General features: G+C 62.1%; 59 protein-coding genes and 1 tRNA gene (1 of these 60 only partly in view). 45 read left to right on the forward strand and 15 right to left on the reverse strand.

Annotated features, from left to right (window positions below; all coding sequences use genetic code 11):
* Nucleotides 1-169: 169 nt before the first annotated feature.
* The gene (locus VGN68_RS00485) at nucleotides 170-613 is read right to left on the reverse strand and encodes a cell division protein ZapA (protein ID WP_327472814.1); all 444 of its coding nucleotides are present in this window, start codon (nucleotides 611-613) and stop codon (nucleotides 170-172) included.
* Nucleotides 606-812, reverse strand: coding sequence for a hypothetical protein (locus VGN68_RS00490; protein ID WP_327472816.1), 207 nt, complete (start codon nucleotides 810-812; stop codon nucleotides 606-608). The genes VGN68_RS00485 and VGN68_RS00490 overlap by 8 nt, the downstream gene beginning before the upstream one ends.
* A gap of 168 nt (nucleotides 813-980) precedes the next feature.
* On the opposite strand from VGN68_RS00490, the gene tkt reads away from it, so the two are divergent.
* The 6 genes from tkt to VGN68_RS00520 all read left to right on the forward strand — a co-directional run bounded on the left by tkt (nucleotide 981) and on the right by VGN68_RS00520 (nucleotide 7,496).
* Nucleotides 981-2,948: a transketolase gene (gene tkt, locus VGN68_RS00495; RefSeq protein ID WP_327472818.1), complete on the forward strand. Its 1,968-nt coding sequence runs from the start codon at nucleotides 981-983 to the stop codon at nucleotides 2,946-2,948.
* Nucleotides 2,949-2,984: 36 nt separating this feature from the next.
* Complete coding sequence (gap, locus tag VGN68_RS00500) at nucleotides 2,985-3,992, forward strand: type I glyceraldehyde-3-phosphate dehydrogenase (RefSeq protein ID WP_327472820.1); 1,008 nt, start codon at nucleotides 2,985-2,987, stop codon at nucleotides 3,990-3,992.
* Between the two features lie 18 nt (nucleotides 3,993-4,010).
* On the forward strand, nucleotides 4,011-5,207 hold the full coding sequence (locus tag VGN68_RS00505; protein ID WP_327472822.1) for a phosphoglycerate kinase: 1,197 nt from the start codon (nucleotides 4,011-4,013) through the stop codon (nucleotides 5,205-5,207).
* Nucleotides 5,204-5,845 (forward strand): TIGR02466 family protein, encoded by a 642-nt coding sequence (locus VGN68_RS00510; protein WP_327472825.1) that lies wholly within the window; start codon nucleotides 5,204-5,206, stop codon nucleotides 5,843-5,845. Before VGN68_RS00505 ends, VGN68_RS00510 begins: the two co-directional genes overlap by 4 nt.
* An 86-nt stretch (nucleotides 5,846-5,931) precedes the next feature.
* On the forward strand, nucleotides 5,932-6,822 hold the full coding sequence (locus VGN68_RS00515) for a fructose bisphosphate aldolase (protein WP_414712992.1): 891 nt from the start codon (nucleotides 5,932-5,934) through the stop codon (nucleotides 6,820-6,822).
* Between the two features lie 17 nt (nucleotides 6,823-6,839).
* The gene (locus VGN68_RS00520; protein ID WP_327472827.1) at nucleotides 6,840-7,496 is read left to right on the forward strand and encodes an O-methyltransferase; all 657 of its coding nucleotides are present in this window, start codon (nucleotides 6,840-6,842) and stop codon (nucleotides 7,494-7,496) included.
* Nucleotides 7,497-7,609: 113 nt separating this feature from the next.
* Here VGN68_RS00520 and VGN68_RS00525 read toward each other — a convergent pair whose 3' ends face one another.
* Nucleotides 7,610-8,011, reverse strand: a complete 402-nt coding sequence (locus tag VGN68_RS00525; protein ID WP_327472829.1) for a hypothetical protein — start codon at nucleotides 8,009-8,011, stop codon at nucleotides 7,610-7,612.
* Between the two features lie 35 nt (nucleotides 8,012-8,046).
* On the opposite strand from VGN68_RS00525, the gene thiE reads away from it, so the two are divergent.
* The 3 genes from thiE to VGN68_RS00540 all read left to right on the forward strand — a co-directional run bounded on the left by thiE (nucleotide 8,047) and on the right by VGN68_RS00540 (nucleotide 10,539).
* Nucleotides 8,047-8,685 (forward strand): thiamine phosphate synthase, encoded by a 639-nt coding sequence (thiE, locus tag VGN68_RS00530; protein WP_327472831.1) that lies wholly within the window; start codon nucleotides 8,047-8,049, stop codon nucleotides 8,683-8,685.
* A 351-nt stretch (nucleotides 8,686-9,036) separates the two neighbouring features.
* Nucleotides 9,037-9,600, forward strand: a complete 564-nt coding sequence (gene efp, locus VGN68_RS00535; RefSeq protein ID WP_327472836.1) for an elongation factor P — start codon at nucleotides 9,037-9,039, stop codon at nucleotides 9,598-9,600.
* Nucleotides 9,601-9,720: 120 nt separating this feature from the next.
* Nucleotides 9,721-10,539 (forward strand): inositol monophosphatase family protein, encoded by an 819-nt coding sequence (locus VGN68_RS00540; protein ID WP_293697109.1) that lies wholly within the window; start codon nucleotides 9,721-9,723, stop codon nucleotides 10,537-10,539.
* Here VGN68_RS00540 and VGN68_RS00545 read toward each other — a convergent pair.
* Both VGN68_RS00545 and VGN68_RS00550 read right to left on the reverse strand, forming a co-directional pair.
* Complete coding sequence (locus VGN68_RS00545) at nucleotides 10,525-11,025, reverse strand: YbjN domain-containing protein (protein ID WP_327472841.1); 501 nt, start codon at nucleotides 11,023-11,025, stop codon at nucleotides 10,525-10,527. The two genes, VGN68_RS00540 and VGN68_RS00545, sit on opposite strands and share 15 nt — an antisense overlap.
* 217 nt (nucleotides 11,026-11,242) lie before the next feature.
* A complete protein-coding gene (locus tag VGN68_RS00550) occupies nucleotides 11,243-11,731 on the reverse strand; it encodes a YbjN domain-containing protein (RefSeq protein ID WP_327472843.1) in 489 nt (162 codons plus the stop codon).
* A 219-nt stretch (nucleotides 11,732-11,950) separates the two neighbouring features.
* Here VGN68_RS00550 and VGN68_RS00555 point away from each other — a divergent pair, with 219 nt between their 5' ends.
* The 24 genes from VGN68_RS00555 (at nucleotide 11,951) to VGN68_RS00670 (ending at nucleotide 32,114) form a co-directional block, all read left to right on the forward strand.
* Nucleotides 11,951-12,325 (forward strand): NADH-quinone oxidoreductase subunit A, encoded by a 375-nt coding sequence (locus VGN68_RS00555; protein ID WP_327472845.1) that lies wholly within the window; start codon nucleotides 11,951-11,953, stop codon nucleotides 12,323-12,325.
* Nucleotides 12,326-12,354: 29 nt separating this feature from the next.
* Nucleotides 12,355-12,888 (forward strand): NuoB/complex I 20 kDa subunit family protein, encoded by a 534-nt coding sequence (locus VGN68_RS00560; protein WP_293697505.1) that lies wholly within the window; start codon nucleotides 12,355-12,357, stop codon nucleotides 12,886-12,888.
* Nucleotides 12,888-13,790, forward strand: a complete 903-nt coding sequence (locus VGN68_RS00565) for an NADH-quinone oxidoreductase subunit C (RefSeq protein WP_327472847.1) — start codon at nucleotides 12,888-12,890, stop codon at nucleotides 13,788-13,790. Before VGN68_RS00560 ends, VGN68_RS00565 begins: the two co-directional genes overlap by 1 nt.
* A gap of 35 nt (nucleotides 13,791-13,825) precedes the next feature.
* A complete protein-coding gene (locus VGN68_RS00570; protein ID WP_293697503.1) occupies nucleotides 13,826-15,043 on the forward strand; it encodes an NADH-quinone oxidoreductase subunit D in 1,218 nt (405 codons plus the stop codon).
* A complete protein-coding gene (locus VGN68_RS00575; protein ID WP_120216137.1) occupies nucleotides 15,043-15,222 on the forward strand; it encodes a hypothetical protein in 180 nt (59 codons plus the stop codon). The genes VGN68_RS00570 and VGN68_RS00575 overlap by 1 nt, the downstream gene beginning before the upstream one ends.
* Nucleotides 15,215-15,889, forward strand: coding sequence for an NAD(P)H-dependent oxidoreductase subunit E (locus tag VGN68_RS00580; RefSeq protein ID WP_327472852.1), 675 nt, complete (start codon nucleotides 15,215-15,217; stop codon nucleotides 15,887-15,889). Before VGN68_RS00575 ends, VGN68_RS00580 begins: the two co-directional genes overlap by 8 nt.
* Nucleotides 15,890-15,995: 106 nt before the next feature.
* Nucleotides 15,996-17,288, forward strand: a complete 1,293-nt coding sequence (gene nuoF, locus VGN68_RS00585; RefSeq protein ID WP_327472854.1) for an NADH-quinone oxidoreductase subunit NuoF — start codon at nucleotides 15,996-15,998, stop codon at nucleotides 17,286-17,288.
* Complete coding sequence (locus VGN68_RS00590) at nucleotides 17,285-17,485, forward strand: hypothetical protein (RefSeq protein WP_293697081.1); 201 nt, start codon at nucleotides 17,285-17,287, stop codon at nucleotides 17,483-17,485. The genes nuoF and VGN68_RS00590 overlap by 4 nt, the downstream gene beginning before the upstream one ends.
* Nucleotides 17,485-17,607 (forward strand): hypothetical protein, encoded by a 123-nt coding sequence (locus VGN68_RS00595; RefSeq protein WP_327472857.1) that lies wholly within the window; start codon nucleotides 17,485-17,487, stop codon nucleotides 17,605-17,607. The genes VGN68_RS00590 and VGN68_RS00595 overlap by 1 nt, the downstream gene beginning before the upstream one ends.
* Before the next feature lie 197 nt (nucleotides 17,608-17,804).
* The gene (locus VGN68_RS00600; protein ID WP_327472859.1) at nucleotides 17,805-18,311 is read left to right on the forward strand and encodes a hypothetical protein; all 507 of its coding nucleotides are present in this window, start codon (nucleotides 17,805-17,807) and stop codon (nucleotides 18,309-18,311) included.
* Nucleotides 18,311-20,338 carry an NADH-quinone oxidoreductase subunit NuoG gene (nuoG, locus tag VGN68_RS00605; protein WP_327472861.1) on the forward strand — a complete coding sequence of 676 codons (2,028 nt, stop codon included), beginning with the start codon at nucleotides 18,311-18,313 and terminating at the stop codon, nucleotides 20,336-20,338. Before VGN68_RS00600 ends, nuoG begins: the two co-directional genes overlap by 1 nt.
* Complete coding sequence (locus VGN68_RS00610) at nucleotides 20,335-20,475, forward strand: hypothetical protein (RefSeq protein WP_327472863.1); 141 nt, start codon at nucleotides 20,335-20,337, stop codon at nucleotides 20,473-20,475. Before nuoG ends, VGN68_RS00610 begins: the two co-directional genes overlap by 4 nt.
* Nucleotides 20,472-21,518 (forward strand): NADH-quinone oxidoreductase subunit NuoH, encoded by a 1,047-nt coding sequence (gene nuoH, locus VGN68_RS00615; RefSeq protein WP_327472865.1) that lies wholly within the window; start codon nucleotides 20,472-20,474, stop codon nucleotides 21,516-21,518. The genes VGN68_RS00610 and nuoH overlap by 4 nt, the downstream gene beginning before the upstream one ends.
* On the forward strand, nucleotides 21,515-22,003 hold the full coding sequence (gene nuoI / locus VGN68_RS00620) for an NADH-quinone oxidoreductase subunit NuoI (RefSeq protein WP_088441770.1): 489 nt from the start codon (nucleotides 21,515-21,517) through the stop codon (nucleotides 22,001-22,003). The genes nuoH and nuoI overlap by 4 nt, the downstream gene beginning before the upstream one ends.
* Before the next feature lie 12 nt (nucleotides 22,004-22,015).
* Nucleotides 22,016-22,627: an NADH-quinone oxidoreductase subunit J gene (locus VGN68_RS00625; RefSeq protein ID WP_327472869.1), complete on the forward strand. Its 612-nt coding sequence runs from the start codon at nucleotides 22,016-22,018 to the stop codon at nucleotides 22,625-22,627.
* The gene (gene nuoK / locus VGN68_RS00630; protein WP_053554267.1) at nucleotides 22,624-22,929 is read left to right on the forward strand and encodes an NADH-quinone oxidoreductase subunit NuoK; all 306 of its coding nucleotides are present in this window, start codon (nucleotides 22,624-22,626) and stop codon (nucleotides 22,927-22,929) included. The genes VGN68_RS00625 and nuoK overlap by 4 nt, the downstream gene beginning before the upstream one ends.
* A gap of 4 nt (nucleotides 22,930-22,933) precedes the next feature.
* Entirely contained in the window at nucleotides 22,934-24,979 is a 2,046-nt protein-coding gene (gene nuoL, locus VGN68_RS00635) for an NADH-quinone oxidoreductase subunit L (protein WP_327472871.1), read from the forward strand.
* Entirely contained in the window at nucleotides 24,976-26,529 is a 1,554-nt protein-coding gene (locus VGN68_RS00640; protein WP_327472873.1) for an NADH-quinone oxidoreductase subunit M, read from the forward strand. The genes nuoL and VGN68_RS00640 overlap by 4 nt, the downstream gene beginning before the upstream one ends.
* On the forward strand, nucleotides 26,526-27,959 hold the full coding sequence (nuoN, locus tag VGN68_RS00645; RefSeq protein ID WP_327472875.1) for an NADH-quinone oxidoreductase subunit NuoN: 1,434 nt from the start codon (nucleotides 26,526-26,528) through the stop codon (nucleotides 27,957-27,959). The genes VGN68_RS00640 and nuoN overlap by 4 nt, the downstream gene beginning before the upstream one ends.
* Before the next feature lie 8 nt (nucleotides 27,960-27,967).
* On the forward strand, nucleotides 27,968-28,684 hold the full coding sequence (locus VGN68_RS00650) for a biotin--[acetyl-CoA-carboxylase] ligase (protein WP_327472948.1): 717 nt from the start codon (nucleotides 27,968-27,970) through the stop codon (nucleotides 28,682-28,684).
* A complete protein-coding gene (locus VGN68_RS00655) occupies nucleotides 28,685-29,470 on the forward strand; it encodes a type III pantothenate kinase (RefSeq protein ID WP_327472877.1) in 786 nt (261 codons plus the stop codon).
* Nucleotides 29,467-31,101, forward strand: coding sequence for a ribonuclease J (locus tag VGN68_RS00660; protein ID WP_327472879.1), 1,635 nt, complete (start codon nucleotides 29,467-29,469; stop codon nucleotides 31,099-31,101). The genes VGN68_RS00655 and VGN68_RS00660 overlap by 4 nt, the downstream gene beginning before the upstream one ends.
* A gap of 14 nt (nucleotides 31,102-31,115) precedes the next feature.
* A complete protein-coding gene (locus VGN68_RS00665; RefSeq protein WP_327472880.1) occupies nucleotides 31,116-31,376 on the forward strand; it encodes a DUF1467 family protein in 261 nt (86 codons plus the stop codon).
* Nucleotides 31,377-31,733: 357 nt separating this feature from the next.
* Nucleotides 31,734-32,114 carry a hypothetical protein gene (locus VGN68_RS00670; protein ID WP_327472881.1) on the forward strand — a complete coding sequence of 127 codons (381 nt, stop codon included), beginning with the start codon at nucleotides 31,734-31,736 and terminating at the stop codon, nucleotides 32,112-32,114.
* On the opposite strand, the gene VGN68_RS00675 is transcribed toward VGN68_RS00670, so the two are convergent.
* Nucleotides 32,111-34,480 carry a hypothetical protein gene (locus VGN68_RS00675; RefSeq protein ID WP_327472883.1) on the reverse strand — a complete coding sequence of 790 codons (2,370 nt, stop codon included), beginning with the start codon at nucleotides 34,478-34,480 and terminating at the stop codon, nucleotides 32,111-32,113. The genes VGN68_RS00670 and VGN68_RS00675 overlap by 4 nt on opposite strands.
* A 68-nt stretch (nucleotides 34,481-34,548) precedes the next feature.
* Between VGN68_RS00675 and VGN68_RS00680 the strand changes: the two genes are divergently transcribed.
* Both VGN68_RS00680 and VGN68_RS00685 read left to right on the forward strand, forming a co-directional pair.
* Complete coding sequence (locus tag VGN68_RS00680; protein WP_293697013.1) at nucleotides 34,549-34,845, forward strand: Hpt domain-containing protein; 297 nt, start codon at nucleotides 34,549-34,551, stop codon at nucleotides 34,843-34,845.
* A 187-nt stretch (nucleotides 34,846-35,032) separates the two neighbouring features.
* A complete protein-coding gene (locus tag VGN68_RS00685; protein WP_327472887.1) occupies nucleotides 35,033-36,331 on the forward strand; it encodes a tetratricopeptide repeat protein in 1,299 nt (432 codons plus the stop codon).
* An 84-nt stretch (nucleotides 36,332-36,415) separates the two neighbouring features.
* Here VGN68_RS00685 and VGN68_RS00690 read toward each other — a convergent pair whose 3' ends face one another.
* Entirely contained in the window at nucleotides 36,416-36,889 is a 474-nt protein-coding gene (locus VGN68_RS00690; RefSeq protein WP_037558177.1) for an Lrp/AsnC family transcriptional regulator, read from the reverse strand.
* Nucleotides 36,890-37,058: 169 nt separating this feature from the next.
* Here VGN68_RS00690 and VGN68_RS00695 point away from each other — a divergent pair, with 169 nt between their 5' ends.
* From VGN68_RS00695 to VGN68_RS00705, 3 genes are all read left to right on the forward strand, one after another.
* Nucleotides 37,059-38,723 (forward strand): histidine kinase dimerization/phospho-acceptor domain-containing protein, encoded by a 1,665-nt coding sequence (locus VGN68_RS00695; RefSeq protein ID WP_327472890.1) that lies wholly within the window; start codon nucleotides 37,059-37,061, stop codon nucleotides 38,721-38,723.
* Nucleotides 38,724-38,751: 28 nt separating this feature from the next.
* The gene (locus tag VGN68_RS00700) at nucleotides 38,752-39,777 is read left to right on the forward strand and encodes a polysaccharide deacetylase family protein (RefSeq protein WP_327472892.1); all 1,026 of its coding nucleotides are present in this window, start codon (nucleotides 38,752-38,754) and stop codon (nucleotides 39,775-39,777) included.
* 55 nt (nucleotides 39,778-39,832) lie between these two features.
* Nucleotides 39,833-39,908 (forward strand) — tRNA-Ile (locus tag VGN68_RS00705).
* Nucleotides 39,909-39,925: 17 nt separating this feature from the next.
* On the opposite strand, the gene VGN68_RS00710 is transcribed toward VGN68_RS00705, so the two are convergent.
* Nucleotides 39,926-40,186 (reverse strand): hypothetical protein, encoded by a 261-nt coding sequence (locus tag VGN68_RS00710; protein ID WP_327472894.1) that lies wholly within the window; start codon nucleotides 40,184-40,186, stop codon nucleotides 39,926-39,928.
* Nucleotides 40,187-40,427: 241 nt separating this feature from the next.
* Between VGN68_RS00710 and VGN68_RS00715 the strand changes: the two genes are divergently transcribed.
* The 4 genes from VGN68_RS00715 to VGN68_RS00730 all read left to right on the forward strand — a co-directional run bounded on the left by VGN68_RS00715 (nucleotide 40,428) and on the right by VGN68_RS00730 (nucleotide 45,512).
* Nucleotides 40,428-41,903, forward strand: a complete 1,476-nt coding sequence (locus VGN68_RS00715; protein ID WP_327472896.1) for a M20 family peptidase — start codon at nucleotides 40,428-40,430, stop codon at nucleotides 41,901-41,903.
* Nucleotides 41,904-42,083: 180 nt separating this feature from the next.
* Nucleotides 42,084-43,835, forward strand: coding sequence for a tyrosine-type recombinase/integrase (locus VGN68_RS00720; RefSeq protein WP_327472898.1), 1,752 nt, complete (start codon nucleotides 42,084-42,086; stop codon nucleotides 43,833-43,835).
* 357 nt (nucleotides 43,836-44,192) lie between these two features.
* Complete coding sequence (locus VGN68_RS00725) at nucleotides 44,193-44,834, forward strand: hypothetical protein (protein WP_327472900.1); 642 nt, start codon at nucleotides 44,193-44,195, stop codon at nucleotides 44,832-44,834.
* 96 nt (nucleotides 44,835-44,930) lie between these two features.
* Nucleotides 44,931-45,512, forward strand: coding sequence for a hypothetical protein (locus VGN68_RS00730; protein ID WP_327472902.1), 582 nt, complete (start codon nucleotides 44,931-44,933; stop codon nucleotides 45,510-45,512).
* Between the two features lie 177 nt (nucleotides 45,513-45,689).
* On the opposite strand, the gene VGN68_RS00735 is transcribed toward VGN68_RS00730, so the two are convergent.
* From VGN68_RS00735 to VGN68_RS00750, 4 genes are read right to left on the reverse strand one after another with little or no spacing between them, the layout of a single operon-like run.
* Nucleotides 45,690-46,457, reverse strand: a complete 768-nt coding sequence (locus VGN68_RS00735; RefSeq protein WP_327472904.1) for a SprT family zinc-dependent metalloprotease — start codon at nucleotides 46,455-46,457, stop codon at nucleotides 45,690-45,692.
* A complete protein-coding gene (locus VGN68_RS00740; protein WP_327472906.1) occupies nucleotides 46,457-49,501 on the reverse strand; it encodes a type I restriction endonuclease subunit R in 3,045 nt (1,014 codons plus the stop codon). Before VGN68_RS00740 ends, VGN68_RS00735 begins: the two co-directional genes overlap by 1 nt.
* Entirely contained in the window at nucleotides 49,498-50,061 is a 564-nt protein-coding gene (locus VGN68_RS00745; protein WP_327472908.1) for a restriction endonuclease subunit S, read from the reverse strand. Before VGN68_RS00745 ends, VGN68_RS00740 begins: the two co-directional genes overlap by 4 nt.
* Nucleotides 50,051-51,550, reverse strand: coding sequence for a class I SAM-dependent DNA methyltransferase (locus tag VGN68_RS00750; RefSeq protein WP_327472910.1), 1,500 nt, complete (start codon nucleotides 51,548-51,550; stop codon nucleotides 50,051-50,053). Before VGN68_RS00750 ends, VGN68_RS00745 begins: the two co-directional genes overlap by 11 nt.
* A 14-nt stretch (nucleotides 51,551-51,564) precedes the next feature.
* On the opposite strand from VGN68_RS00750, the gene VGN68_RS00755 reads away from it, so the two are divergent.
* A complete protein-coding gene (locus VGN68_RS00755) occupies nucleotides 51,565-51,903 on the forward strand; it encodes a hypothetical protein (protein WP_327472912.1) in 339 nt (112 codons plus the stop codon).
* Between the two features lie 546 nt (nucleotides 51,904-52,449).
* On the opposite strand, the gene VGN68_RS00760 is transcribed toward VGN68_RS00755, so the two are convergent.
* Together VGN68_RS00760 and VGN68_RS00765 are read right to left on the reverse strand one after the other, a co-directional pair.
* Nucleotides 52,450-52,671 carry a helix-turn-helix transcriptional regulator gene (locus VGN68_RS00760; protein ID WP_327472914.1) on the reverse strand — a complete coding sequence of 74 codons (222 nt, stop codon included), beginning with the start codon at nucleotides 52,669-52,671 and terminating at the stop codon, nucleotides 52,450-52,452.
* 446 nt (nucleotides 52,672-53,117) lie between these two features.
* Nucleotides 53,118-53,762: an SOS response-associated peptidase gene (locus tag VGN68_RS00765; RefSeq protein WP_327472916.1), complete on the reverse strand. Its 645-nt coding sequence runs from the start codon at nucleotides 53,760-53,762 to the stop codon at nucleotides 53,118-53,120.
* 66 nt (nucleotides 53,763-53,828) lie between these two features.
* Between VGN68_RS00765 and VGN68_RS00770 the strand changes: the two genes are divergently transcribed.
* A complete protein-coding gene (locus VGN68_RS00770; RefSeq protein ID WP_327472918.1) occupies nucleotides 53,829-54,098 on the forward strand; it encodes a hypothetical protein in 270 nt (89 codons plus the stop codon).
* 7 nt (nucleotides 54,099-54,105) lie between these two features.
* On the opposite strand, the gene VGN68_RS00775 is transcribed toward VGN68_RS00770, so the two are convergent.
* Nucleotides 54,106-54,501 carry a hypothetical protein gene (locus tag VGN68_RS00775; RefSeq protein ID WP_327472920.1) on the reverse strand — a complete coding sequence of 132 codons (396 nt, stop codon included), beginning with the start codon at nucleotides 54,499-54,501 and terminating at the stop codon, nucleotides 54,106-54,108.
* Nucleotides 54,502-54,667: 166 nt separating this feature from the next.
* On the opposite strand from VGN68_RS00775, the gene VGN68_RS00780 reads away from it, so the two are divergent.
* A protein-coding gene (locus VGN68_RS00780; RefSeq protein ID WP_327472922.1) for a hypothetical protein crosses the window boundary here: on the forward strand, nucleotides 54,668-54,978 show its 5' portion. Its footprint extends 13 nt past the window's final position; 311 of the gene's 324 nt are visible here — the first part of the coding sequence; the start codon lies at nucleotides 54,668-54,670; the stop codon falls past the right edge of the window.

The raw sequence follows: 54,978 nt of genomic DNA on the forward strand, positions 1-54,978 counted from the left end.
TGCTGGAAAGTCCTCTGACGCCAGTAACGTCAGGTGGGAACCATATACGTCGGACCAGGGTCCGGGCAGGGACAGCTCCCTAGGATGATGTATCGCCTCAGGGATTTTCGCAAAAGCTCGTGCCGGGCAGTACCCGCCGCCCCTTATGTAGGAGCGCGGGCGCGCGCGCTCAAGGGATTTGCTCGACTTTCGTCGCCAGTGCCTCGATCCGGTCGGCGATCTGAAGCAGCGCGCGGTCGTTTGCCGGCTTTCGGGCCGGAGAGGGCGATGGCGCAGCGCGCAGGGCCTCAAGCTCTTTCAGTGCCGCCTGTTCGCGAACGACTGCCGCGCGCAGTTCATCACGCGCTGCTGCCTCACGGCTTTCCGCGAGCGCTACAGCGGCACGCAGCGAATCAGATTGCGGTTCCGCCTTGTCGGCCTTGCCCTTTGCCTCCTGAGCATCGTCGGCGAGCATCAGTGCGGCGAACAGCAGCTGACGAACCTCTGTGCCGCCTTGGATCCCACGCGCCTTTTCGTCGACGACGGCAGCAAGCTGGCGCAGTTGCGCCTCTTCACCGTCGGCGCAATGGACGTCATAAGGACGCCCCGCGATCATCAGTTTGACATCAGCCACGGTCGGCCTCCGCAATCAGGCGGTCGAGCTCGCCGATCACTGCGGCAACTTCGGCCTTGAGCGCCGATTGGTCGGCTACAGGCGTCGCAACGGACGATTTTAGCCGGTTCGGCTGATCGGCCAGCGCCTTTTCGATACGACTGAGCGCGCGTTCGATACGGCCGATGGCCAGACTGGATTCGTCGAGATCGAGTTCCATGTGCGATGGGTAGCAGCGGCGGGGAAGGGGTGCAATTGCCCTGTCGGTCCAAAATGCGCCGATTTTCCGTTCGCAGCGGTTGACTCCTGACCCCGGCGCCGCAAAGGGCTGTGCGCATTCAGTCGGGCCGTAGCGTCCGGCGCTTGCCCAGCCATTTCCGGGGGACCCATGACACTGCCCGAACGTCAGCTCGCCAATGCCATCCGCGCGCTTGCGATGGATGCCGTTCAGGCCGCGAACAGCGGCCACCCGGGGATGCCAATGGGCATGGCCGACGTCGCCGCGGTGCTCTATTCGGACTATCTGAAGTTCGATCCAACCGACCCGAAATGGGCTGACCGCGACCGATTCGTGCTATCGGCCGGGCATGGTTCGATGCTCGCTTATGCGACGTTGCATCTGGCGGGCTATGCGCGTCCGACGCTCGATGACATCCGCAATTTCCGCCAGCTGCACAGCCCATGCGCGGGACATCCCGAGAATTTCGAGCTGGAAGGCGTCGAGACGACGACCGGGCCGCTGGGGCAGGGGCTGGCCACCGCGGTCGGTATGGCGATTGCCGAGAGGCATCTGAACGCCATCTACGGCGACGATCTGGTCGACCATCGCACTTGGGTGGTCGCCGGCGACGGGTGCCTGATGGAAGGCATCAACCACGAAGCCATCGGTTTGGCCGGGCATTTGCAGCTCGGGCGGATGACGGTACTGTGGGACGACAACAGGATTACCATTGACGGATCGACCGACCTGTCGACGAGCGAGGACATCGCGGCGCGCTATGCGGCGACCGGCTGGCATGTCGAAAGCTGTGATGGGCATGACCCCGCCGATATCCGCCGTGCGATCGACGCCGCGCTGGCCGATCCGCGCCCGTCGCTGATCGCATGCCGCACGATCATCGGCTTTGGCGCGCCGAACAAGCAGGGCACGTCGGCGACGCACGGCGCCCCCTTGGGTGCCGACGAGATCGCGGCTGCGCGCGCCGAACTTGGCTGGACGGCCGAACCGTTCGTCATTCCGGCGGATGTTGCAGCGGCATGGGCCAAATTCGGCGAGAGAGGCAAGAAACTTCATGCCGAGTGGAATAATCGCCTTGCAAGCAACGCAAAGAAAAAGGAATTTAACGATCGGCTGAGCGGCAAAATTGTCCCCGGCGATGCCTTCAATGCCTATCTCGACGGCCTTGTCGCCGAACCGCCGAAGGTCGCGACGCGTAAGGCATCGGAAAACACGCTCGGCGCGCTAACCGCTGATATTGCGGCGCTCGTTGGCGGCAGCGCCGATTTGACGGGATCGAACAATACAAAAACGTCGTCCACCAAGCCGCTGACAAAGGACGATTATTCGGGCCGCTATATCTATTACGGCATCCGCGAATTCGGTATGGCCGCGGCGATGAACGGCATGGCCCTACATGGCGGCGTTGTTCCTTACGGTGGCACCTTTCTTGTGTTCGCCGATTATTGCCGCGCCGCGATCCGCCTGTCGGCACTTCAGCAGCAGCGCGTCGTCTATGTGATGACGCACGACAGCATCGGGCTGGGCGAGGACGGGCCGACGCACCAGCCGATCGAGCATCTGCAATCGCTGCGCGCTATGCCGAACCTGCTCGTGATGCGCCCAGCCGATGCGGTCGAAACCGCCGAATGCTGGGCGCTGGCGCTGGCACAACAGGATCGGCCGTCGCTGCTCGCGCTGACCCGTCAGAACCTGCCGCCGCTGCGTCATGACGTCACGGAAAATCTTTGTGCGAAAGGCGGTTACCGCCTGCGGGCTGCCTCAGCCGCACGCAAGGTTGTGCTGGTCGCCACGGGTTCGGAAGTGTCGCTCGCGATGGATATTGCCGACAAGCTTGAGGCCGCCGGTCATGGCGCCGACGTTGTGTCGATGGTATCGACCGAGCTGTTCGACGAACAGGATGGCGCCTATCAGGCAAACATCCTGCCGAGCGATGTGCTGACCGTCTCGATCGAGGCCGGCACGACCTTTGGCTGGGAACGCTATACCGGTCGCGACGGCCTGCGGTTCGGCATCGACAGTTTTGGCGCCTCGGCGCCGATTGATGATCTCTACGCGCATTTCGGCCTGACCGTCGACGCAATCACCCCCAAGATTTTGGCAAAGCTCGGCAACTAAGGACCGGCTGGCCCCACGCAGAAAGGAATTTTCGACATGGCTGTGAAGGTTGCAATCAACGGTTTCGGGCGCATCGGCCGCAACGTGGCGCGCGCGATTCTGGAACGTACCGACCATGATCTCGAACTGGTGTCGATCAACGACCTGGGCGATGCCAAGGCGAATGCGCGTCTTTTTCGCAATGACTCGGTTCACGGCGCCTTCAACGGCAGCGTCGAGGTCGATGGCAATGATCTGATCGTCAACGGCAAGCGCATCCAGGTGACCGCCGAGCGTGACCCCGCCGTGTTGCCGCACGCCGCCAACGGCATCGATATCGTGATGGAATGCACCGGCTTTTTCACCAACAAGGCCGGTGGCCAGAAGCATCTTGATGCCGGTGCGAAGCGCGTGCTGATCTCGGCCCCGGCCAAGGAAGTCGACCTGACCGTGGTGTTCGGCGTCAACGACGACAAAATCACCGCCGATCACCTGATCATTTCGAACGCGTCGTGCACCACCAACTGCCTCGCGCCCTTTGCCAAGGTGCTGCACGAGGCGATCGGTATCGAGCGTGGCCTGATGACCACGATCCACGCCTATACCAACGACCAGAAGATCCTCGACCAGATCCATGATGATCCGCGCCGCGCCCGTGCCGCCGCGATGTCGATGATCCCGACCTCGACCGGCGCGGCGGTTGCCGTCGGCTTGGTCTTGCCTGAACTTAAGGGCAAGCTCGACGGGTCTTCGATCCGCGTCCCTACCCCTAATGTGTCGGTCGTCGATCTGACTTTCACGCCGCTTCGTGAAACCAGTAAGGAAGAAGTCAACGCGCTGCTCAAAGCCGCGGCAGAAGGCCCGCTCAAGGGCGTGCTGGGCTACACCGACGAGCCGCTGGTTTCGATCGACTTCAATCATAATGCGGCCAGCTCGACGATCGACGCGCTCGAAACCGCGGTGATCGATGGCAAGTTGGTGCGTGTGCTGAGCTGGTACGACAATGAATGGGGTTTCTCGAACCGCATGATCGACACTGCGGGTGTGATCGCCAAATTCCTCTAAAGCCCAAAGGAAACGTCGATGACCGCGTTCAAGACCCTCGACGACATCGGTGACGTCACCGGCAAGCGCGTGCTCCTGCGCGTCGACCTGAACGTCCCGATGAACGATGGCGCGGTCGGCGACCGGACGCGGATCGAGGCAGCGATGCCGACGATCCGCGAACTGGCCGACAAGGGCGCGATTGTCCTGTTACTGGCGCATTTCGGGCGGCCCAAGGGCGCGAAGAACCCGACCCAGTCGCTCAGCCTGGTGATGGGCGGGCTCGAGGATGTGCTGGGTCATTCGGTGATGTTCATCCCCGAATGTGTCGGCGAAGGTGCGAAGGCGGGGATCGCGGTGCTTGCCGCCGGCGATGTTGCTGTGTTGGAAAATACGCGCTTTTATCCGGGCGAGGAAACAAACGATCCGGCCTTTGCCGACGCGCTGGCGGAAATCGGCGATCTTTACGTCAATGACGCCTTTTCGGCGGCGCACCGCGCCCATGGATCGACCGAGGGCATCGCGCGGCGGCTGCCAGCCTATGCTGGACGCGCGATGGAGGCCGAACTCAAGGCGCTCGACGCCGCGCTCGGCAATCCGGCGCACCCGGTCGCCGCAGTCGTCGGCGGCGCCAAGGTGTCGAGCAAGATCGACGTCCTGCGCCATCTGGTGAGCAAGGTCGATCACCTGATCATCGGCGGCGGCATGGCAAACACCTTTCTGGCGGCACGCGGTGTCGATGTGGGCAAGTCGCTATGCGAGCATGAGCTGGTCGAAACCGCCAACGCGATTTTTGACGCGGCCGATGCCTCGGGCTGTACGATCCACCTGCCGTACGACGTCGTAGTGGCAAAGGAGTTTGCGCCCAACCCCCCGACCCGCACCGTCAACGTTCACGAAGTTGCCGCCGACGAGATGATCCTCGACATCGGCCCTGCGGCGACCGAGGCGCTGGCGGATGTGCTGAAAAATTGCCGTACTTTGGTCTGGAACGGCCCGCTCGGCGCGTTCGAGACCCCGCCGTTCGACACCGCGACGGTCGCATTGGCCAAGACCGCCGCGGCGCTGACCCGCGAAGGTTCGCTGATCTCGGTTGCGGGTGGCGGAGATACTGTCGCGGCGCTCAATCACGCCGCGGTCGGAAAAGACTTTACATTTGTTTCGACCGCCGGTGGCGCCTTTCTGGAATGGATGGAAGGCAAGCCGCTGCCGGGTGTGGATGCGTTGTCCCAATGACCGCGCAGGTGGTCGGCCTTTTCGATACGCCCGTTGTGGTGGACGACTTGCCGGACGCCGCGACCATCAATGCTGCGCTGCGGCCGCTGATCCTTGCGCGCCGGGCAGCGAAACCCGGTGTGACCATGTCGAATATCGGCGGTTGGCAGTCGGAACATGACGTTGCCGAATGGGGCGGAGAATCGGTGCAGCAGCTGCTCCGGCACGTCTTTGCACTCGCGAACGCCCATTGCGTCGATATCATTTCACCTAATGTGCTGCGACACCGCTGGACGACCGATATCTGGGTCAATGTGTCGCCGCCGCAGGCGTCGAACCAGATGCACACCCATCCCGGCGCCTTTTGGTCGGCGGTTTATTATGTGGACGATGGATCGGATACGGGCGACGGCGCCATCGGCGGCGAACTGGTAATCGAAGATCCGCGAATGCCGATGGTGTTGATGACGATGCCCAATTTGCGCCTACGCAATCCGAACGGATTGGTTCACGAGCCGCAGTTGAAGATGAAGGTGCGGAGCGGGCGGATCATCATGTTCCCATCATGGTTGAGCCACGGGGTGGTGCCGCACCAAGGGATGCGCGACCGCATTTCGATCGCGATCAACCTGCTCGCCATCCCCTTGAATCCAGCCTGACAACGCGGCGAACTCCGCGCATTGCATCCCGCACGCCGCACCGCTATGCGCACCGCCACATACGTATGCAAACCATCGGAGACGTCATGACCACCGCCAATGCCGCCATGCTGGAACAGATCAAATCCGGGCAGGGTTTTATCGCCGCGCTCGACCAGAGCGGCGGATCGACGCCCAAGGCGCTGAAGGGCTATGGCATCGAAGCCGATGCTTTTTCGAATGATGAGGAAATGTTCGGCCTGATCCACGCGATGCGCAGCCGCATCGTCACCGCGCCATGCTTCAACGGTGAAAAGGTGATCGGTGCGATCCTGTTCGAGCGGACAATGGATGGTGACGCCGATGGCAAGCCGGTGCCGACAGTGCTTTGGGAGCGCGGCGTGGTGCCGTTTCTGAAGGTCGATAAGGGTCTGGAAGACGAAGTGCACGGTGTCCAGCTGATGAAGCCCAACCCCGACCTCGATGCCCTGTGCCAGCGCGCCGTGGCCAAGGGTGTGTTCGGGACCAAGATGCGTAGCGTCATCAATCTTGCCAATCCGGCTGGTGTCAATGCGATCGTCGAACAGCAGTTCGCCGAAGCCGAGCGCATCGCGGCGCATGGGCTGGTGCCGATCATCGAACCCGAGGTGAACATCAAAAGTGTCGAGCGCGATGCCGCCGACCGCCTGTTGCTGAACGAACTGCTGGCAGCGCTGGATGCGTGGGACGGCGCGCCGGTCATGCTGAAGCTTTCGCTGCCGACCGAGGCCGGGCTGTTCCAGCCGCTGGTCGACCATCCGAAGGTGCTGCGCGTCGTCGCGCTGTCGGGTGGTTTTGCCCGCCCCGAAGCTTGCGCCGAGCTGGCGAAAAACCCGGGCATCATCGCGAGCTTCAGCCGCGCGCTGCTCGAAGACCTGCGTCACCAGATGAGCGATGACGAATTCGACAAGTCGCTCGGCGGTGCGATTGACGAAATTCACGCGGCCTCTGTGGCCTAGGTAATGGGTCGCCCAAAATGAGTGGGGGATGGCAAGCCGTTGACGACTATATCGCTGCAAAATTGCTCGGCGATGATGATGTGCTTGCCACCACCCTCGCGAACAACGCCGCGCACGGCCTGCCCCCGATCGACGTGTCGGCGACGCAGGGAAAAATGCTGTTCCTGCTGGCGCAGATCGCCGGTGCCAAACGCATCCTCGAGATTGGCACCCTCGGCGGTTATTCGACGATCTGGCTGGCGCGCGCGCTGCCCGAAGATGGTCGGCTGGTAACGCTGGAACTCGAACCGCACCACGCGGCGGTGGCCCGCGTGAACCTGGAACGCGCGGGGGTGTTGGCCAAGGTTGATGGTCGGGTCGGTTCGGCCGTCGAGAGCCTTGCCGCGATGACCGACGAAGCGCCGTTCGATTTCGTCTTGATCGATGCCGACAAGCAGAACAATGCGCATTATGTGCGCGAGGCGATCCGGCTCGGGCGTGCGGGAACAACGATTGTTGTCGACAATGTGGTGCGCGAAGGCGGCGTCCTGGACGTCGAGAGCGACGACGAGCGCATCGTCGGCACCCGGGCGTTATTCGACATGCTGAGCGCTGAACCGCGGCTCGACGCGACCGCGGTGCAGACGGTCGGCGCGAAGAAGTGGGACGGATTCGTGCTGGCGCGGGTGCGCTGATTCCGCCCGCCTTCCAATTTCGTCATTGCGAGGAGCGGAAGGCGACGCGGCAATCTAGGGGCGGCGTAAGGCCGCTCTGGATTGCTTCGCTTCGCTCGCAATGACAAGAGCCTTTAGAGCCCTCCCGCGAAACGGAACGCAAAGCGATAATCCTCCGGTTTCAGCTCGACGTTAGTCACCTTGTCGGGCCGCACCGATTCCAGCGTGATGCTGCCGTCGGCCAGCGGCGTCGATTCGCCCAGCGTCACTTCAACCGGCTGCTTGTCGCCGTTGCTGCGAATCCACAGCATCTTCACGCGCACTCTGCCCGCCCACACGCAGCGCGCGTTCATTGGGCAGCGGCTGTCCTCGAGCACCGCGACCGGCTGGATGATCGGGCCATCGGCGTAGGCTTTCTGGCCGAGCGCGACGTTGCTGGCGTCAGCGAGCGGTGCTCCCCCGGATGTCGTGGCACACGCCGACGCGGCAAACGCTGCGAGGATGATCGGGGCGGCGAGGCGGGTCATGTTCTGCATTTGCGGGTTGATGAACGCGTCGCTATGAACCCGCCATGACCCGTATCCCATGCCAGCTTTACCTCATCTCACCGCTCGACGTCGGCGGCGATTTTCCTGCCCGGTTGACTGCGGCGCTCGGCGCAGGACCGGTCGCGGCGTTCCAGTTTCGCGTCAAAGGGCTGGAGCAGCACGAAGCAGCGCGGTTGGCCGCGCCGTTGCAAGCGATCTGCGCCGCGCGCGACGTCGCGTTTATCGTCAACGACGATGTCGCGCTGGCAAAACGGCTGGGCGCCGACGGGGTGCATCTGGGGCAGGGCGACGGCGATCCCCGCGAAGCGCGGCGCGAGCTTGGCCCCAGTGCCCAGATTGGGGTCACCTGTCACGCCAGCCGCCATATGGCGATGGAAGCGGGCGAGGCGGGGGCGGACTATGTCGCGTTTGGAGCTTTTTATCCGACGACCACCAAGGCGGTCGAGCATCAGGCCGAGCCCGAAATCCTGACCTGGTGGCAGGGCATGTTCGAGCTGCCGTGCGTCGCGATCGGTGGGATCACTGTAGACAATGCGCGCGGCTTGGTCGATGTGGGGGCCGATTTTCTGGCGGTATCGGGCGGAGTATGGGCGTATCCCGATGGCCCCGCGGCGGCGGTGCAGGCGTTTAACGATCTGCTGAAAGATCAGCCCGAGGGATAGTCGCGCCCCGGCTTTTTGGGCAGTTCAGAGGACGCAGTGGGCAGCGCAGCATCCTTGCGCCAGCCAAACAGGCCGGCGCAAGGCGCTGGGCGGCGCGACGGTACGGCGCCGCTACCGCGTGGTCGGGGTGTTACATCGGAAAGATCGATACTCATCATGCTGCCGATATGCCGGGAACAAATGCCTCCATATTGGATCGATACGTCAAATCGGTTTCGGTTCGTCGCTTCTGGCGCTTCGGTCCAATCGGCTTGCCCTTCGGCGCCCGCGCCGCTAAAGGCGCGCACCTGATACCGACGCCGTGCGCGGCGCCGGTTTGCTCTTTCCATCCTTGTCTAGTGAGTGTGCGCGATGAAAATCACCGGCGTTGAAATCCGTCCCGGCAACATTATCGAATTTGAAAAGGGGATCTGGAAGGTCACCAAGATCCAGCACACCCAGCCGGGCAAGGGCGGCGCCTATATGCAGGTCGAAGCCAAGAATCTGATCGACGGGCGTAAGCTCAACAACCGGTTTCGCAGCGCCGACACGGTCGAAAAGGTCCGCCTCGACACCAAGGACTTCCAGTTTCTTTACGCCGAGGGCGAGGATCTGGTGTTCATGGACAAGGACACATTCGAGCAGATCAACATCTCGAAGGACGTCGTTGGCGACGCCCACGAGTTCCTGCAAGACGGCATGGATGTCGTGCTCGAGTTGTGGGAAGAGCGCCCGATTTCGGTCGAGCTGCCCGAAACGATCGAAGCGACGATCGTTGAGGCCGATGCGGTGGTAAAGGGGCAGACGGCATCGTCGTCGTACAAGCCCGCAATCCTCGACAATGGCGTACGCGTAATGGTGCCGCCGCACATCACCAGTGGCACCAAGATCGTCGTCCATGTGTACGACCGCGAATATGTCCGGCGTGCGGACTGATTGAGCTCCCCTCCCGCTTGCGGGAGGGGCTAGGGGTGGGCGCGAGCGCAGCAAGCTCCTTCCATCTCAGAAGAACCCACCCCCGACCCCTCCCGCAAGCGGGAGGGGGGAGATAGAAATATGGCCATATCCGGCATCATCACCGTCATGGAACGCGCCGCGCGCAAGGCGGGGACCAAGCTGCGCCGCGATTTCGGCGAGATCGAACATCTGCAGGTGTCGCAAAAGGGGCCGGCCGATTTCGTGTCGAAGGCCGATCAGGCCGCCGAACGCACGCTGTACGACGAACTTGGCCGCGATCGTCCGGGCTGGGGCTTTGTGCTCGAAGAGGGCGGGATCATTGAGGGCGAGCCGGGCAAGCCGCGCTTCATCATCGATCCGCTCGACGGCACCTCGAACTTCCTCCACGCCATTCCGCATTTCGCGATTTCGATCGCGGTGCAGGAACCCAAGATTGGCGGCGGCTGGGGCGACATCACCTCGTGCCTGATCTATCAGCCGGTCACCGACGAAAGCTATTGGGCCGAACGCGGCCGCGGCGCGTGGCTGCACGACCGCCGCCTGCGCGTGGCGTCGCGCCGTAATCTGAACGAATGTCTGATTTCGACCGGCATCCCGTTCATGGGCCATGGCAATATGCCGCAGTGGAGCCGCATTTTCGGTGCGGTCGCCCCCGAGGTCGCGGGCATCCGGCGCTTCGGTGCCGCCAGCCTCGACCTCGCCTGGGTTGCGGCGGGCCGCTACGACGGCTTCTGGGAAAGCGACCTCAAGATCTGGGACGTGGCAGCGGGCATGTTGCTGGTGCGCGAGGCTGGCGGTTTCGTCAGCGACTTCCGCGGCGGTGACCGCGCGATCGAACGCAGCGAGTTTATCGCGGGCAGCGCCGCGGTGCATTCGAAGCTGCAAAAACTGGTCGCAGGCGCGCTAAGGAACGCTTGATTCCGCGGGTGTTTTGGGTCGCGTCCGGTCGATGACGAATTTTCGATAGTCCTCCATCAGATTGGCCCAGATGTTCAGGCTGAGGCCGACATTCGGCCGCGGAATGCCGCTCGCCCCAAGATTGACATCCATCTCAAGCACCGGGTCGCCTTCTCGATCGCGATAGGCGCGGGCATATCTTTTGGTGCGATTCCATTCGTTCAAGCTTTCGAGCGACATGGATTTTGCGTCGCTAAAGGCCAGGAAATACTGCACCGACTGGCATTGTTTGGTCTGAACGCAATTCAGGAAAAACATTCGAAACTTCAGGTCACCATTGTCGATCTGAATATATGGCGCCGCACCGTCGGGCGTCACGATGGTGGCCTCCCAACCTCTTGATTCCAGAATAGCCTTGAAAAGTTGCGGGTCGCTGGCCGTGACCAGTTCGGCCTGCGCCGGGGTTGCGGCCAGCAAAGCTGCCAAAACCGCCGTCCATTTCATCATCGCTTCTCGGTCCTGCTGTGGAGCGTCAGGCGAACACGCCCATGGCCAAAAGCTATCCAATCACGATGAGACGTACCAGATTCGACGGTGCACCGGGTGCATCGCCGCTTAGGATCAGGGCCCCTGGCGTCGGCAATGATGGTGGATCTGTGTGGTCAGACACTGGTCTGCCGCGCAACGTCGCAAAACGGCGGGACCAGTGCGCCGCGAGCAGCGGCTATTTGCCGAAAACATACTCCCGGAACGAGTCCATCAGCGACGCCCAGGTGTTGAAGCTTTCACCGACATTTTCTCGCGGGATGCCCGCAAAGTCGAGATCGACGTCCATTTCCAGGACCGGATCACCCTCATCATCCTTGTAGGCGCGGGCGAAGCGCTTATCCTTGTTCCAGCTGTTGAGCTTTTCGAGTGAGATGTCCTTTGCGTCACTGAACCCCATGTAGAATTGCAGGGTCTTGCAATTCTTCTCGTCGTCGTCGCAATTCATGAACAGCACGAGGAATTTCAGCCCGTTGCGGCTGCTTTCGATATAGGGGTTTTCGTCGGGCTTGGTGATCAGCGTGGCCGGCCAGCCCTGCGACTCGACGATCGCCTTGATCGTCTCCGGATTTTTGGCGCTGACCAGCTCGGCGTGCGCCGGACTCGCGGCCATCGTCGCGGTGGTTGCGGCAAGGGTTAGCGCTGCGCCGAACAAACTGTTTTTCATGACGGTCCTCCCTGTCGAACTGTGCGATCCAGACGCGGCAATTCGACCCCCTTTGTCGCGGCGTATCACAGCGATAGGGGCTGTCACCAGCGCACTTTGTGCTTTTGGTCACTTGGGCAGCGAAAATCATGCCCGCAGTGCTTGCGACGGGCGGCAGGCTGGCCTAAAGCGCCCGCATAAACGGGTGGCAAACACCTCAAAACAAGACTGCGAGCTCCCATGGTCGATCTGACGCAATATCTGCCGATTCTGATATTCCTGGTCATTGCGGTCGGGTTGTCGTCGGCGTTCGTGTTCCTGCCGATGGGCGTCGCGCGCCTGACCGGCGCGCACAAACCCGACCCGGCCAAGCTGACCGAATATGAATGCGGTTTCCCGGCGTTCGAGGATGCGCGCAGCCAGTTCGACGTGCGCTTCTATCTCGTCGCGATCCTGTTCATCATCTTCGACCTCGAAGCCGCATTCCTGTTTCCTTGGGCGGTCAGCCTAGGGGAAATCGGCTGGGCCGGTTGGGCCACCATGATGATATTCCTCGCCGAGCTCGCGATCGGCCTTGTTTATGCATGGAAGAAAGGGGCGTTGGACTGGGAATGAGCAGCTCGATCATCCTGCCGCCCGGCCAGATGCCGGTTGCAAGCCCTGTCGCTCCGGGGACGAACCCCGACATGGCGTTTTTCGACGACCTCAACAGCGAGGTCGGCGACAAGGGCTTTCTCGTCACCTCGACCGAGGATCTGTTCAACTGGGCGCGCACCGGCTCGCTGTGGTGGATGACCTTTGGCCTCGCGTGCTGCGCGGTCGAGATGATCCACGTCAACATGCCGCGTTACGACATGGAACGCTTCGGCGCCGCGCCGCGCGCGTCGCCGCGGCAGAGTGACGTGATGATCGTCGCGGGCACGCTGTGCAACAAGATGGCCCCGGCACTGCGCCGCGTGTACGACCAGATGTCGAACCCCAAATATGTCATTTCGATGGGCAGCTGCGCCAATGGCGGCGGCTATTACCACTACAGCTATTCGGTGGTGCGCGGTTGCGACCGCATCGTGCCCGTGGACATCTATGTCCCCGGTTGCCCGCCGACCGCCGAGGCGCTGCTTTACGGCGTGATGCAGTTGCAGCGGAAGATCCGCCGCGTCGGGACGATTGAACGCTGATGGCCCACGCCGCTCCCCTGATTGCGCCGCGCGCGACGCTGGCGGCCGAGCTGAAGCAGCTGCTCGGCGCCGATCTGCTCGCGCATGATTTCGCTGCCGACGAAGACAGCATCACTGTCGATCGCACTGCGATTGCCGCTGTGATGATCGCGCTGCGCGATAATCTGGAATATCAGCAGCTGATGGAGATCGCCGGGGTCGACTACCCCGACCGCGCCGAGCGGTTCGAGGTCGTCTATCACCTGCTCAGCGTGACGCGGAACCATCGCCTGCGCGTTCGGGTGTCGACCGACGAGGCGACCCCGGTGCCGAGCATCGTGCCGGTATGGCCCGTGGCGGGCTGGCTCGAGCGCGAAGTGTTCGACATGTACGGGGTGCTGTTCGCGGGCAATCCCGACCTGCGCCGCATCCTGACAGACTATGGGTTCCAGGGGCATCCGCAGCGCAAGGACTTCCCGCTGACCGGCTATATCGAGCTGCGTTACAGCGAAGAAGACAAGCGCGTCGTCTATGAGCCGGTGAAGCTGACGCAGGATTTCCGCAACTTCGACTTCCTGTCACCTTGGGAAGGCGCCGATTATGTGCTGCCGGGGGACGAGAAGGCTGGCGGCACCGGCGAGGCGCCGGGCAAGGGCGCGCCGACGCCGATGACTGCGAAGGAAGTGAAGGCGTCCGACGACAAGGCGAAGGCTTCGCCGCCGCCGACCCCGAAGACGACCGACAGCCCCGCGCAGACGGGCGCAGGCGCCAAGGCCAACAAGGCCGCGTCGAAGACCAGCCGCGACGGTGCGAAATCCAAGGTCGCGACCAAAGAAGCGAAAACGCCCGCGACGACCAAGGCCGAAAAGGCGCCCGCGAAGCCGCGCGCGCCGCGCAAGCCCAAGACGGGAGGTGACGCATGACCGACACCCCGACGATCCGCCACCACGGCGGCGATATGTTCGAAGGCTATCCGGTCGACACCGCGAATACCGCGGGCGATCAGGCCGTCACCAACTACACGATCAACTTCGGCCCGCAGCATCCCGCGGCGCACGGTGTGCTGCGCCTCGTGCTCGAACTCGATGGCGAGATCATCGAGCGCGTCGATCCGCACGTCGGGCTGCTGCACCGCGGCACCGAAAAGCTGATCGAATATAAGACCTATCTCCAGGCGTTGCCCTATTTCGACCGGCTCGATTATTGCTCGCCGCTGGGGATGGAGCACAGCTATGTGCTCGCGATCGAGAAATTGCTCGACCTCGAAGTCCCGGCGCGCGCGCAATATCTGCGCACGATGTTCGCCGAGTTGACGCGCATCTGCAATCATATGCTCAACATCGGCAGCCACGTCATGGACGTCGGCGCGATGACCCCGAACCTGTGGGTGTTCGAGCTGCGCGAGGATTGCCTCAACTTCTTCGAGCGCGCGAGCGGAGCGCGGATGCACTCGGCGTATTTCCGCCCGGGCGGCGTCCACCAGGATGTTCCCGAAAAGCTGCTCGTCGACATCGGCGAATGGGTCGAAACGCGGCTGCCGAAGCTGTTTGGCGACGCGATGAGCCTGGTCATCGACAACCGCATCTTCAAACAGCGCAACGTCGACATTGCGACGGTGAGCAAGGAAGACGCGCTGGCGTGGGGTTTCTCGGGCCCGATGATCCGTGGCAGCGGCATCGCGTGGGATTTGCGCAAGTCGCAGCCTTATGATGCCTATGCGAAGATGGAATTCGACATCCCTGTCGGCACGCGCGGCGATTGCTACGACCGCTTCATGGTGCGCGTCGAGGAAGTCTATCAGTCGGCAAAGATCATCAAGCAGTGCCTGCGCGACATGCCCACCGGCCCGATCGCCAGCCTCGACCGCAAGGTCGTGCCGCCGAAGCGTGGCGAGATGAAGCAGTCGATGGAATCGCTGATCCATCACTTCAAGCTCTATACCGAAGGCTTCCACGTTCCGGCGGGCGAAGTCTATGTCGCGACCGAAAGCCCGAAGGGCGAATTCGGCGTCTATCTGGTCAGCGACGGCACCAACAAGCCGTACCGTTGCAAGATCCGCCCGACGGCCTTTTCGCACCTGCAGGCGATGGACATGATGTCGAAGGGCCACATGCTTGCGGATACGACAGCAATCATCGGCGCGATCGACGTGGTGTTCGGGGAGTGTGATCGATAATGCTGCGCGAACTCGCCATTCTTGTCTTGGTACTCGCAGGCTTTGCTTCCGCCGTGGCGGCCTATCTGGCAGCGTTTCACGGCGAGGTAACTATCAAGGAGGTCGTCTCGACCGCATTTGCCGCGACGCTCGGCATGTATGTCGGGCGATATATTGAACGAGGTCTGGCCCGTGGCTGACGCACCCCAAATCCCCGACGAAGCCGAAACCCGCGCGCGCTGGGGCGCTTTTGCGTGGACGGCGGAAAATGCCGAGAAGGCGAAGGCCGTCATCGCGCGCTATCCCGCGGGGCGCCAGCGTTCGGCGGTGATGCCGCTGCTCGACCTCGCGCAGCGCCAGGTCGGCGCCGAGACGCAGACGCAGGGCTGGCTGCCCGTGCCGGTGATCGAATTTGTCGCGGCGCAGCTCGATATGCCGTTCATGCGCGCCTATGAGGTCGCGTCGTTCTACACGATGTACAATCTGGCGCCGGTCGGCCGTTATCATGTGCAGGTGTGCGGGACGACGCCGTGCCTGCTGCGCGGATCGGACGATGTGATGGCCGCGTGCAAGAACCGCGGGATGGTGAAGGGCAAGACGACTCCCGACGGCCTGTTCACACTGACCGAGGTCGAGTGCATGGGAACCTGCACCAACGCGCCGATGGTGCAGATCAACGACGATAATTACGAAGATCTGGATTTCGACCGCATGGCCGCGATCCTCGATGCGCTCGCCGCGGGCGAGACGCCGAAAGCGGGGACGCAGATCGCCGGGCGCCACACGAGCGAGCCCGAAGGCGGGCCGACGACGCTGAAAGAAATGGTGTCGTCGAACCATGATTACCGGAAGGATTGGGGGGCATGACCTACGCTTCATTCCTTCGTCATGCCGGACTTGATCCGGCATCCATGACCACGTGCGTCGCTTGGACCCCGGATCAAGTCCGGGGTGACGATGTAGGGGAAGGCGCATGAGCCTCCACGACAAAGATCGCATCTTCACCAACATCTATGGCTTCCAGCCGTGGAACCTGAAATCGGCGCAGGCGCGCGGGGATTGGGACAAGACCAAGGATCTGATGAAGCGCGGCCAGGACGCGATCATCGAGGAGATCAAGGCGTCGGGCCTGCGCGGCCGCGGCGGCGCGGGCTTTCCGACGGGCCTGAAATGGTCGTTCATGCCAAAGGAGCCGCGCGTCGACCGCCCGAGCTTCCTCGTCATCAACGCGGACGAGTCCGAGCCGGGTTCATGCAAGGACCGCGAAATCATCCGCCACGATCCGCACAAGCTGATCGAAGGCGCGCTGATCGCCGGCTTTGCGATGCGCGCACGCGCCGCGTACATCTACATCCGCGGCGAGTTTATCCGCGAGGCGGAGACGCTCTTCGCCGCGGTGCAGGAAGCGTATGACGCCGGGCTGCTCGGCAAGAATGCCGCGAAATCGGGTTATGATTTCGACGTCTTCGTCCACCGCGGCGCCGGCGCCTATATCTGCGGCGAAGAAACCGCGATGATCGAGAGCCTTGAGGGCAAAAAGGGCCAGCCGCGCCTGAAACCGCCGTTTCCGGCGGGAGCGGGCCTCTATGGCTGCCCGACGACGGTCAACAATGTCGAGAGCATCGCGGTCGTCCCGACGATCCTGCGCCGCGGCGCGCCGTGGTTCTCGTCCTTTGGGCGCGAGAACAACAAGGGCACCAAGCTTTTCCAAATCAGCGGCCATGTGAACACGCCATGCGTCGTCGAGGAAGAGATGAGCATCCCGTTCCGCGAGTTGATCGACAAGCATTGCGGCGGCATCCGCGGCGGCTGGGACAATCTGCTCGCGGTGATCCCCGGCGGTTCGTCGGTGCCGCTGGTCCCGGCAGCCGAAATCATGGACTGCCCGATGGATTTCGACGGGCTGAAAGCGGTCGGATCAGGCCTCGGGACCGCGGCCGCGATCGTGATGGATAAATCGACCGACGTCGTCCAGGCGATCAGCCGCATCAGCTATTTCTACAAGCATGAAAGCTGCGGCCAGTGCACCCCGTGCCGCGAAGGCACCGGCTGGATGTGGCGCGTAATGGAACGGCTGCGCACCGGCGACGCCGACATCAGCGAAATCGATACGCTCTACGACGTGACCAAGCAGGTCGAAGGCCACACCATCTGCGCCCTTGGCGATGCGGCGGCGTGGCCGATCCAGGGGTTGATCAAGCATTTCCGGCCCGAACTGGAGCGGCGTATCCGTGACAATGGCGGCGTGTTGGAGGCGGCGGAGTGAGTGACGCCGAGATCAAGAGCCTCGTGCTGCTTGCCTTCGTGCTGATGCTCGCATTCGGCGTGCGCGTCCTTTGGGGCAAGCGCGGGTTGCGGCCGTCGGCCAAAAATGGCTGGCGGAAAGCCGACAGCTCGAATTCGGGTCGTTTTTTTGATGACCAAGGCGCCGGCGGCGACCCGACGGCGGACGGAGCAGATTGATGCCTAAAGTCACCGTAGATGGCGTCGAAATCGATGTCCTGCAGGGTGCCACCTCCCTGCAGGCGTGCGAGCTGGAGCGGCGTATTAGCGATAACGGCGGCGTATTAGAGGCGGCGGAGTGATGCAGCACTCCTGCCTCTTGGTTACAGCGGTATCTGCTGCACTTCTGTGTGCTCCCTCGGCTCAAGCGCAGAGGACGGGAACCCGCGTGGGTCCCCCTCCCGCCGAAATACCTGACGATCTGCGTTTGAGCGACCAAGATCGAGCGCGAGTAGCAATGTATCGCTATGCGAAATGTGCGGTTGAAAAGAACCGGTCGATGATCGAACTTTATCTGAAAACAGCCGCTGGATCAAAGGCCGCTCACAAAAGGGCTAACTCGCTTTCGGTCGATGATTGTCTCTCCACCGGAGAAATGCGGTTCAACGAGTTTCTGTTCCGAGGCGGCGTGTACGACGTCCTTTATCAAAAAGACTACCGTAAAGTCGGGCCGCTCGACTTCGCGGCCACCCCGGATGTCGATTACGCTGCGGTAGGGGCTGACGCTTTGGAGACGCCTTCCCCTTCACACGTAGCACTAATCCAAGTTGCCGATTGCACCGTGCGCAAGGCGCCGGAAGAAGCCCGCAATCTCATACTGAGTGGAGTAGCGAGCAAGTCGGAAGGCGTCGCATTTGCGAGCATTGTTCCGTCGATGGAAGGATGCTTGTCTCAGGGATCGCAGCTGAAATTTTCCAAGTCGGTGCTTCGAGGAGTCATCGGAGAGGCACTTTATCGCCTGTCGGTTCGCGCAAGCCAACCGAAAACCGCGACTGAGGACTTATAATGCCTAAAGTAACCGTAGATGGCGAAGAACTCGACGTCCCACAGGGCGCTACCGTCCTGCAGGCGTGCGAACTGGCGGGGAAGGAAATCCCGCGTTTCTGCTATCATGAACGCCTGAGCATCGCCGGCAATTGTCGCATGTGCCTGGTCGAAGTCGCGCCCGGCCCGCCGAAGCCGCAGGCGTCGTGCGCGCTGCCGACTGCCGAGGGGCAGATCATCAAGACCGACAGCCCGATGGTGAAGAAGGCGCGCGAGGGGGTGATGGAGTTCCTGCTCATCAACCACCCGCTCGACTGCCCGATTTGCGATCAGGGGGGCGAATGCGACTTGCAGGACCAGTCGATCGCCTATGGCCGCGGCGCGACGCGCTATGACGAAAACAAGCGCGCGGTGACCGAGAAATATATGGGTCCGATCGTCAAGACGGTGATGACCCGCTGTATCCAGTGCACGCGCTGCGTCCGCTTTGCCGAGGAAGTCGCCGGGGTCGAAGACATCGGCGCGATCGGGCGCGGCGAGAATATGCAGATAACGTCGTATCTCGAGCGGGCGGTTGCGAGCGAACTGTCGGGCAATGTCGTCGACTTGTGTCCGGTCGGCGCACTGACCAGCAAACCCTATGCGTTCGAAGCGCGGCCGTGGGAACTGACCAAGACGCTGGGCATCGACATGATGGACGCGGTCGGCACCAACGTGCGGATCGACGCGCGCGGGCGTCAGGTGCTGCGCGTGTTGCCGCGGATCAACGATGATGTGAACGAGGAATGGGCGAGCGACAAAACGCGCCACCATGTCGACGGCCTGACCCGGCGCCGTCTCGATCGGCCCTATGTGCGCCGCGACGGCCAGCTGGTCGAAGCGACATGGGCCGAAGCATTTGAGGCAATCAAGGCCGTGAACGCGGGAAAATCGGTCGCCGCGATCGCGGGCGACCTGGCCGATTGCGAGACGATGTTTGCGGCGATGGCGCTGGTCAATGCGCTCGGCTCGACGTTGCTCGAAGGGCGCCAGACCGGGCTCGACTATGACGTCAGCAGCCTGTCGGCGGTGAATTTCAACACTGGCATCGCCGAGGCCGAGAATGCCGACGTGATCCTGCTAATCGGTACGAACCTGCGCTGGGAAGCTCCGCTGATCAACACGCGGATCCGCAAGGCGGTGTGGAAGAAGGGCGCGAAGGTCTTTGCGATCGGTCCAGAGAAGGATCAGACGTACAAGGTCAGCTGGCTCGGCGACGATGCTTCGCTCGTCGCAAAGCTGCCCGCGGCGGCGCTCGACGCGCTGAAGGGCGCCGAACGTCCGCTAATCATCGTTGGCGGCGGCGGCCTTGCGGTTCCCGGCGTTCATGGTGCGGCGCTGGCGCTTGCCAAGTCGGTGAACGCGGTCCGTCCTTCGACAGGCTCAGGAGGCTGGAACGGCTTTTCGGTCGTCCATATGGCGGCGAGCCGCATGGGTGGGCTGATGCTCGGCTATGCGCAGCCCGGCGGGATCAAGGATATCGTCGCGGCGAAACCGAAGCTGGCGTTTTTCCTCGGCGCCGACGAGGTCGATTTCACCGGCTTTGCCAAGACGCTGAAGGTCTATGTCGGCCATCATGGTGACAAGGGCGCCCATGCCGCCGACGTCATCCTGCCCGCGGCGGCGTGGACCGAAAAGGACTTTACCACGGTCAACACCGAGGGCCGCGTTCAGCGCAGCGAAAAGGCGGTGTTCGCACCGGGTGACGCGCGTGAAGACTGGAGCATTTTCCGGGCCTTGGCCGATACGCTGGGCGTGTCGCTCGGTTTTGACAGCTTCGATGCGTGCCGCTCCGCGATGATTGCAGCAGTTCCGGCGCTCGGCGTCGAAGGCGTCGCCAATTACGGCTGGTCGGTACCCAAGCTGCCCGCCAAGCCCGAGGCCCGCGCGATCCCTTCGCCGATCAAGGATTTCTACCTCACCAACGCCATCTGCCGTGCGTCGCCGACGATGCAGCGCTGCTCGGACGAAATCCTCCATGGCGGTGACTATGCGGAGGCCGCGGAATGACCCCGGTACATGCAATCGCCAGCGTCATGCTGGCCAGGATGAGCTTTGCCGTTTGGCGCGGCTTTAATCCGCGCAACAAGTCCGAGAAGCCCGGGCCGCACAACGGCTGGCGCAACCAGGACGGGACGCGGAAATGACCGAGACCTTTATCTCCTGGGGTATGGACCCGAACTGGGCTTGGGGCGTCGCAACCGTCGCGGGCATCCTGCTGATTGCGTTGCCGCTGATGCTCGCGGTCGCGATGATCATCTATGCCGACCGCAAGATCTGGGCGGCGATGGCGCTGCGCCGCGGGCCGAATGTCGTCGGACCCTTCGGGCTGCTGCAAAGCTTTGCCGACGGGCTGAAAGTGTTTTTGCAGGAAACGATCATCCCGACCGGTGCGAACCGCGGTCTGTTCCTGATCGCGCCGATCATCACCTTCACGGTCGCGCTGATGGCATGGGCGGTGATCCCGTTCAATTCGGGCGCCGTGCTCGCCGACATCAATGTTGGCTTGCTCTACATCCTCGCGATCTCGTCGCTCGGTGTGTATGGCGTCGTGCTGTCGGGCTGGGCGTCGAACTCGAAATATCCCTTCTTTTCCGCGATGCGCGCCGCCGCGCAGATGATTTCCTATGAAGTGTCGATCGGGTTCATCCTGGTCGGGGTTGTGCTCTATGCCGACAGCTTCAACCTCAACGAAATCATCAAGGCGCAGCAGGGCCATGGGCTAGGCATCGTCAACGCCTTTGGCTTCAACCTGCTGCTGTTCCCGCTCGCGGTCATCTTCCTGATCGCCAGCCTCGCCGAAACCGCGCGCGCGCCCTTCGATCTGACCGAGGCCGAGAGCGAGCTCGTCGCCGGCTATCAGACCGAATATTCGTCGATGAGCTTCGCGCTGTTCTGGCTCGGCGAATATGCCAATGTCCTGCTCATGGCGACGCTGAACGCGGTGCTTTTCTGGGGCGGCTGGCTGCCGCCGCTCAACATCGATTTCCCGTGGTTTGACGTCCCGGGCTGGTTGTGGCTGTTCGGCAAGATACTCGCCTTCTTCTTCATCTTCAGCTGGGTGAAGGCGACCGTGCCGCGCTACCGCTATGACCAGCTGATGCGCCTGGGCTGGAAAATCTTCCTGCCGATCAGCCTGATCTGGATCTTCCTGATCTCGGGCTGGCTGATGCTTACGAGGTATTCATGACGTCCATTGCCCACCTCATCAAAAGCTTCACGCTGTGGGAGTTTGTGAAGGCGCATGCCCTCACGCTCAAATATTTCTTCAAGCCGAAGGCGACGATCAACTATCCGTTCGAGAAGAACCCGCTGAGCCCGCGTTTCCGCGGCGAACATGCGCTGCGCCGTTATCCGAACGGCGAGGAACGCTGCATCGCGTGCAAGCTGTGCGAAGCGGTGTGCCCGGCGCAGGCGATCACGATCGAGGCCGAGCCGCGCGAGGACGGCTCGCGCCGCACTACGCGCTACGACATCGACATGACCAAGTGCATCTATTGCGGCTTTTGCCAGGAAGCATGCCCGGTCGATGCGGTGGTCGAGGGGCCGAACTTCGAATATGCGACCGAAACGCGCGAAGAACTGCTCTATGACAAGGCCAAGCTGCTCGCCAATGGCGACAAATGGGAACGCGCGATCGCGGCGAATCTTGCCGCCGACGCGCCCTATCGGTAAGGGCGCGCGCACATGATCCAACTCTTTGCCTTTTACCTGTTCGCGACGATCGTCATCGCCTCTGCGGCGATGGTGATTTTCGCGCGCAATCCGGTCCATAGCGTCATGTGGCTGATCCTTGCCTTCTTCAACGCGGCGGGACTGATGCTGCTGGCGGGGGCCGAGTTCATCGCGATGCTGCTCGTCATCGTTTATGTCGGCGCGGTCGCGGTGCTGTTCCTGTTCGTCGTGATGATGCTCAACATCGATTTCGCAGAATTGCGCGCCGGTTTTGTGCGCTATCTGCCGCTCGGCGCACTGGTCGCGATCATCCTTGTCGCGGAGTTGATCTTCGCGTTGGGCGCGTGGAGCGCGGGCGGGGTCGATCTGGCCGCGCGTGCCGCACCGGCGGTGACCGACAAGAGCAATATCCAGCAGATCGGTGAACTGCTCTACACGCGCTACATCTTCCTGTTCGAGGCCGCGGGGATCATCCTGCTCGTCGCGATGATCGGGGCGATCGTGCTGACGCATCGCCAGCGCGGCGGAGTGCGCACCCAGAATATCTCATTGCAGAACCAGCGCCGTCCGCAGGATGCGACGCGGCTGGTCGATCCGGGCGTCGGGCAGGGGATGGAGTTGTGATTTCGGTCGGCCATTACCTCGCCGTTTCGGCGGTGCTGTTCACGCTCGGCGTGCTCGGCATCTTTATCAACCGCAAGAATATCATCGTCATCCTGATGGCGATCGAGCTCATTCTGCTCGCGGTGAACATCAACCTCGTCGCGTTCAGCGCCGCGCTCGGCGACCTGGTCGGACAGGTGTTCGCGATGTTCGTGCTGACCGTCGCGGCGGGCGAAGCTGCGATCGGGCTTGCCATTCTTGTGATCTATTTCCGCGGCCGCGGCACCATTGCGGTCGATGACGCCAACCGGATGAAGGGGTAAGCCGGTGATTCAGGCGATCGTTTTCCTGCCGCTGCTCGCGGCGCTTGTCGCAGGGCTGGGCCAGCGGGCCATCGGCTCGTTCGCGGCCAAGCTGATCACCACCGGCGCGCTGTTCACCAGCGCCGCGCTCAGCTGGCCGATCTTCCTGTCGTTCGTGATGGGCAGCGGCGAGGCCGATGTCGTGACGGTGCTGCACTGGGTGTCGTCGGGCGCGCTGCAATTCAACTGGGAATTGCGCGTCGATGCGCTGACCGCGGTCATGCTCGTCGTGATCACGACGGTGTCGGCGCTCGTCCACCTCTATAGCTGGGGCTATATGGAGGAAGACCCGGACCAGCCGCGCTTCTTTGCCTATCTCTCGCTCTTTACCTTTGCGATGCTGATGCTCGTGACCGCGAACAATCTGGTCCAGATGTTCTTCGGTTGGGAAGGCGTCGGTCTCGCGTCGTACCTCCTAATCGGTTTCTGGTACAAGAAGCCGAGCGCCAATGCCGCGGCGATCAAGGCATTCGTCGTCAACCGCGTCGGCGATCTGGGTTTCATGCTCGGCATCTTCGGTACCTTCCTGGTGTTCGGTACCGTGTCGATCCCCGAAATTCTGGCCGCCGCGCCGGGCATGGCGGGCTCGACAATCAGCTTCATGGGAATGCGTCTCGACACGATGACGATCCTCTGCCTGCTGCTTTTCATCGGCGCGATGGGCAAGTCGGCGCAGCTCGGTCTGCACACCTGGCTGCCCGACGCGATGGAAGGCCCGACCCCGGTGTCGGCGCTGATCCACGCCGCGACGATGGTCACCGCGGGCGTTTTCATGGTGTGCCGCCTGTCGCCGATGTTCGAGATGTCGGACGTCGCGCAGGGCGTCGTAATGTTCGTCGGCGCCGCGACCTGCTTCTTCGCCGCGACCGTCGCGACGACGCAGTGGGACATCAAGCGCGTCATTGCTTATTCGACCTGTTCGCAGCTCGGCTACATGTTCTTTGCCGCGGGCGCTGGCGCTTATGGCGCCGCGATGTTCCACCTGTTCACGCATGCCTTCTTCAAGGCATTGCTGTTCCTGGGCGCCGGTTCGGTGATCCACGCGATGCACCACGAACAGGACATGCGTTATTATGGCGCGCTGCGGAAAGATATCCCGATTACCTATTGGGCGATGATGCTGGGCACGCTCGCGATCACCGGCGTCGGCATCTATGGCGTTTTCGGCTTTGCGGGCTTCTATTCGAAGGACGGCATCCTGGAAGCGGCCTTCGCGAGCGGCGGCGGCGGCGTGATCGCCTTCTGGGTCGGCATCTTCGTCGCTTTCCTGACCAGCTTCTATTCGTGGCGTCTGGTCTTCCTGACCTTCCACGGCACGGCGCGCTGGGAGCAGAGCAAGCATATCCAGCATGCGGTGCACGACGATCATGGGCACGGTCATGAAGACCACGCCCACGCGGCCCATGACGATCATCATCACGCCGCGCATGGCGATGGCACCGCTGGCTACAAACCCCACGAAAGCCCGGTCACCATGCTGATCCCGTTGATCATTCTGTCGATCGGTGCGGTGTTCGCAGGCTTCGCGTTCAAATATCCTTTCATCTATCCCGAAGAAGGCATGGCTTTCTGGAACGGGAGTCTCGCCTTCGACGCCGAACTGATGCACGCCGCGCATGAAGTCCCCCTGTGGGTGAAATGGACGCCGTTCACGGTGATGGCGATCGGGCTGTTCCTCGCGTGGAACAGCTATATCCGCAACACCACGTTGCCGGGCCGCTTCGTTGCGCAGTTCAAGCTGCTGCACCAGTTCCTCTACAACAAATGGTATTTCGACGAGCTCTACAACATCGTCTTCGTGAAGCCCGCCTTTGTGATCGGCCGCTTCTTCTGGAAGCGCGGCGATGAGCAGACCATCGACCGCTTCGGTCCCGATGGCGCGGCGGCGCTCGTCCAGGGCGGCACGCGGCTCGCGGTGCGGCTGCAATCGGGTTATGTTTATGGATATGCGTTTGTGATGCTGCTCGGGCTTGTCGGCCTGGCCAGCTGGGCCATGGTGAAGTTCCTGTGAGCGGTTTTCCGATCCTTTCGCTGATGCTGGCGATCCCCGCCGTTGCCGCGATCGCGTGCCTGTTCGCAGGCGACCGATTGGCGCGGCTGATCGCGCTGGGCGCGACGCTGGTCACCTTCGTGCTCGGCTGTGTGATGTGGGCGCAGTTCGATATCGGCGGGCCGCAGTGGCAGTTCACCGAACGCGCCGACCTGTTCGGGCGGTTCAGCTGGGCGCTCGGCATCGACGGCATGGCTCTGATGCTGATCATGCTCAGCGTGTTCCTGATGCCGTTGTGCATCCTTGCCAGCTGGGACGCGATCAAGAGCCGTGTTGGCCTCTACATGGCGATGTTCCTCGTCATGGAAACGATTATGATCGGCGTGTTCTGCGCGCAGGATCTGCTGCTGTTCTACATCTTCTTCGAGGCTGGCCTGATCCCGATGTACTTCATCATCGGCATTTGGGGCGGCGCGAACCGCAAATATGCGGCGTATAAATTCTTCCTCTACACGCTGCTCGGCTCGGTGCTGATGCTGATCGCGATGATCGCGATGATCGCCGAAGCGGGGACGACCGACATTCAGACGCTGCTCAACTACGACTTCCCGGTCGAAATGCAGACGTGGCTGTGGCTCGCCTTCTTCGCCAGCCTGGCGGTCAAGATGCCGATGTGGCCCGTCCACACCTGGCTGCCCGACGCGCACGTCCAGGCGCCGACGGCGGGATCGATGATCCTCGCCGGCGTACTGCTGAAGCTCGGCGCCTATGGCTTCATCCGCTTCATGATGCCGATGTTCCCCGATGCCTCGGCGCAGCTGATGTGGATCGTGTTTGGCCTGTCGATGGTGGCGGTGGTTTATACCAGCCTCGTCGCGCTGGTGCAGAGCGACATGAAGAAGCTGATCGCTTACTCGTCGGTCGCGCATATGGCGATCGTCACCGCGGGCCTGTTCGCCTTCAACCAGCAGGGGATCGAAGGCGCGCTGATCATCATGCTCAGCCATGGCGTCGTCTCGGCGGCGCTCTTCTTCTGCGTCGGCGTCATTTACGACCGCCTGCACACGCGCGAGATCGACCGCTACGGCGGGCTTGCGGTCAACATGCCGGCCTATGCGATCTTCTTCATGCTGTTCACTATGGCGTCGATCGGTCTGCCCGGGACCAGCGGTTTTGTCGGCGAATTCCTGAGCCTTGCCGGGATTTATGAAGCGTCGAGCTGGGTTGCCTTTGTGTGCACCACCGGGATCATTCTTGGCGCTGCATATATGCTCTATCTCTACCGCCGCGTCGTGTTCGGCGAACTCACCAAGGACGATGTCAAGGCGATGCCCGACCTCAATCCCCGCGAATGGGCGGTGCTGGCGCCGCTGGCCGCCGTGGCACTGTGGATGGGTGTTTATCCCGAAAGCTTCCTCGCGCCGATGCGCGGCGATGTGACGACGGTTGTCGCGCGGCTTGCTCCGGCCAAGCCAGCGGGTGATGCCCAACTGGCGGCTGGAAAACCGCAGCCCGCCAAGGCGCAGGGTGACACCGCGCACGGATCGAGCCATGCGGGAGGCGTCCAATGACCGCCGATCTCGCACTCATCTGGCCCGAACTGATCCTGACGATCGGTGGGCTGATCACCCTGATGCTCGGAACCTTCCTGGGTGACCGGCAGGTCGGCCTTTACCAGCTTAGCGCGCTGCTGACGCTGGCAGCGGCAGCTGCCGCTGTCGTGGCGCTGTTCGGCGTCAATGCCACGGTCTTTTCAGGGACGCTGTCGGTCGACGGCTTCGGCGGCTTCGCCAAGCTGCTGATCTACGCCGCCAGCTTTATCTGCATCCTCATCGCGCCGCGCTTTTTCACGGGCGGGATGCGCGCCGAATATCCGACTCTGATCCTGTTCGCGGCGCTTGGTATGGGGATCATGGCGTCGTCGCGCGACCTGATGACGCTGTACGTCGGGCTCGAACTCAACAGCCTCGCGGCCTATGTGCTCGCCAGCTTCATGCGCACCGACGAGCGCTCGACCGAAGCCGGCCTCAAATACTTCGTGCTCGGTGCGCTCGCGTCGGGAATGCTGCTCTATGGCATTTCGCTGCTCTATGGCTTTACCGGCACCACCGATTTCAGCGGCATTGCGGCGCGCATGGGCGGCGAGATGAACATCGGGTTGATCTTTGGCATCGTATTTGTGCTCGCGGGGCTTGGTTTCAAGATCAGCGCTGTGCCGTTCCATATGTGGACCCCCGACGTTTACGAAGGCGCACCGACCCCGGTGACGACCTTCTTTGCCAGCGCGCCGAAAGTCGCTGCGATGGCACTGATGACGCGCGTTGTCATCGACGCGATGGGACCTGCAATTGGCGCGTGGCAGCAGATCATCATCTTCCTTGCGCTTGCCTCGATCATCCTCGGTGCGGTCGGCGCGATCGGGCAGAAGAATATCAAGCGCCTGCTCGCTTATTCGTCGATCAACAATGTCGGCTTCATGCTGATCGGTCTCGCTGCGGGAACGCAGGCGGGGGTCGAAGGCGTGCTGACCTATCTGCTCGTCTATGTCGTGACGACGATTGGCGCCTTCTTGGTCGTGCTGCAATTGCGCGACGCTGATGGCAATTATATCGAAAGCATCCCGGCGCTCGCGGGTCTGTCGCAGCGCCGCCCCGGACTGGCGGCAGCGATGGCGGTATTCCTGTTCAGCCTGGCGGGTATTCCGCCGCTGTTCGGCTTCTGGCCGAAATATCTGGTGTTCGAGGCCGCGGTGAACGCCAACCTGCTGCCGCTGGCGATTGCGGGCATCGTCGCGTCAGTGATCGGGGCATTCTATTATATCGCGATCATCAAGACGATGTATTTCGATGACAATTCGGACACCGAAATCCCCGCGGGCGGTGGCGCAATCGTCGAGGATGCGGTGATCACGGCGAGCGCACTCTGGCTCTCGGTTATCGGTTATCTCTTCATCCCGATGCTCGCAGTCGTATCGGCGAGCGCCGCCGCGGTGCTGTTCTGATCCCGCCGATCGAGCAGGTAGCGCAGACAGGTTCGACCAACGCCGACCTGCTGGCGCGGCTGGCCAGCGGCGAGCAGGTCGGCGAGGGGCATTGGCTGATCGCCGATCGCCAGACCGCCGGGCGCGGACGGCTGGGGCGCGACTGGAACGACGGGCAGGGCAATTTCATGGGCTCGACCGTCGTGCATCTGACGGTCGGCGACCCGTCGGCAGCAACGCTGGCGCTGGTTGCCGGAGTGGCGCTGGCCAAGACCGTTGCCGCGCTCGCGCCGAACATCAATGCGCAGCTCAAATGGCCGAACGACCTGTTGATCGGCGGCGCCAAATGCGCGGGCATTTTGATGGAGCGTACCGGCAATTCGGTGGTGATCGGCGTCGGCGTCAATCTGGTCGCGGCGCCCATATTGCCCGACCGGGCAACGGCGACGCTGGCGGATAAAGGTGCCGCGATTGACCGCGATCATTTCTCCGGGGCGCTGGGTATCGCTATGATCGACGCGCTGTGGACCTGGCGGCAAGAGGGGGTGGCGAGTATCGTCCGCACCTGGCTGCCGCTGGCGCATCCGCTCGGCACGCCGCTGCGCGTGTCCGAACAGGGCGTTGACGGAACATTCGATGGGCTTGCCGAGGATGGCGCGCTGCGCTTGCGTGTGGCGGGCGGCGAGACCATGCTGGTGCACGCTGGGGACGTCGAACTGGGCCGCACGGTCGAGAAAGAGAGATAGATGCTGCTCGCGATCGATGTCGGCAACACCAATGCCAAATTTGCGCTGTTCGACGGATCGCAGCTGCGCGCGCGGTGGCGGATCGCCACCGACGACCGGCGCACCGCCGACGAATATATGGTGTGGCTCGATCAGTTGCTGCGCATCGAGGGCTATGACCGCGCGCAGGTCGATGCAGTGGTCATCTCGACGGTCGTGCCGCGCGCGCTCCACAATCTGCAACTGTTGGCGGTCAAATATTTCGGCGTCGATGCGTTGGTCGCTGGACGCGAGCCCGTGACATGGGGCATCGCGCTCAAGGTCGACGAGCCGCGCTCGGTCGGTGCCGACCGCGCGGTAAACGCGATCGCGGCGCAAGCGGTCGAACCCGGCAAGGACAAGCTCGTCATCAGCTTCGGCACCGCGACGACGCTCGACCACATCGACACCGACGGCGCCTATCTGGGCGGCATCATCGCACCCGGAGTCAATTTGTCACTGGAGGCGCTGGTTGCCGCCGCCGCCAAACTCCCGCGCATCGCCATCGAAGCCCCCGCGACCTCCAGCGTGATCGGCCGCACCACCGAAAGCCAGATGCTGATCGGCGTCTATTGGGGCTATGTATCGATGATGGAAGGCCTCATAGGGCGGATGAAATCCGAAATCGGCAAGCCGCTGACCGTCATCGCGACGGGCGGCCTTGCAACCTTGTTTCAGGAACAGGCCCATCTGTTTGACCGCATCGAACCCGATCTGACGCTCAACGGGTTGATGCACCTCTATAACCAACGGAACCAGACAATATGACGACTCCAGGCAAGGAGCTGCTTTTCCTCGCGCTCGGCGGATCGGGCGAGATTGGTATGAACGCCAATCTTTATGGCTGCGACGGCAAATGGATCATGCTCGACCTTGGCGTGACATTCGGCACCCATGATTATCCCGGCATCGACATCATCATGCCCGACCTGGAATTTATCGAGGATCGCAAAAAGGACTTGCTCGGGATTGTCCTGACCCACGGGCACGAGGATCATATCGGCGCCTTGCCGTATCTCGCCGCCGACCTTGGCGTGCCGCTCTACGCCAACCGCTTCACCGCCGGCCTGATCGCCAACAAGCTGGCAGAGGAAGGACTGGAGAAAGAGGTCAAGATCAAGACCGTCGACATCGACGCGCATTTCCAGCTTGGCCCGTTCGGTATCCGCCTCATGCCGCTCGCGCACTCGATCCTCGAGATGAGCGCGGCGGTGATCGACACCCCCTATGGCCGCGTGTTCCACACCGGCGACTGGAAGCTCGACGCCGATCCGGTGCTGGGCACCCCGTCGAGCGCTGCGGCGCTGACTGCGATTGGCGACGAAGGCGTCGATTTCCTTGTCGGCGATTCGACCAATGCGTTTAATCCCGAGGCATCGGGCAGCGAGGGCGATCTGTATGGTGGGCTGCTGACCGCGGTCGGCAATGCCAAAGGGCGCGTCATCGTCACTACCTTTGCCTCGAACGCGGCGCGTCTCAAGACGCTGGGTCGCGTCGCTACGGCAACCGGGCGCACGCTGTGTGTCGCCGGACGCTCGCTCGACCGCATTTTGGGCGTGGCGCGGTCGGTCGGTTATCTGAAGGACTTCCCGCCGACGGTCGATTTCGACGAGGCGATGCGCCTGCCGCGCGACAAGGTGATGGTGATCGCCACGGGCGGGCAGGGCGAACCGCGTGCGGCGCTGGCCCGGATGGCGGCGGACAGCCACCAGATCAAACTCGCGCCCGGTGACACCGTCGTCTTTTCGTCGAAGCAGATCCCCGGCAACGAAGTGGCGATCGGGCGGATCATGAATCAGCTTGCGGCGAAGGACATTCTGACCGTCACCGAAAAGCAGGCGCATATCCATGTCAGCGGCCATCCGGGGCAGCCCGAACTGGCGGCGCTCTATGGCTGGCTGCGGCCGAAGCTGGTCGTGCCGGTGCATGGCGAGATTCGCCACATGCACGAACAGGCGCGCTTTGCGCTGGAAAAAGGCGTTCCCGATGCGCTGATCCAGGAAAATGGCGATCTGGTCAGGCTGGCGCCGGGACCGGCGCAGATTGTCGAGCGCGTGCGCGCAGGGCGGCTGATCCTCGACGGCGACGTCATCCTGCCCGCCGACGGAGAGACGATCAACGAGCGCCGCAAGCTGGCGCTGCATGGGCATATTACCGTCGCGGTCATCTTTACCGGCAAGCGCTTCACCGAGGTCGCGATCAGCTATCGCGGCGTTCCGGTCGAGGACGAGCGCGAAGCCTTTATCGACGAGATGCGCGAAGCGGCGGAGAAAGCGGCGCTCGCTCCCGCCAAGGAACAGGAAAAAATGCGCGAGGCGATCCGACTGAGCGTGCGCCGCGTCGCGACCGACTGGACCGGCAAGAAACCGGTCGTCGATGTCATGCTTGTGCAGCTCTGAACGGATTTGGGACGATGAAATGGACCTCAGCCCTCGCGATCTATTCGCTGTTTTTCGCGCTCAGCGCCTTTTTCGTGCTGCCGTTCCACGGCCGCAAAGGGAGCGACGATGAGGCACCGATGGTAAAGGGCCAAGACCGCGGCGCGCCTGCGGTTTTCCGGCCCGGGCGCATCCTCCTCCAGATGGCGATTGTCGCCACGATCGGCTTTGTCCTTTATTATGCTGCCTATGTGAGCGGGGTCGTCGATCCCAATGTGGTGAGCGGTCGGGCCTGACTCGCTGTGCCTGACATCCTGCAAAGTTCAGGAAAGTTCAGCCCTATGGGCGGCCCGAATTGGGCCTCGCGGTGATTTGGATGCGTTTTCCAAGCCTCGCCTTAGCCGCACCGGCGAGCCGGGGCGTGACTGATATTTGTCTACCAAATGAAAGAGTCAAACAAAGGCTGGCACAGCCTGAAATTGTAGGAAAGACCTTTTTGGAGGCGAAGTCTGCTTAGGGCTGGGAAGCGGAAGTTCGTGTTTGTTAGAGCCGAGTGTAGGCGCGCGTCTTGGGCAGCTTGAAAATCGGTCATTTAGATTGTTTCAATGCTCGCTAGTGTAGACACCTTGGAGTGGATGCAGGGAGAAGCACGCGTGAGTCCTGAGGAAATCGACAAAATAATCGGGATGGACGACCGCGATGCGCTCATCGATCAATGGGCCTTCGATGATCGCGTGATGTTCGGCGACCAACCGTTAAATCCAAACCATGTCACGTTGACTATTCGGCACTTAGGATGGTGCTTGGCCATTATAGATATGGCATTCGAAACGATGGAGAGGGAGAAGCAGGTGTTTGTCGCTGCGGAAAATGGTTCTCGTTCCGGCGACGCACTTGACGCAGCATACAGGGTGGTCGCCATGCGAGAGTTGCTCAGACAGCTGCTACCAATTCGCGAGCGAGTTTTGCCTTACAACGTGTCTGATTTTGACCGAAACCCACCACGCCGCTCGGTTGACGCCACCACCGCTTAGTTACGCAAGCGGTCGATCGCCTGCGCCAGCGCCACATACAGCTTGCCGATGTCCGAGGACAGCAGGGTCACGCTGATCGCCGACCCGTCGCGCGCGCCGATCAGCAGGCGCAGCATCGCTTCGAAATCGTGGATGAACTGATTCACCGACGCGTGGAAGCCGTCGTCATTCTGGTAGAGGCGCAGGATTTCTTTCGCCTCGCCATTCTCGATCAGCTTGACCGCGCGGCGCGCGAAGACGGCGCGGTCGCCCTTCAGATAGGCGTCCCAGGCGGTGTCGCTGACTTCGGTTGACAGGATCTTGGTGACGTCGATCGCGGTCGATTTCAGCGCCTCGGTCAGCAGCCCGACCTGCTTGGCAAGCGAATCGCGGTCGGATGCGGCGATTGCCTGTTCGGCTTCGGCGACGCGCTGTTCGACGCTCGCGCTGGTGTCCATGATCGTAATCAGCTGGCGCATCAGCCGGTCGGCGGCGCCATTCGCGGCCGCGACCGCGCGGGCCGAGGCCTCTTCGATCGCGGTCAGCTGCGCCATGATCTCGGTCTTGAACGCGGCGTCGATTGCCTCGGTCGCGGTCGCCTGCATCGCTTCGCGTGCGCCCGAAACCAGTTTTTCGAGCGTCTGTCGCGCCTCGTCGGCGGCGGAATCCGCGGTTGCGCGGACCTCGCCCAGTGTCGCGATCATCCGCGCGCCGCCCTGTTCGGCAAAATCGTCGGCGCCATCGCGCAGCTTCGCCAGCGCGGCTTCTGCATCGGCCAGCGATCCATTGATGCGGTCGACCAGCGCCTGCTGGCTGGTCGCGTGCCCCACCATCTGTTCTTCGTTCGATTTGAGCGTCGCCTGTACCGCATTGACGTGTGACATCGTCGATTGCGCGACCAGTTCCGACGCTTCCAGCATCGGGCGCAGCTGCGACAGCGCGGTCTGCGTTGCCTTGCCGTGCGAGGTCATGCGATCGAGCGCGTGCGGGAGCGTCTCGTCGAGCTCGCGCGTCACGGCGTCGAGCGCGAGGAGCAGCGATTCGGCGTGGGTGATCAGCTGGTGCGCCGACGCATTGCCACTCTGCACTTCCTGCATGAAGGTGCTGAGCTGCGCTTTGGTGTCGTCGATCGAGCGACCGATGACGCCGGTGCTGGCGCTGACGCTGACGTCGAGCACCTCGAGTTGCTGGGCCACGTCGGCGACATGCGCGGTGATCCGCGTTGCCAGCGCGTCGCTCGCGTCGGCGTGGGCGGCCAGTTGTGAGCCCATCGCATCGCCAGCATCGCGCGCGGCGGCCAGCTTGGCGTCCATCTGCGCGGCTGCCGTATCGACGCCGTCGCGGAACAGACGCCAGCTTTCCTCCATCTGCGCGGTGACGGTGGCGACTGTCGATGTCATGTCGTCGCGCGCGCTGGCGCTGGCGCTGGTGATCCGGGCGAGCGCCGCGTCGTGTGCGCTGCTCACTTGGGTAGAAGCCGCGAGCAGGCCGGTTTCAGTCTCCTTGCCCTGTTCCTGCAGCGCAACAATCGCTTCGAGAATGCCGGCAGTCGCGGTCTCCCCGGTTTGCGCAGTCTTGGCGGCTGCTTCGCCGAGTTCGGCCAGCTTGGCCTCCAGGCTGGCGCCCTGCTGGTGCGCGACGAGCCCGGCTTCGCGGAAATTCACCGCGAGCCGCTGCGCCACATCGTCGATGCGCGGCAGGCCCGCGAGCAGGCCGTCCATGCGCTGCATCGCGACGTCGCCTGAGCGCGCCAGCTGATCATGCGCATTGGCGATCACGGAGGCGTTACTGGCCAGCTTGTCGCTGCTTTCATTGAGTCGCATGACCGTGTCGAAGCCAAGCTGCTGAACGAGCTTGGCCTGTTCGCCGAGCTGCCTTTGCGCGTCGGCCAGATGCAGGCCGAGCGAATGCATCGATTGATTGAGCGCCAGATTCTCTTCGCGCAGCGCCGTTGCCACCCGGGCGAAACGCGCCTGCTCCGAACGCCCCGAACGCAGCAGCACCATCCACAGTACGGCGAGCAGGGTTAGCGGCATCGCAATCGTTGCGATTAGCGAAGGGGCGTCGGCAAGCGCCGGGCTGCGCGCAAAACCGTCCGTCGCGACGGACAGCGCGAACCCTGTCCAGCCGATGCCCAATAAAACAAGCAGGGCCGGGGCGACGCGATCGCGCCATGCCGGGGCCTGCCCCGCATCATCGGCATAATCGCCGACATCTTCGGTCGCGCTCAGTGGCGCCATTTCGAGCCACTCGCGTTCGACGGGTACCGCTGTGTCGGGCGCGGCCGCCGTTTCGGGCGGCGCGGCGTGGGCCTGCGCGGCGCTGTCGACATCCTGGATTTCGGCGGAATCCCGCCACAATCCGACGATTTTCTTGTCCCCCGTCATTCGGCCATCTTAGCATCAAATGGCCGTCTTGAAACGGAAACTTAACCACGGGCTGCCAAGCCTGTGGAATGTCTTTTGATAGTGGCCCCCTTGACCGGTACCTCAGCGCCGCGATCGGCGACGATCCGGCGATCGCGATGGACCTGCGCACGGCCTTTACTGGCGGTGCGCGCGACCTCGCCGACCTGATGCGCCGCGCTCGCTGTGACGCCAATTGGGAGGTTGCTGCGCTTCGCCTCAAGGGACTCGCGGCCACCTTTGGCATTATCCCGCTGATCGAACTTGCCGAACAGGCGATGGCGGGCGCGCCGGGCGATCCGTTGGTGCTCCGCCAGATCAACGCGGCAATCGACGACCTCGCCTGAGCCGCGCGGCGAATGAAAGCGGCGGGGTTCAATTCCCGTTCAGCCGCTTTCTTCCAATAAATATCGCAACGGGCCGTCTTGCCATGGCAACGCGACGGGTTTAGCCGCGTTATGAACGCGCGCCGGAACCCCGTTTGCGTTGCCTGTTTTCGTTGGGCGAGCCGGCCGATTCTGAGGAGAGATTTCGATGTTCACCCGTTTCCGCACGATGCCCGCAACGGCCATGGCCGCTGTGCTTGGCTGCGCGCTGATGACGACCGCGACCCCGGCCGCTGCGCAGAAGAAAGAAAAGCCGAAAAAGGAAGAAGCCGCCAAGGGCAAGGGGCTGGTCGCCAGCAAAGGATTCGCTCCGGCGCTCAAAAAGATGACCGATGCCGCCGGCGCCAAGGATGCTGCGACCTTACAAGCAGCGCTGACCGAAGGACAGGCCAGCGCATCGACGCCCGACGACAAATATCTGATCGGTTTCTATCAACTCCAGCTTGGCATCCTGAACAAGGACCAGGCGCTGCAGGGACAGGGGCTCGATGTGATGATCGAATCGGGCCTGACCCCGGCTGAAAACATTGGCGTCTATAACTTCTATTCGGGCAATTTTGCCTATGGCGCGAAAAATTACACCAAGGCGATTCAGCGGCTCGAAGCGGCGAAGGCCGCGGGTTCGACCGAAAGCGCGCTGTCGCCGATGCTGATGGACAGCTATTTGAACGGTGGTCAGATCGACAAGGGCTGGGAAATCGCCCAGGCCGGGATTGCCGCCGCCCGTGCAGCCGGTACGAAACCGTCCGAAGAGCTGTTTGTGCGTCCCGCACAGGCATTCCAAAAAGCTAACCGGACCAATGAGATGCTGGACGTGCTGACCATGCGCGTGCAGGATTATCCGACCCCGGCCACGTGGCGTAACACCCTGTACATCCTGTTGCAGCAGTCAGGCGGCGACAAGGAACTGAACCTCGACATCCTGCGCCTGATGCGCGCCACCAATTCGATGACGCAGCGTCCCGAATATCTGGAATATGCCGGGCTGGCGACCGAAGCCGGTTATCCGGGCGAAGTCGTTGCGGTCATCAAGCATGGCCAGAACAGCGGCGCCATCCCCAAGACCGATGCGCATTTCGGCGGTATTCTGGAATCGCAAACGCCGCGCGCGGCGGCCGATGCCTCCGCCGTTGCCGCCGACGCCGCCAAGCCGGCCACGCTGAGCAACCCCAAGACAGCGCGGGCGACCGCCGATGCGCTGGTTGGCAATGGCGACGCGGCCAAAGCCATTCCTTTGTATGAAGCCGCGCTGGCGGCCAGCCCGACCGATCCGGTTATCCAGTACCGACTGGGCGTCGCGCAGGCGCTGGCGGGGCAAAGCGACGCAGCGGTGGCCAGTTTCGCCAAGGTGCAGGGCAATCGGCAGCGGCTGGCGCAACTGTGGGCCATCCAGGCCAAGGCTGGCGCAGCGCCGGCGGCCGCTCCGGCAGCGACGCCTGCGACCTGAGGCGCTGGCGTTAACAACGCAAAAATGGGCGCCGTTCCGGTGAGGAGCGGCGCCCTTTTTGATGCGCAATCCGGATTGGGCCGATCAGGATTCGACCGGAATACCCGCCAGTTGTTTTGCGGTGCGAATCGTCAGCGATGTCTTGACGCTGGTAACATTGGGCGCCGAGGTCAGATGGGCGGTCAGGAATGACTGAAAGCTTTGCAGGTCGCGCGCGACGACCTTTAGCAGAAAGTCGATTTCGCCATTGAGCATGTAGCATTCGCGCACTTCGGCGAGACCGCCGACATAATCTTCGAACGCTTTCAGGTCGGACTCGGCCTGACTGCGCAGGCTGACCATCGCAAAGACGGTGATGCCATAGCCGAGCTTCGCAGCATCGAGATCGGCATGATAGGATCGGATGACCCCCGATTCTTCCAGCGCGCGGACGCGCCGCAAGCATGGCGGTGCGGTCAATCCCACCATTTGCGCCAGTTCGACATTCGTCATCCGGCCATTTTTCTGTAGCTCGCCCAGTATCTGGAGGTCGATCTGATCGAATTTCTGACTCGCCATTGTTGAAACATCCGCTTTCCAAAACTGCGAACACCATAATATTATTTCAGGCGATTGCAATTGTCCCACAATGTGACGTGGCCGGTGAAGGCACTTTCATGACCGGGGGATTCACGCTAGCCGGTAAGCTTACGGTAACCAACGATAGAAGGTGTGGGGCTGGCTTCGCGTGACTGCTGACTCGATGATCGCGACCATCCTGCGTCAAGCGCCTGCGGATCATCGCGCCAGCATCGCAGCGTGGCGCCAGCTGTCCGATATTCTGGCGCAGCGCGGCAATCAACTGGATGATGACGATATTCGTCGCAGCCTGCATGCACTGGCCGTCCTGCGGCCGCGCGTCCCCGAATCGGTGCGCCGCGATTGCGCGCGGGCGATCGCGAGACACGGCCGATTTGCGCCGCTGGTCGCGCTTTACGGCAATGACGTCCCTGCCGTCGCGGCGATCATGTTGCGCGGCGCGCAATTGTCGGAAGCGGACTGGCTGGCGATGCTGCCAGCGACCAATGCCATGGCGCGATCGGTGCTCGCTGGACGGACGGATTTGCCGCAGGGCGTTTATCGTGCGCTGGCAAGTTTGGGCAGCGGGTCGGTCGCCCTGCCGCGGCCCGTGGTCGACGCCGAAGCCGCACCGGCACCGGTGTTTTCGCTGCACGCGGCACCCGATGCTACGGTGGAAAATGGCACCAGCCAGATCAGCGAACTTGTCCGCCGGATCGATAAATATCAATCGACCCGCGGCCAGCCTGACGCAGCCAAGGCCGTTGCCGCACAGACGCCGCGATCGGCGTTCCTTTTCGAGACCGGCCCCGATGGCGTGATCCATTGGGTTGACGGCGTGACGCGCGGCGCGGTGATCGGCCTGTCGATCGCCGAGGCGGCGTTTGGCGGCGAACCCGGCACCGACGGGGTGGCGGCAGGCGGTTTTCGTCAACGCGCCGAAATCCTCAACGCGCGTATGATGCTCGAAGGCACGCCTGCGGACGCGGGCGAATGGCGCTTTTCGGCGCTGCCATGGTTTGACCCGGCCACCGGGCAATTTCGCGGCTATCGCGGTAGCGCGCGCCGCCCGAACCGCAACGAGATCCCCTATGGGCGCCCGGTTGCCGAAGATTCAGGCGACTCGATCCGTCAGTTGATCCACGAACTGCGCAGTCCGCTCAACGCAATTTCCGGCTTTGCCCAAATCGTCGCCGGTCAGATGTTCGGGCCAGTCAGCCAGAGCTATCGCACGATGGCCGACACAATCGTTGCCGACGCCCTGTCGGTGCAAACGATCATCGATGATCTGGAGACGGCAGCGCGCAGCAACGCCATCGCCGCCATTGATCCGGCGCCGGGCGAAGTCGTCGATATCGGCGCGATCGTGACGCAGGTCGAAAGCGACCTGGCGGCGTTGCTGGCCGAACAGCGCGTTGATCTCAGCATTTCGCGCGTCGGCGGGCCGTTCCGAGGGCTGGCGAACGATGCCAATGCGCGCCGCATGATCGGACGCTTGCTGACCGCCTTAGTCGATGTATCCGAAACGGGAGCGATTCTGGTCGGCCAACTCGTCACCGAATCGCCGCATGACGATATGCTTCAGCTGCGGATCGTCCGACCCGCAACGATACGCTTCGCCACCGCATCCGACCTGCTTGATCCCGGTTTCAGTCCTGAGGGCGAGGCGCCGGGCGCCGCGGTGCTCAGCCTTGGCTTTTCCCTGCGCCTGGTCGACAGTCTGGCCCGCGCGGCGGGCGGACGGCTCGACATCGGGCATAACGCCTTGACCTTGCACCTGCGCTCGGCCAACTCGAAGGCTGAAGCCGGGCTGGAGGCCCAGCAAGGCGAATAGCCGGGGCGGTTGCGGAGCAAAGGGGAGCGTGGTGCAGCCTGCGGGCAATTTCTTTGCTGAGCCGGCACGATCCGACCTGGTGGAACTTGCAGCGGACGAGCGATCGCGGTTCTGGGTCACGATCGATACCGAAGAAGATTTCGACTGGGAGGCGCCCTTTGCGCGCACGGGCTATGGCCTTGCGTCAGTCCCGGCGCTCGCCGACTGTCAGGGCTATTTCGAACGCGCGGGGGTAAGGCCGATCTATCTGGTCGACTGGCCGATCGTGGCCGACGACCGCGCGGTGGAAATCCTGGGCGCAGCGCAGGCACACGGCGGTTGCGAGATTGGAGCGCAGCTTCATCCGTGGGTGACGCCGCCGCATGACGAGGCGGTCAGTGCCCGCCACAGCTATACCGGCAATCTGCCCCGCGACCTGCAACGCGCAAAGATGACCGCGCTGCGCGATGCGATCCGGGATCGCTTCGCAGCCGCGCCGACCGTGTATCGCGCCGGGCGCTATGGGCTCGGCCCCGATACCGCGACGATGCTCGCCGAACTTGGCTTTCGCTGTGATACATCGGTGCGGTCGGGGTTCGATTATCGCGCTGGTCATGGTCCCGACTATCGCAGCGCACCGCTGCATCCCTGGTGGGTTCGAACGGAGGCAGGGGCGGTGCTAGAGATGCCGGTGACGACCATCTTCAGCGGTCTGCTCGGCGGCGCTGGCCGCGCGGTTTACCATCGCCTCGCGCGCAACGGTACGCACGTCGGCGCGGCGCTGGCGCGGCTTGGAATGGTCGAGCGGATCGCGCTGACGCCCGAAGGCATTCCTGCCGCGCGGGCGCGCGAGGCGATCGACATCGCCGTCGATCGGCGCCTGCCCGTGCTCAACTTCTCGTTCCATTCGCCATCGCTGCAACCCGGCAATACCCCCTATGTCCGTACGCAGGCCGATCTCGACCTGTTCTACCGCTGGTGGGATGTGGTGCTCGACCATTTGGCGCGGCGCGGGGTCGAGCCGACGACGGGGGCCGAGATTCTGGCGATGGCAGAGCGCAAGGCGATCGCTTGAGCCTTGGTGCTTGCCAACGCGCCGCGGCCTCCGCTATCGCCGCATCTCCCCACGGGGGCCTGTAGCTCAATGGTTAGAGCTGGCCGCTCATAACGGCTAGGTTGCGGGTTCGAGTCCTGCCGGGCCCACCATTTCCTGTTGGCATGCGCTAGGGCGCCTTTGTCCGGAGTCGCTGCGCCGCGGTCAGGTCGCGCAGCACCTGCGCCCGCATCTCAAGCTCGCGCCGTTCGGGATCGGACAAGCCATCGCGCGCGTAACGGTCAGCCAGCGTCGAAATTTGCGCGGCTTCGCGGCGGAGCGCGCGGGCTTCGCGTTTCGACAATTGACCACTGTCGCGACCATTGCTGATCCGCTCCCGGGTTTCGCGGAGATCATGCCCGACCGTCGACGGGCCATGCTGCCTGTCCATATCGGAGATCCCCGGCATTCGGTCGCTTGGAGACGGGGCTCGCGGTACGAACTGGGCATGTGCGAGCGTGGGCACCAGCAAGGCGGCAAAAACGATCAACAAGCGCATAGTCGGCCTCATTTTCAGCGGTGCGTCGAAAATCGTGCCGACGCCATGAACGCGTCGTGAATACGCCCCCGCCCGCATTCTGCTTGCAAATCGAAGCCGATGGCGGTCCATTGCGGCGGGGAAGGAGAGGGACATGCGAAAACGGCGGATCCTATTGTTGGGAGGGCTGGCGGTCATTGCAGTGGTGGCGGGAACGGTCGCGGTGCGCACCGCAAGCTTTGCGCCGACGGACATCGCCGATGGCAGCGATATCCGGCTGACCGCGGCTCCCCGCTATAATCTCGACACCGCGGTTGCGAATTTGAGTGCCGCGGCGCAGATCCGCACGATCTCGCATCAGGATCCCGCGGACGATGACGTCGCTGAATGGGACCGGTTGCACGCGTGGCTTGCCGCGACCTACCCCGCCACCCACCGTACGATGACCCGCACCATTTTGCCGAACCGGACGCTGATCTATCATTGGCCGGGTAGCGATGCTTCGCTGGCACCGATCATCGTCATGGCGCATCAGGATGTCGTGCCGGTCACCGAAGGGACCGAGGGCGACTGGAAATATCCGCCCTTCGCCGGGACGATCGCTGAAAAGGCGGTGTGGGGCCGGGGCACCGTCGACGACAAGGGATCGCTTGTCGGTCTTTTTGAGGCGTTGGAAGCGCTTGCAGGGCAGGGGTTCCGGCCCAAACGTGGCATCTATCTCGTCTCCGGGCATGACGAAGAGGTCGGCGGATCCGGCGCTGCGGCAGCTGCCGCCAAATTGAAAGCCGAGGGGGTGCGCGCCCTGTTCACCCTGGACGAGGGCAGCGTGGTGCTGCGCGACACCCCGATCATCAACGGTCCTGCGATCCTGATCGGGGTTGCCGAAAAGGGCTATGCGACGCTGAAAGTGACCGCCAACGCACCCGGGGGGCATAGTTCGATGCCGCCAGCCGAAACCGGGGTCACGACGCTGGCGCGCGCAGTGCTGGCCATCACCGAAAATCCCTTTCCGATGGAGATGCGCGGTCCGGGTGCGGCGATGGTGGAATCGCTTGCCGCGCACAAGGGCGGCACGACCAAGATGGCGGTGGCCAACCAATGGCTGTTTGCCCCCGTTCTGAAGCGCCAGCTCGGTGCTTCGCCTTCTTCCGCGGCAGCGTTCCACACGACAATTGCCCCGACGATGCTGGAGGGAAGCCCGAAGGAGAATGTGCTGCCGCAATCGGCGACCGCGCTGATCAACTATCGCATCGCGCCGTGGAACACATCCGCCGACGTCATGGCGCGCGCCAAGGCGGCGGTGGGCGACGCACCGGTCACGTTCAGCTGGGTCAAACCGCCGAACGAACCGTCGCCCGTGTCATCGACCAGCTCGCAAGGCTGGAAATATGTCGTAGCGGCGGCACGTGCCGACGCCCCCGATGCCGTCGTTGCGCCCTTCCTGGTGGTGGGCGCAACCGACAGCCGCAGCATGGCGCCGATTTCAGACGATGTGTACCGGTTCATGCCGATGCATTTCTCGCTGAAGGAAACGGCGATGATCCATGGCACCAACGAGCATATGACAATCGACAGCTTCAAGCGCATGATCGATTTCTATGCGCGGCTGATCGCAACGTCCGCCGGATAAACGCGGCGGGGATAATGTGGGAAGACAGTGGTCGGGGAGACAGGATGGGAATCGACAAAGGGACTTGACGTAGGATTTGCTAAGAGTCGCGGTATATCAAGGGCTTTGTGGACACTCCTGTAGCACCTACCTGTATCATTTCCCTGTATCATTTGGTGTGAAAAATGATACAGGCGGGGCATGAAACGCCCTGCCAAAAAGATGCCACCCTACGTGTGGGCGCGACCGCAAACCCATGTGTTTTGGTTCCGCATGGCGGTGCCACAATCGGTGCGCGATCGGGTCGGCAAGTCAGTCTGGCAATGCACCCTTGGGACCACTGACATTCGACAAGCCGCGGCGCTGGCGCAGGACAAGCGGAACCAGCTTATGCGCGAGTGGGGCTTGCTTAGCGCAAGCACTGTGGGCTCCCCCACGGTGCGATTAGATCGGCTCGCCGTCGAGATCGGTTTCGACAATTACCTCGGCGCGCTTGATGATGCTCGCCGACAATGGCCGAAGGCACCGGGAGAATATGAGGCGCGGCTAGATCAGGTTCCCGCCACGCGCCGCCGTTACACTCGCGAGATACTGGACGGCGACAAGGCCCGATGGGAACAGGTCGCCGACAACAACATAGCCAAGCGCGGCCTCGCATTGCGAAAGGCCACACCGGAATACGAGGCATTTGTTGAAACAATCGCAGAATCGACGCTTGATGCGCTTGACGTTTTCGAGCGCCGCACCACTGGCGACCTTGCCGCAGCACCCAAATCTCAGGCGGTGACTAAGGCGAAAGAGCTTGCCAAACCGGGTGAGACGCTGCTGCAATTGTTCGAGCGGTGGTCGAGCGAGCGGCTTGCCAAGGGCGAGAAGCGTCCTGATACAGTCAATCAGGATCGCAAGATTATCGAACAATTTTCCGGGTATGTCGGCAAAGATCGCGCAGTTGGCTCTATAACGCCGCAAGAGGTTTTCGACTACCGCGAGATACTTCGCGACCTTCCGCCAAAGTGGACATCGAACAAGCAGCTGGCGCGCCTCGGTATGAAAGACGCGGCGGTCAGGGCGCGCGAACTTGGGTTGCCCCAAACCGCTTTCACGACGGTCAACAAGCATCTTTCCACCATATCGCCGCTCTATAAATGGCTTGCCAGCCAGCCCGCATGGGTTGGGTTGCGAAACCCCTGTGACGGCCTCTTTCATGACAAGGTGAAGGGCAAAAATCCCCGGCCACCATTCACCACGCCGGTGCTCAATACGATCCTGCGGTCGCCGCTGTTCGCGGGCTTTCTTGCCGACGGCGCCGAGCACGAACCCGGCAATCATCACGCCGATGACTGGCGCAAATGGATTCCGCTTGTGTGCATGTTCACCGGGGCGCGCATAGGCGAGATAGCGCAGCTTCGCATCGGGGACGTGCGCCAGCAGCACGGGGTATGGTTCATTTTCATCGCCCACGACGGTGACGCCAAGCAATCAACCAAAAGCGGCGAAAGTCGGACGGCTGCGGTGCATGCGAAGCTTGAGGCGATTGGTTTTATCAAATTTGTCGAGCGCCACCGCGAGCGCGCCGGGGGGGACGATGGGGCGCAGCTGTTCCCGGAATTGAAACCGAACAACCGGGGGCAGATCGGCGCAGAGCCTTCCCGGTGGTGGCGCGACTACCTGACCGCGATCCGCGTCAAGCAGGGGAGGGATGGTATCGGCGCGCATAGCTTCCGGCATGAACTGTCCGACCGGCTGCGCGAGGAAGCCTTGCTGCTCGATAATGAGATTGCGGTGTGCTTGGGACACAGCGTCAAATCGACCACCGGCGGGTATGGCAAGATCAGGCAGGGAACGGTCGCGATGCTCAAAGATTGGATCGATGCCGTGCGGTGGGATGGGGTGAATTTCGACGCTCTGTTCAAATTGCCGAATGAGAAAATGGTCGAGGCTCCGGTTTCTTGACTGATATATTGCTGGCGGACGATGCGCTGTCGCGGCTAATGCTCGAGCATGTATTCACCTGGTAGTGGCTCGGGCGCGGCGCAGCCGAAGGCGTCGCAATCTTTAAAGCAGCGCAAGAATAACATGCAAAGAGTCGACGCAGTGATCGACCTGGCACTGAACGATCCGCTAATTGCGCGAGATCAAAAACTGCACGGAAAACTGCAAGATGCGATGCGTCACGTCGCTCTTCGGCCAGATGCTCGAATCGTCCGAAAAATCCTGCCTAAACCATATAGAAGATATAGGGGCACAGTTTTCCCCCTTACGCAAAGGAACGGGAGGCCAGTTCCTCCCTGGCGACAGCTTTCCCCGTGGATGAAGATGCAAATTGCATCCCTCTGTCTCATTGAAAAGGGTCATGTCTCCTTCCGTGTCCATTTGCATGAAGAGGTAGAGGCTCGAATCGACACATCTGACCCAGATGCCCTGCGGCGATATTTTCGCGATCGAATTGCAAGGTGCGCTCGCAAGGAGTTCGGGGTGGTCCCGTTCTTCTGGTTTGTCATCGAGAATCGGACGAAATCGGGAACAAGCACTACTAGGCCGCACATTCATGGCGAAATTCAAATTGTTGCTCATGCAAATTTACCGACCACCAAGCACGGCTCCGTGTTGATGAAATATCGCAGAATTATAGCGGAGAATGGCATCGAGGTCGCGGAAAGGATTTACGGGCGCGAACGCACCCGTCAGGTGCTGCTGGATGCAACTGGGAATTCGGAATCTTCCAATGCAGTGGTGGGCGAGCGGAATCAGCGTAGGAACCTGTGGATGCGGACGCCATACTTCAACTTCGGAAACCCCGACTGGGTTAGCTATGCATTCAAGAATACCCGCCATGCGAGCAGACGGATTGGTCACCGTCGGCTCGCCATATCACTGGAGCTAAATAGGGAAGCTCAGAGGCTCTGGAGGCTAATACGAGAAGGTGAAAGCGCGATGGAACAATGGCGCTGACCATCTCGATCCCAGCTGCCAAAACGCTTTGCCACCCGACTTTCGATCGCGATGACTTAATGATCTTCTTGTCTTTAACAGCAAGAAAGTCACCATATGATCGTATACATCGCCACCATCACGGAGCTCCCAGGATACTTCCCTGTTCTGGCGACCGATGGTCATCATGCCACACAGATTTTCCGAGAATGGTATGAGCTCCGGTTCTCGCGCTCGCCGGGGATCTATGAATTTCATATCGATGGCGTTCACGTTGCATGGCAGCGTGACCAAGCGCAGCTCCTGGAGCTTGCAGACGCTGAACTCTCGGGCGTGGCCTACTGGACCCCGGCGGGTTGGGTTGTGCTCCCGCCTGATATGGAAGCTCCCGGACCGGCATATCGAGCACCCCAGCCGACCCACGCGTATGCATTTTCAGGCTCGCGTGAAGACGGCCATACCATCCTGTTCGCGTCGACCCTCAAAGACGCGTGGGCGATCTATCGTCTATGGGCGGAACTTCACGGCCGACATGAGGAGCGGGTGCATCGTATCGAACATCTTACGCCTGGCATCGGCGTTCTTCGCAGCAAGCGGCTGATGGGCGCAATGGACCTCGGCGTCATCGGCGTTGCGTCGAAACGGATCGGCGGCTGGGATATCCTACCTCCGTATGACTCGGCGGCCGGGGACAACTGATCCTCTCGCGCTCGTGGGCTCTCGATGTCGCGGGACGTTGGGAGCCCATGTAACACGTTCTTGCCCTTTCTTTACTCATCTGGACCGATTTGAATCCCAACAGATAGCCACGCCAAGAACCGTGAAAATCCTCCATTGCCGACGATAGACTGCAAAAACAGGAAATTGCCCTGCAACTTATTCTGAAGGTGGCCTCAGAGCCAATTTTCGATCGACCTCGAGGAAGTCCGAGCCCAGCTTCTGGCCATTAGTTTCGAGCCAGGATTTTGCTGTCTCATATCCAGGCATGAGCGTTGCCATGAGCTCCCAAAATGACGCCCCGTGCGAACGCTCGCGTAGATGCGCGAGCTCGTGGACGACGACGTATTCGAACACGAGCCGCGGGGCGAAGATCAAGGTCCAGTTGATAGCGATGTTGCCGTGGGCGCCGCACGAACCCCAGCCGTCCCGAAGATTGGTCACCCTGAGCGAGTTGGGACGCAGGCCGAACTTCTCGCGATACCGACGTGCTACATCTCTGGCATCGCTCCGCGCGCGACTTTTCAGCCAGAGTTTCAGTTCCTTGGCGATCAATGCATCGACATCAGTGTCGATCCACGCCGGCAAATCCACATAGAACCCGTTGCGGTAGTATATGTCCAGGGTGGCTCCGTCGGTGCGCCGAACAGTCAAAGGCATGCGTCGGCCGCGGAATGGTATCTTTGATCCGGTCATGAACCTGGGCACGACATGTCGGTCCGCGGCTCGCTGTTCCATCTCGCGCACGGTATTGAAGATCCACCGGCGCTTGCGGTCGAGGAATCCCGCGACCGCTTCTTCATCGTCATTGGCGAGCGCCAGCACTTCGACATGCCCCGGCGTCACCGTGATGCGCCGTTGCGACGCCGTGGCGGACCGGCGAAGCTCATAGGGTATCTCGGTCTGGCCTATCTGGAGCGAGGGCATCAGTGGCCGTCCCCATAGGCGTGGATGGCGAAGTCCTCGATCTTCTCGCGAATGGCTTGGGTCTCCCCGATACCGTGCTCAGTGAGGATGCGGCGAACATCCCGGCGCAGCCTCCGCAGGTAATCATCCATGTGCGCGAAAGCAGGGTTCGTGGCGGCTGCACTGGCATAGACTGCACCGATGGCAACGGCCGCATCCCGCAAGATCGTGTGATCGGCGTCGGGCACGACGGCTTCGATGATGCGCAGGATCGAAAAGGCGTGCTCGTCCATGCCCAGTTCGGCGTGCGCGCCTTGCTCGGCCTGAATGTCGCCGGTCAGTCCTTCAAAGTCGCGCAGACCATCAGCGGCGACCAGCTGACCTTCCTCGAAGCGGCGGATGATCTCCAGAACGCGCTCGGAAAATCGGCCATATTGCGCGGGGTTTTTGTCCACCAGTTCGCGGGTGACGCGGCGAAGCTCGGCGGACTTGCGCACGAAGGCTTCCTGAAGCTCGGCCTCGGTCTTTTCGCCGGTGTCGAAGTCGTCGGCGAACTCGGGATCGGTGATGTTGCGCAGGCGGATGGTGGTGGACAGACCAGTCGCATGGACGTGCTGCTCCAACATGTCCCTAATCTTGCCCGAGTAGCTGCGATGATCGAGGCTTTCATCCTTGCTGATCGCCTGCGTGGCGAGGCGCAGAAACGCCGCTGCCCATTTCACCTCGGCGGTGAAGTCCAGGATGGCGGGATCGGGCGACAGGTCGGCATAGACCTTGATGAAGGTCCGGGTCAGGCGCTGGAACTCGAACCAGTCATCCTCCTGCCCCTGCGTCACCAGCGCGGCGGCGGCATAGGCGGCTGCCTTCTCGTCCAACCCATCCAGTTTCATTGCCCGCTTCTGCGCGCGGTAGCGGGCGTGGGCTTCCTTCAGGTCGTTCCGCAGGATAGCGATGTCGCGCATCGCGTGCTCGACATCCTCGGATCGGTAGGACTTCAGAGCCTCGTCCAGATGATTGGTGACCCCGATGTAATCCACGATCCGACCATTGGGCTTTTCGATGGTGCCGCCATCGGCATCGGTGAACGCATGGGTCCGGTTGGTCCGGGCAATGGCTTGGAGCAGATTATGCTCCTTCAGCGGCTTGTCGAGATACATGACATGCTCGATGGGAGCATCGAACCCGGTCAGCAGCTTGTCGCACACGATCAAGAAGCTGGGCTGTGCCCCGCGCACCTTGAACCGCTTTTTCACGTCCTTTTCGGCATCATCGTCAAGATAGAACGCTTCCAGCCCGGTGCGCAGCGCGGCGATGTCGGCGTTCTCGCTTGGCTTGTTGTCCTCTTGGCTCTTGGAATAGACGCACGCGATCATGGCGTCGGCCTGCGACTGTGCTTCCCCGGCATCCATCCCGCCCCGCTCCAGATCGGCGGCGATGGCGGCGGACAGCGCGGCGCGGTAGAGGATCACCGCTTCACGATCCACGGCCACGATCTGCGCCTTGTAGCCGTCCGGCTGGCAGACTGTCTTGAAATGCTCCCAAATGTCGAGTGCGATCAAGCGCACCCGCTGTGGATGCTTGGCGATGGTGGCGAGGGTCAGACCCTTGCGCTTCAGTTCCTCGCGCTTGTCGTCGGGTAGATCGACGAACCAGCGGTCGAACAATATGTCGATCTCGGCCTCGTTGATCGCCCAATCGGTTTTGCGGCCTTCGTAGAGGATCGGCACCGTTGCCCCGTCGCGCACCGCATCGTCGATCCCGTATTTGTCGAGATAGCCCTCGCCAGCCACGCTGAACCGGGCGTAGGTGTCCTTGTCGGTCGATTTGATCGGGGTGCCGGTGAAGCCATAAAAATGGGCATCTGGCAGGGTCGCTTGCAGGAACGCGCCCAAGTCTTTTTCCTGCGTGCGGTGACACTCGTCCACCAGCACGATCCAGTTGGCCGAGTTGGGGATCGGCTCCTTCGATCCGGCGAACTTAAAGATCGTGGACAGCAGGATTTGCCCGTTGCCGCCACGGTTGACCGCTTCGCGCAAGGCAGCGACCGAACCGCATTGCACAGGGTTGGGCAGGCCACAGGCGACGAAGGTCTTACTGATCTGATCATCGAGGTCGATCCGGTCGGTCAGGACAAGAATGTTGGGATTGGCGAGCGTCGGGGCGTCGAGCGTCAGATGAGTTTTGAGCTTCAACGCGAGGAACACCATCGTCAGGCTCTTGCCGCTACCCTGCGTGTGCCAGATCAGGCCTTTGCGGTGCTCGCCCGTTGCAACCCGTTGCACCGCTTTGTTGACCGCGCGGAACTGCTGGTAGCGGCAGATTTTCTTGATCTTGCTCCCGCGCTCGGGGTCCACCTCGAACACGATGAAATGCGCCAGCAGGTCGAGCAGGCGCGATGGCTCGCACAGGCACCACAGGTCTTTGGCCAGAGCATCGGGGAAGTCGTCACGGCTGCGCGGCCATGCGTCAGGCCACGGGCCATAGAACTGCGCTGGCGCGCCGGACGCGCCATATTCAGTGTGCATCCCGTCCGTCAGGATGTTGAAGGCGTTGGGGTGGAACAGCCGGGGGATGTCCCGCTCATATTGGCGGATTTGTTCGTGCGCCTCCTCGCCCGTCGCGGTGCGCTTAAGCGGTGACTTGGCCTCGATCACCACCAGCGGGATGCCGTTTACGAACAGCACGATGTCGGGAACGCGGGGGCGCTGCGCAGCAACACGGAACTGGCTGGTGACTTGGAAGGCGTTGCGGCTAGGGTTCTTGAAGTCGATTAGCGCAATCGGGCTGTCGCGGTTTTCGCCGGACAGGCGACGGGAATAACCGCCGCGCAGCTTGCGCTGCCACTCCTCGTTGTCGGACAGGGTGGCAAGGTCGTTGTAGATCGCCTCGGCATCCTCCGCGCCGATGCCGTTGAGCGTGCGCAGCGCCTCGATCAGCACGGGCTTCAGGATGACGCGGTTTTCCTCCTCGCGCATGGCCAGAGCCTGCGTCGGGGACAGCACCTGCCAGCCCATCGCTTTAAGCGCATCGAGCGCGGGCTTCTCGGTGAGGCGGTATTCGCTCATGCAGGAACCCTCACGCGACCAGAGAGCAGGTCGGACATGAGCGCCACTTTCAACTTCAGGAGCGCGCCCGTATCGCCATTCCCTCCTGCATCTACCAGCGCCCTATTCGTTCCGATCGCGTCATCCACTGACCGCAAGAACTCGGCGATCCGCTGCTGTTCATCCAGTGGTGGGAGTGAGACCCTTTGTAGATAGGCTTTGTCCCGATTGAGGCCCGGCACACCCGTAGCTTCGTTCAGATCGTTCAAGCGCGAATGATGCAGTGTCGCAGCAAGCCAATCAGGATCAAGGGGCTCGCGTGCCTTTACAAAATAGGTGGTGTCGATTGGCCAAAATGGGTCGCTTGAAACCGTCACTGACCCTGCCGTGCCTTTGCGGCCCACAATGATGCCACCCGAATGAACCAGCGGCTCATCATGCCAGCCTACTATTCCATTGGAGCCATAAACCGGCACATCGCCGGGGCGACGCACTTTTTCGGGCAGCGAGCGCCCGTATTCTAGAGCGATGATGTCGCCCAGCTTGGCGGCCTGCCAGCCCTCCGGCAACTCACTCGACATAACCAAGCCTTTTAAGGTGCGCGAACATCACGGCTTCCGCCTCATTGCGCTGGGCGATCAGGTTTTGCAGCTTGGCGAGCTCCGCTGCGACATCAACCGCCTCGGCATCCGCGCCGGTTTGCACATAGCGGCTGATGTTGAGGTTGTGGCCGTTGGCACCGATCTCCTCGACCGGGACAACGCGGGCCAACTTCTCGACATCGGCAAAGGCATGGACAGCCTCTGCCAACGTGCGGACATGCTCGTTGGTCAGGAAGTTCTGCGCCTTGCCCGGCTGGAAGGTGGCATCGCCATTGACGATCAGCACCTTGCCGCGTCGCTCGGCAGGCTTCTTCTTGCGGCACACCAGCAGGGCGGCAGGGATGCCCGCTCCGTAGAACAGATTGGGTGCGAGACCTACAACCGCCTCGATCACGTCTGCGGCCAGCATGGCCTCCCTGATCCGCCCCTCGGCCCCGCCACGGAACAGGACGCCGTGCGGCACCACCACCGCCAGCATCCCGTCATCCTTCAGGCTCGCGAGCATGTGCTGGACGAAGGCAAGATCACCATAACCCTTGGGCGGGCAGCCAAAGGTATCACGCCCGAAAGGATCGCCATTCTGCCAGACCTCGTATCCCCACACCTTTTCACTGAAAGGCGGGTTGGCCAGCACCCGGTCATAGGCCCCGATGCCCTCCACGAACTCGCGGACCTTGGGGTCATACCGCTTGGGGGACAAGATCGTGTCGCCCTTGGCGATGAAGGCGTCGTCCACATCGTGCAAGAACAGGTTGATCTCGGCGATGCCCCACGTCGCGAAGTTTTTCTCCTGACCATAAAGCGACAAGCTGCGGGCGTTTTCGCCCCGGTCCTTCAGATATTGCACCGCCTCCAGCAACATCCCTGCCGAGCCGCAGGTCGGATCATAAATCGACATGCCAGGGCGCGGCTCCAGTATCTCGATCATCAATCGCACGATCTGGCGCGGGGTGTAGAACTCGCCGCCCTTCTTGCCCGCGCCTTCCGCAAACATCTTGATGAGGTAGAGGTAGGCATCGCCCAGCATGTCGGCCGGCACATCGACATTGCGCAGTCGGTGCTTCTCGAAATGAGTGAGCAGCTTTTCCAGCAGCGCGTCAGAGAACCGATCTTGATTGGCGAAGTCCACCGAACCGAACACGCCGCGCAGCCGCAGGTTGGCATCTTCGATGGCCGCGAGCGCGTTGTTAAGCCGTTGGCCGATCTGCGTGGATTGCTGCCGCACGGCCTCCCACTGGTGCTCCGCCGGGATGTGGAAGCGGTGCTCGTCGGGATCGGCGGCATCTGCCTTATCACCGGTCTCGGTCAGCAGTGCCTCATATTCCTCCTGCCAGACGTCGCACAGGCGTTTGTAGAACAGCAGGCCAAAGATATACTGCTTATAGTCCCCGGCATCGACCGTGCCGCGCAGAATGTCCGCCGCGCCCCAAAGATGGCGCTCCAGTTCTTGTTGCGAAAATTTTGCCATTAATCCCCAACCGCATGACCCGCCACGATATGCAGATCGATCGTCTGCCTCGGCACTATCCCGATGTAAGTGCGAACCGCAAGGCCAGTGAGGGGTTCCCCTTGCCAGGCATCCGTCGGCACGAAGCAAGCTGCGGAGGCGGCGGCCAGGTGCCCACCTGCAATTGCCAACATTTGCCATTGGACATTCAGGAAATCGCGCGACAGTTGGTTCTCCTTCAAACGCCCAGTCGGGCAGCATTGAAGGAGAACACGGTGGTTAGACTGAAAAATATCGAGCCGTTGACACTGAACGGCCTAGAGATGGCACACCGCTTCGCCCACGGCGTCCTCGAACTTGGTCTCAAAGAATGACCGCAGACGCTTCCCGACATCGGTGCGCGACTGCACGCACTATATAAGTTGGTCGATGATGATGATCCTTACGCGAACTGCAGCGCACCAGACCAGCAGTCAGCGCTACGCGTTACCAGCGAGGTCATTCGCTCGGTTATGCAGCTTTGTCGCGACCGCGAGAAGTCAATCGAAGAGATGGTCGAAGAGCTGATGAACGGCGGGTCGTCCCTAAACGGGACCATGACCGAATGCGGCCGCGACCAGCGAATACGTGGCCGGCAGCCCCATGCTACAGACGCGCGATCACGGTGGCATCGCGCGGGCACCCTGGGTCGACATGCGATCGAAGCAATGTTTTTTGCATCGCGACCTACGATCGTGAACCCGTGCGACGTTCGCATCCGATACTGAATGTTGTCTCCCGGTGAGCCGGGATACGGCTGCGTTTGCATGTGTGCCGATATCAAGAAGCCCTAGAGATTATCAGTAATCCTGACCCGGATGGTTCCAATCAGCCGGGCACCCGAGCATCGAAGCCATCCACAGGCTGGACGCGGCCGGGCATTAGGCTCCGTCTTGGAACAGCGTGAGCAGGTCGATCGGCTGCGCGTTCAAAGGGCCGGTCAATTCATGAAGCGTCAGCACCGTCGGATTCCTCCGACCCTGCTCCAGCCCGCTTATATACTGCTGGCTCACGCCCGTCAGTTCGGCCGCCTGCTCCTGGGTCAACCCCTTGGCCAGTCGGAGTCTCCGAAAGTTCAAGCCGACGAGGAGGCGCACATCCATAATCCACCCCCTGCCGCAGCAAGGGGTTGAACATTATCAACTATAATATGTATCAGCGTCTGCCGACGTGCTCCGAAGTGTCGCTGCGCGCGGCCCAATGAAAGGATTCAGTGCCAACAATGAGCTACGGACATTTTCGAGACGACAGGTCCGCAGACGATCCAGCGGCCCAGCGCGAGCATGACGACGACGTCGGGTCCTCGGCACCTGCAACCGATATGACACGCGGTCAGCAAACCGCTTGGATTGTTGGCACTCTGATTGTCATGGCATTGGCGTTCGCATATTGGGCTACCCGACTGCCGGATGGCGACCCTTACGCGGAATGCCAGCGCATTATTGGTCACGACAACGCTTGCCGAGCCGAAGTGGCGGCCGGTCTGGTGATGCGGGGATATTGATTGCAATTTTTCTTTAGTGCGGAGCGGGTTTGGAAAGCTGGAAGTCTAAGATCGCTTTTTGAACCATGGTTCTGAAGAGCGCTCTACCGTCAATCGATCGGCTGGATACTGCGTAACCAGCGCGATCGCTTCTTTGGCGTCAGCGCGTAGCCAAGCGTCATGCGCGTCAGGGTGCAGGATGACGGGCATCCGGTCGTGGATATCCCAAAGCTCCTTGGTCGCATCGACCATGACGCCGGTATAGGCGTCGCCCCATTCGTCGGTCGGACGCCACAGTCCCGCCCAGGCTCCAAGCGGCTGGTCTGCGACGCTGATCCACGTTCGCGTCATCTTGCCGGGTTCACCCTCGGCCTCGGCGAACGACGTGAAGGGGATGAGGCACCGCTGCGCAGGATCGGTGAACCACTGGCGCCAGATAGTCCACAGCTTGTCATCGCGGGCGTTGTTCGTCGCGGTCGGCTTGTTCGGCTTACCGGTCCGCTTGTTGGTCGAATGCCGCGGGAAGCCCCAAGTCATTTGTTGCAGGATGCGCTGGCCCTGATCTTCGCGCACGACGATGCCGGGATATTGTGGATAGACGTCGGCGGGCGCGTTGAAGCCATAGGTCGCTGGCGTCCTGAACAGGTTCGCCATTTCCTGAACCGTGCTCTTGTTGGTGTAGAGATTGCACACGCCGCGATCATGCCGCACCCGCGCGGCCTGTCAATCGGCAACCGGCCAGGCGGACGCGCGTTCGCCATGCGAAGGAGACTCCACATGACTGCCGAATATGATGCTGCCAAGACCGCGCCCGTCGAGCGCGTCGCCCGGGTGCTGGCAGGGCATGCACTGAGCCGCAACGCCGAAGGCGACATGGGGTCGGCGGGACCCGCCGTCGACGATCTTTGGCCCGACTATGCGCCGGCTGCGCTCGCGGTTCTGCGCACCTTGCGCGAACCGAGTGGCCGCATGATCGCGGTGGGCGACGCGGACACCTGGGATCGGATGATCACAGCGGCGATTGAGGACGAAAGCCTCTCGGACTGAGCCATCGCTAGCGCCGCCGCCGGAGCTGACGCTTCCATTCGACGATATCGGGCATCGGCAGTTGGCGGGTGTGATCAACGTCCGCCAGCTCCAGCGTTGCGAGCGTCCGCTTCCGCTTGGCGTAATAGCATTGCAGACAGCGCATGCGTTTGCGCACTGCGGGCAAGCGATCATTCCAGCCCTTTCGCTCGAACAGATACCAAAGCGCATGCGGATCGAAGATGCCGACGTTCCCGCACTGGCACGACACCTTCACGGTGTGATGCCGACAGGCGACGTCAAACAGATCGCTGATCGGGTTCACTAGCTCTCTTGCCATTGCCTCCAAACGAGAACAAAATTGGAACATCGATGCAAGCGATTCGGAAGGCGCAAGATGACGACGGTGAATTTGCGAGGGCATAACGGCCCCTCGGAATTGGACAGGGTGGCCGAATATCTCGACCGTCGCGCTGATCGCTTCCTTGCCTATGCCGCAAAGACAGGCAATTCTGACGCGCGGACCCGCGCTAGCGCCCTGCAAGTCGAGGCCGGGAATATCCGCGCCGGTCTGATCGAGGATTGAGCCGATGAGCTGCGACGGAAATCTCGCATTTTACGGTCAGGATGCGCTGGCACCCGAGGTCCGACAGGCTGCGCTGAGTGCGGCGCAGGCGGTCCTTTCAAGCGACGGCATCTCAGCGCGCGAAGCGGTCGAGGCCTATGCGGTCGATTTGCTCCTCGCCGAGGGCTTGGACGTCGCTGAGCGCACAGACGCGCACTACCGGGAGCATGGCAGCAGCTTGCGCGCCGCTGAGGCCTGTAGTGCCGCGCAGGAAGCTGCCGAGGCCGAGATCGTGCGCCTCGATCCCGCATACGAGGGTTTCGGCGTTCTTTTCTC

It is taken from the genome of Sphingopyxis sp., assembly GCF_035998965.1.
GTDB lineage: Bacteria > Pseudomonadota > Alphaproteobacteria > Sphingomonadales > Sphingomonadaceae > Sphingopyxis.

Bases quoted from the DNA above. Each gene is read 5' to 3' on its own strand.
- VGN68_RS00490 (WP_327472816.1), bottom strand. From the start codon at position 812: ATGGAACTCGATCTCGACGAATCCAGTCTGGCCATCGGCCGTATCGAA.
- tkt (WP_327472818.1), top strand. From the start codon at position 981: ATGACACTGCCCGAACGTCAGCTCGCCAATGCCATCCGCGCGCTTGCG.
- gap (WP_327472820.1), top strand. From the start codon at position 2,985: ATGGCTGTGAAGGTTGCAATCAACGGTTTCGGGCGCATCGGCCGCAAC.
- VGN68_RS00505 (WP_327472822.1), top strand. From the start codon at position 4,011: ATGACCGCGTTCAAGACCCTCGACGACATCGGTGACGTCACCGGCAAG.
- VGN68_RS00510 (WP_327472825.1), top strand. From the start codon at position 5,204: ATGACCGCGCAGGTGGTCGGCCTTTTCGATACGCCCGTTGTGGTGGAC.
- VGN68_RS00515 (WP_414712992.1), top strand. From the start codon at position 5,932: ATGACCACCGCCAATGCCGCCATGCTGGAACAGATCAAATCCGGGCAG.
- VGN68_RS00520 (WP_327472827.1), top strand. From the start codon at position 6,840: ATGAGTGGGGGATGGCAAGCCGTTGACGACTATATCGCTGCAAAATTG.
- VGN68_RS00525 (WP_327472829.1), bottom strand. From the start codon at position 8,011: ATGCAGAACATGACCCGCCTCGCCGCCCCGATCATCCTCGCAGCGTTT.
- thiE (WP_327472831.1), top strand. From the start codon at position 8,047: ATGACCCGTATCCCATGCCAGCTTTACCTCATCTCACCGCTCGACGTC.
- efp (WP_327472836.1), top strand. From the start codon at position 9,037: ATGAAAATCACCGGCGTTGAAATCCGTCCCGGCAACATTATCGAATTT.
- VGN68_RS00540 (WP_293697109.1), top strand. From the start codon at position 9,721: ATGGCCATATCCGGCATCATCACCGTCATGGAACGCGCCGCGCGCAAG.
- VGN68_RS00545 (WP_327472841.1), bottom strand. From the start codon at position 11,025: ATGATGAAATGGACGGCGGTTTTGGCAGCTTTGCTGGCCGCAACCCCG.
- VGN68_RS00550 (WP_327472843.1), bottom strand. From the start codon at position 11,731: ATGAAAAACAGTTTGTTCGGCGCAGCGCTAACCCTTGCCGCAACCACC.
- VGN68_RS00555 (WP_327472845.1), top strand. From the start codon at position 11,951: ATGGTCGATCTGACGCAATATCTGCCGATTCTGATATTCCTGGTCATT.
- VGN68_RS00560 (WP_293697505.1), top strand. From the start codon at position 12,355: ATGCCGGTTGCAAGCCCTGTCGCTCCGGGGACGAACCCCGACATGGCG.
- VGN68_RS00565 (WP_327472847.1), top strand. From the start codon at position 12,888: ATGGCCCACGCCGCTCCCCTGATTGCGCCGCGCGCGACGCTGGCGGCC.
- VGN68_RS00570 (WP_293697503.1), top strand. From the start codon at position 13,826: ATGTTCGAAGGCTATCCGGTCGACACCGCGAATACCGCGGGCGATCAG.
- VGN68_RS00575 (WP_120216137.1), top strand. From the start codon at position 15,043: ATGCTGCGCGAACTCGCCATTCTTGTCTTGGTACTCGCAGGCTTTGCT.
- nuoF (WP_327472854.1), top strand. From the start codon at position 15,996: ATGAGCCTCCACGACAAAGATCGCATCTTCACCAACATCTATGGCTTC.
- VGN68_RS00595 (WP_327472857.1), top strand. From the start codon at position 17,485: ATGCCTAAAGTCACCGTAGATGGCGTCGAAATCGATGTCCTGCAGGGT.
- VGN68_RS00600 (WP_327472859.1), top strand. From the start codon at position 17,805: ATGATCGAACTTTATCTGAAAACAGCCGCTGGATCAAAGGCCGCTCAC.
- nuoG (WP_327472861.1), top strand. From the start codon at position 18,311: ATGCCTAAAGTAACCGTAGATGGCGAAGAACTCGACGTCCCACAGGGC.
- VGN68_RS00610 (WP_327472863.1), top strand. From the start codon at position 20,335: ATGACCCCGGTACATGCAATCGCCAGCGTCATGCTGGCCAGGATGAGC.
- nuoH (WP_327472865.1), top strand. From the start codon at position 20,472: ATGACCGAGACCTTTATCTCCTGGGGTATGGACCCGAACTGGGCTTGG.
- nuoI (WP_088441770.1), top strand. From the start codon at position 21,515: ATGACGTCCATTGCCCACCTCATCAAAAGCTTCACGCTGTGGGAGTTT.
- VGN68_RS00625 (WP_327472869.1), top strand. From the start codon at position 22,016: ATGATCCAACTCTTTGCCTTTTACCTGTTCGCGACGATCGTCATCGCC.
- nuoN (WP_327472875.1), top strand. From the start codon at position 26,526: ATGACCGCCGATCTCGCACTCATCTGGCCCGAACTGATCCTGACGATC.
- VGN68_RS00655 (WP_327472877.1), top strand. From the start codon at position 28,685: ATGCTGCTCGCGATCGATGTCGGCAACACCAATGCCAAATTTGCGCTG.
- VGN68_RS00660 (WP_327472879.1), top strand. From the start codon at position 29,467: ATGACGACTCCAGGCAAGGAGCTGCTTTTCCTCGCGCTCGGCGGATCG.
- VGN68_RS00665 (WP_327472880.1), top strand. From the start codon at position 31,116: ATGAAATGGACCTCAGCCCTCGCGATCTATTCGCTGTTTTTCGCGCTC.
- VGN68_RS00675 (WP_327472883.1), bottom strand. From the start codon at position 34,480: ATGACGGGGGACAAGAAAATCGTCGGATTGTGGCGGGATTCCGCCGAA.
- VGN68_RS00680 (WP_293697013.1), top strand. From the start codon at position 34,549: ATGTCTTTTGATAGTGGCCCCCTTGACCGGTACCTCAGCGCCGCGATC.
- VGN68_RS00685 (WP_327472887.1), top strand. From the start codon at position 35,033: ATGTTCACCCGTTTCCGCACGATGCCCGCAACGGCCATGGCCGCTGTG.
- VGN68_RS00690 (WP_037558177.1), bottom strand. From the start codon at position 36,889: ATGGCGAGTCAGAAATTCGATCAGATCGACCTCCAGATACTGGGCGAG.
- VGN68_RS00710 (WP_327472894.1), bottom strand. From the start codon at position 40,186: ATGGACAGGCAGCATGGCCCGTCGACGGTCGGGCATGATCTCCGCGAA.
- VGN68_RS00715 (WP_327472896.1), top strand. From the start codon at position 40,428: ATGCGAAAACGGCGGATCCTATTGTTGGGAGGGCTGGCGGTCATTGCA.
- VGN68_RS00720 (WP_327472898.1), top strand. From the start codon at position 42,084: ATGAAACGCCCTGCCAAAAAGATGCCACCCTACGTGTGGGCGCGACCG.
- VGN68_RS00725 (WP_327472900.1), top strand. From the start codon at position 44,193: ATGAAGATGCAAATTGCATCCCTCTGTCTCATTGAAAAGGGTCATGTC.
- VGN68_RS00730 (WP_327472902.1), top strand. From the start codon at position 44,931: ATGATCGTATACATCGCCACCATCACGGAGCTCCCAGGATACTTCCCT.
- VGN68_RS00735 (WP_327472904.1), bottom strand. From the start codon at position 46,457: ATGCCCTCGCTCCAGATAGGCCAGACCGAGATACCCTATGAGCTTCGC.
- VGN68_RS00740 (WP_327472906.1), bottom strand. From the start codon at position 49,501: ATGAGCGAATACCGCCTCACCGAGAAGCCCGCGCTCGATGCGCTTAAA.
- VGN68_RS00745 (WP_327472908.1), bottom strand. From the start codon at position 50,061: ATGTCGAGTGAGTTGCCGGAGGGCTGGCAGGCCGCCAAGCTGGGCGAC.
- VGN68_RS00750 (WP_327472910.1), bottom strand. From the start codon at position 51,550: ATGGCAAAATTTTCGCAACAAGAACTGGAGCGCCATCTTTGGGGCGCG.
- VGN68_RS00755 (WP_327472912.1), top strand. From the start codon at position 51,565: ATGACCCGCCACGATATGCAGATCGATCGTCTGCCTCGGCACTATCCC.
- VGN68_RS00760 (WP_327472914.1), bottom strand. From the start codon at position 52,671: ATGGATGTGCGCCTCCTCGTCGGCTTGAACTTTCGGAGACTCCGACTG.
- VGN68_RS00770 (WP_327472918.1), top strand. From the start codon at position 53,829: ATGACTGCCGAATATGATGCTGCCAAGACCGCGCCCGTCGAGCGCGTC.
- VGN68_RS00775 (WP_327472920.1), bottom strand. From the start codon at position 54,501: ATGCCCTCGCAAATTCACCGTCGTCATCTTGCGCCTTCCGAATCGCTT.